A 55,496-nucleotide genomic window follows, 5' to 3' on the forward strand; every position below is an offset into this window, starting at 1 on the left:
TCTTATCTCCCTCTGTATTACAATAATTAAAAAATAAAACATTTATTCAGAGATCTCAAATATTATTGATTTTTTCATGTTTATGGAAATTCGAGGTAGTTATCATTAGGACATGATTTTGTTTTTAAATGCTTGGGATAATAAAATTAGTTCATAACTTAATACAAGACGAAGGAGATATAATATGCATAATGTGATGGTTTTTGCACCGCATGCAGATGATGCGGCTGCATTTTGTGGGGGTACATTAGCGAAATGGAGTGCAAATGGCTGGAATATCATATTGATTCGTGTTACAGATGATGCCCGGGATTCTGTGGGATTAACGATGGAGGAAACAAAACGGCGGAATCGGGCTGAATTAGAAAAGTCATGTAGCATTTTGGGGATAAAAGAGATTGTGGATTTGGATTTTCCTACCGATACGCTCGCTGATATACCTCTGACGAAGTTGCGTGAAAGGTTTGTATACCTAATTCGTAAGTATAAGCCGTATGCGATTTTTAGTTTTGACCCGTATGCTCATTTTGAACCGAATATGGACCATATTCGTGTAGCAAGGGCTGTGGAAGAAGCCCTCTGGGTATCTTGTTTTGACCTACACCATCCGGAGCATTTTAAGGAGGGATTGGAACCTTTTTCTGTATGTGAACGGTGGTATTTTGCACGGAATTTAGAGAAGATTACCTATGCAGAAGATATAACCGAATTTTTCCCCAATCGAGTTCAAGCTTTGTCTGCTCACGAGACCATGATGAGAAATATACTAAATCAATTTCGCTTGCAATTGAAAACATGGGGTTATCGTGTTTCTGTTATCGAAGAGGCTTATTCGGGGGATTATAGTGGTCTTCTGGAGCAGGTAATTTATATGCAATGTTCACAAATTGCGGAAGAGTGTGGTTTGCCGGAAGGAACATTGGCAGAAGGTTTTCGAGTAGACCGTTTTGGTGATATGGAGGCATTTTTTCAACAGTTTGCAGAACCACTCAAAGATGTTCCTCAGGGACCCAAGAGACCTTTTTTTGATAAGTATTGGCCTGATGAATAATCTGCAACACATGAAGGAGATTTAAGTTAAAGATACGATTATAAATTTTTCGTCGTCGAAAAATTGGTTTTAATCGTTTTGATATTGTCTTTCAATTGTATTTTTAGTATGTGCAACGATGCCTGGTAAAATGTATAGCAATAAAAAAATATTCAGCGAAGGTTTATCGCAAATGTTCAAACTACATAAAATAAATTTGTTTTTGTTTATATTAGTTCCTTCTTTTGTTCTTAATTCTCAACAAACATCCCCGGTTGTTCACGAAGCCAATTCAAATCCTTTAGGAATACATTTATCGAGGCAGGTGCCCAGGGAATATAATCCAGGAAATCCATTGGAGATTGTTGTCAATATATATTGTAATGCTCCTGACCCGAATTATCCCGTAACGGCGATAGGTTTATACGAGATGTTACCTGCGGATTGGACATTTATGGGTATGCGGGGTATATCAACAGAACCACCTCCCATAGCACCGGCACAAGGCACAGCAGGAACTTTACAATTTGCATGGATAACACCTCCGCCTTTTCCATGCTCTTTCGCATACACGGTTCAAGTGCCTGAAAATGCAGTTGGAGTAAAAACGATTTCCGGGCAGGTGGAATATAGGACTAATGGTCCCCGACTGGTATCACCACCCGAAGTTACAGAAATTAATGGAGTAGACCGTACTCCTCCAGAAATTTCACTTTTGGGTGATAATCCGTATGTAGTCTATCAAGGTACAGAATATCGTGAACCTGGTTATAAAGCACAGGATAATGCAGATGGGGATATAACAGACCGTGTTCAGGTAAGTGGAAATGTAGATGTAAATCAACCTGGAGAATATACTCTTACATACACGGTGCGTGATAATGCAGGAAATAATTCTTCGGCGAATAGGATTGTTCGTGTATTAGAACGGGAAACGCAAACACCAACTACCGGAGGGACTGTAACACCACCTGTTGGTGGAGGTTCTGTTGTTGTTCCTCCATCTGTACCAACAACGCGTATCAATCAACCTACTCAAACAACTACAAATCGGCAACAGGTGCCATCCACGGCAACTGCTCCAATACCCACAGATAAAACACAAACACAGAAACCTGAAGAGGTTACTTTCCCAAGACCTGATTTTCCTGGAACTGGAGGTAATCTGGCAAAACCGAGTTCTCAAGGAAATACCTCCTCCAAGCCTAATTTCCCTATAGCAAATTTTCCAAAACCAAATTCCCCCAAAGAGGGACGAGCTCAGGGAATAGCCAGTGGACAACCGTTAAAACCATTTGAAATACCTAAAGAAATTCGGGGGGGTGCCAAACCTCCTCCAACTTTTGAAAAAAACAAAATACCTACAACTCTTGGAGAAAAAACGGCGGAAAAGAAATCGTCAGAAAATATAGAAAATACCACTTCTATTGCGTCAAAACCCGCAATAGAACCTATTGAAAGCCCGCCAAAACAAGAACTTGCAGTAACTACCGGGACCGATACATCTGCCTCGTCAGCAAGTAAAGAGAATACAAGTTCTCTTGAAATGGCACCGATAAAAATAGATGGCGGCGGTAAAGGGAATTTGCCCGCATTTTTAGGCGGGTTTAAAGATTGGTGGACAAAAAAGACACAGGCAGAACGAAGAAATTTGATAGGGATGTTAGTCTTATTAGGACTGTTAACACTGCTTTGCTTTATAACGGGAAGAACGGCTTATCAGGGGATAACTCCGCAACCTCGTAGAAAGAAAGAAGAAACCATTAAGACAGAAACTGGTACGGAAAGTTAGTAAATACGAAAGTAATGAGTAAAAACGCTGGAATTTTTCATCGCAGAAAAAAAACATATTCCGTCCATGTACGGGATTGTGTTATAGGTGGGGGATATCCTATTGTTGTTCAGGCGATGACAAATACGAACACAGAAGATGCCGAGGCAACAGCAAAACAGGTGGCAGACCTATTCCAAGCAGGTGCGGAGATTGTCCGAATGACTGTTAACACAGCCCTATCGGCAAAGAGTGTTCCGGAGATAAGAAAGCGACTGGAAGATATGGGACTGGATGTTCCGTTAGTGGGTGATTTTCATTATAACGGACACATTTTATTATCCAAATATCCCGAATGTGCTCAAACCCTCGATAAGTTTCGTATCAACCCGGGAAATGTAGGTGTAAAGGACAAGAAAACAATCCATTTTATTCAGATATGCGAAATTGCGAAAGACCTCAATAAACCCGTTCGAATAGGAGTGAATATTGGTTCATTAGACGCAGACCTTGTTGTCCAGCAGATGGAACTCAATGCAAAATCTGCTCATCCAAAAACCAGTAATGAAATATATGATGAATGTATGGTGCTATCTGCCTTGCAATCTGTGGATATGGCACAGGAAGCAGGGTTGAAACCGGAACAAATTGTTATATCCTGTAAAAGTAGTTCTCCAATACAATTGGTTCGTGTATATCGGGAATTATCCAAACGAACGCAACAACCCCTACATTTAGGATTAACAGAAGCGGGTTCTGGTATACGAGGGATTGTCTGGTCTTCAACTGTAATGGGAATACTTTTGTCGGAGGGGATAGGGGATACCATACGCGTTAGTTTGACACCTACATCGGGGAATGACCGTAGGGAAGAGGTATATGTGGCTCAGGAGATTTTGCAATCGTTAGGTATCCGTCAGTTTGCACCTCAGGTTATATCCTGTCCCGGATGTGGTCGCACTTCCAATCATACCTTTCAGGAAATAGCAGAACGGGTGCAAAAATATATACGGGAGCATTTGCATTACTGGCGAATGAAGTATAGAGGGGTTGAACAAATGAACATTGCTGTTATGGGATGTATTGTTAATGGACCCGGTGAATCGCGTTTTGCGAATATAGGGATTAGTCTTCCGGGTAATGGAGAACATCCTCAATGTCCTGTTTATATAGATGGAGAGAAGAAAACTGTATTAAGTGGCAGTGCAGAAGAGTTAGCAAGCCAATTTATAAAGTTAATAGAGGATTATATTCAGAAGCATTATTCATAGGATTGTTATTAGCGAGTTATGGGATAAGAAAGTTTTTATTTTCATCGGATAACTCACGGACACGATGATAAAGATAATCATAAGCAAAACATAATTCCTCAATCTCGCAATGAGGTTGAACGAAATGTGAGGTGCAAAATAGAAGGCCGCTATCTTTAAATAAATTCAAGACACGGTCAATTTCCAATTGCACCTTGAAATAATCTTTGAAACCCAAAACTGTTTGCACATCTAATCCACCCATTACAACAAATTTATCGGAATATTTTTTCTTTTGTTCTTTGAGAGACATTCCGGCAGATTCCTGCCATGGATGAACTACCTGATAGCCTATTTCAACAATACCTTCCACAATATCGTTGATATTTCCATCACTATGCAAACTTACAAATACCTTTCGTTTCTTTACCACATCCACAAGTTTTTTATGGTAAGGAAATATCAAATCCCACCAGATACTTTTATTAAACAGCAGTCCTTTTTGCGAACCCCAATCATCCGATACATGAATCATGTCCACTCCAAGGTCAATACAGTTCATAGATAATTGGATGCTCCATTTTAGTAGCCGCTGATAAAGTTCTTTAAGTTCTTCAGGATATTCGAGCAGATACATTAATTGATGTTCCAAACCAAATAAGTCATTGTAAAACTCAAAACAACCCGGTACCTGGACAAGAGTAAATCGTTGTCGGTTCTCTTTATAAAACTGAATTTCCTGAATTAAAGATTGATAGGGTTCTTCATCATCCGGGTCAGTAAAAGGGAGGTCCAGCACATCGGCAGGATAAATAACTTTTCCAAGTTTTAATGCGGTATTTTTTAGTTCTTCGATTGTGGAAGGTGGATATATGGAAGGTCCTCCGAAAAGATGTGCCCAATCAAATTCATAACGGTCTTCAAAATTTTTGACAGACCCAAAGGTTTTATTTATTACTTCTTCTAAATTTGCCCGAACCCAACCGTATATAGGAATTCGGTCAAACCTCTCATGTTTAATTACCGCAATAACACGCTCCCGAGCATTCATACTTTTACAGATTAAATTCCTTTCAATCGTTCAATTTCTTGTCTTATTTCATTAACGATTTCTCTGTTATATATCCTTTTTTTCTGTAATCCCCATCGGTTGATAGCACTATTTAAAATCCATTCTTTAGCCATGCATTTGTTCTTTCAATTTTATAAATTTATCTTTATAGGAATAATCGAATGAAACATCTACATCTGCCAGTCCTTTTTTAATAAGATGACTATTTACAAATGTCTTGTTTTTTAAATAAAAATATACCAGAAGAGTATTTTCAGAATTATATTTGGTAGTGTCATATCTTAGAAATACTTTTTTATTTTTTGTTTTTTGGATTAAGAATTTTACGGCTTTTTGTTCTTTTTTACTATTTGTTTTAACCCCTAACAATTTGACTTTTATGCCATTACTTAAAATCAATTCTTCTGGACTGATAACCTTTTTAACTGTAAAGTATTCTTCTCTTTTGTATTCGTTTTCTAAGTCAATTTTAGAACCGAATTTGAATACTTTGGGATTGATTTTTTTATCAAAATGAATAGGGTCTTTAAATATATAGGGTAATTTTTCAATCTCATTTTTCCAATTTATGTCCAATTTTTTCTGATAAGAAATTTCAAAATCATCTTTTGAAAATAACAGGTCATGGTTAATACCTAGTTTATCTTTTATAATCGGGAGAAATTCCTTATTTATTTCATATCCGACAGAATTGCGACATAAGTTTTTTGCTGATAAAATAGTTGTTCCACTTCCTAAGAAAGGGTCTAATACGGTATCACCCATAAAACTGAACATCTTTATTAGTCGTTTGGGCAATTCCTCAGGAAACATAGCTATATGTTCTGTTTGTTTTTCTCCATTAAAATTCCAATGCCCGGAGAAGTATTCGTTCCATTCTTCTTTGCTTAATTTTGATTTTTCTTTTAATTCTTTCGGCACAACAGGAGGATTTCCGGGTTTTTTAAATATCAAAATGAATTCATAGTCTATTTTGATAATCCCATTTCTTGGATAGGGATAACTTCCCATTACAGACGCACCTCCAGTAGTATTCATAGTTGTAGGCTTCTGCCATATAATCGCTCCCATATAATCAAAGCCAATTGTTTCACAAAATTTTATAATTTCAGTCCGTATCGGAATAATTTTATATCTACCATAATACACAGACCTTGCAAATTGATCGCCAATATTTATGCATAGCCGACAGCCATCATGTAATACTCTATAACATTCATTCCATACCAGATTAAGATAATGGATGTATTCTTCATAGGAATTATTAAAACCAATCTGGTTGTCTACACCGTAATCTTTCAGCTGCCAATAAGGGGGAGAGGTTATGATTAGATGAATGCTCTTATCGGAAATCTCATTCATCTTTCGTGAATCACCAATGATGATTTTATGGAATGTTTTCATAGGAATTGTTTAAAGTCAATCTCATTGTTTTGTTAGATATATTATAAAATACCGAGAAAAGGAATGGCATTTATCTTGATGAATTATTAATGATTTGTTCCCAGGCAGAGGTGGTTTGCTCTTTGAATTGTGTTTCGTTGATGGGATAAATGAAGAGAGCGGGAATATGATATTTTTCGGCAAAACGGAATGCTTTTTCTTTTCCCATAACCATAAATGCTGTAGCATAAGCGTCTGCATAGGCACAGGAGGGATTTATAACGGAAACAGCAGCAATGGTATTTGGCACAGGATAACCTGTGTGCGGGTCTATCTCGTGAGAGTATTTTTTTCCTTCCCAGAAGTAAAAGTTTCGATAATTACCGGAACTTGCCATGGCTCGGTCTTTGAGTTTTATAGCAAGAAAGATTGAATGCTCCATAGAAACGGGACGCTCAATCCCGATAGTCCATGCGGTACCGGGGAATTTTTCTCCTTTTACACGAACCTCTCCACCTACTTCAATCATGTAACTATTGAAAGAATTTTGGTCTAATAATTCTGCTACTTTGTCAACTGCATATCCTTTGGCTACAGCCGAAAAATCACACTGTATTTCAGGATTATGTTTTTTTATTCCTTCCGGTAGGATTTCTATTTTCTGATAATCTACATTTTTTTTGGCGTTTTCAATCTGTTCTTTTGTTGGGGGTTGTTGAATAGATTTGGGACCAAACCCCCAAATTTCTACGAGGGGAAACACGGTAAGGTCGAAAGCACCATCTGTCTGTCGGGCTATTTCAAGAGAAATATTAAATACCTCTCGTGTTTCTATAGAAACAGGGAAAGGGGTATTGTCTTTATGTTGATTAAAGCGACTTAACTCCGAATCCGATTTGTAAGTGGACATTAAATCATCTATTTTTGAAAGGCAAGCATAGATTTTTTCGCCAATACCTTCGGGCAAAACTTGTCCTTTTGGCAAAACGATTTTGACCTGATAGCTTGTTCCCATTGTGTTGCCTGAAAAAGAAAAAATATTATAAGGAGGAACTTTTGCGGAGCAGGAAATAAGTAAGCAAATTAAAAGCAAAACTTCTCCCCATCGCAGGATGGGAAGAAGTTTTTTAATATCCTTGAAAATGTGTTTGTTATTATCCAAAATTATCGTAAGCAATCATATCGTCCTCAACACCTAAACTATGAAGCATGTTCAGACATGCAGACAACATGAGAGGAGGTCCGCAGATGTAATATTCAATATCCTCAGGTGCAGGATGATTTTTTAAGTATTCATCATGTAGAACTTGATGAATAAAGCCCGTCAGTCCTGTCCAGTTATCTTCGGGTAAGGGTTCGGAAAGGGCAATATGCCATTGGAAATTTTCATTTTCTCTTTGAATCATATTGAAATCGTCTTCGTAGAAGATTTCCCGTTTGCTCCGTGCTCCATACCAGAAAGTTACCTTACGCTTTGTTTTTAGGCGTTTGAACTGGTCGAAGATATGGGAACGCATAGGAGCCATACCGGCACCACCACCAATGAAGCACATCTCACGATTGGTTTCTTTTGCAAAGAATTCACCGAAGGGACCGGAGATTGTAACTTCATCACCAGGTTTTAAACTGAAAATATAGGAGGACATAATACCTGGTGGTATCCCTTTTGCATTCGGAGGAGGTAATGCAATACGAACATTGAGCATGATAATCCCTTTTTCATCGGGATAATTTGCCATTGAATAGGCTCGCGTTACATGCTCCTCGTTAACTGCGACGATATCCCATAATTTGAACTTATCCCATACATCGCGGAATTGGGGTTCAATATCAAAGTCTTTGTATGAGATTTTATAAGGTGGACACTGAATTTGAATATAACCACCGGCACGGAACGGGACTTCCTCTCCTTCCGGTAATTGTAGTACCAATTCTTTAATGAAGGTTGCCACACTACGATTGGATTTGACCTTACATTTCCACTGGCGAACTTCAAAAATTTCCGGTGGTAATTCTATTTTGATGTCTTGTTTTACTTTTACCTGACAAGCGAGTCGGTACCCTTTTTTTGCCAAACCACGGTTAATGTGTGTTTGTTCTGTGGGAAGCAGGGAACCGCCACCTTCTTTCACGACCACTTTACAAACACCACAACTTCCTTTACCTCCGCAAGCAGAAGGAATAAATATTTTCTGATTTGCAAGGGTGGTTAAAAGCGTTCCTCCGACAGGAGCCGTTAATGCTTTGTTCGGGTCGTCATTAATGATAATTTTTACATTACCCGAGGCTACTAATTTTGCTTTTGCAATCATTAAAAAAATAGCCAGCGTTAGCACAATTAATGAGAACATTAACATTCCAAGCAATACTGTTTGCATGCTTGTAATTCCTTAATCCTTTAGTTTATTCAAATTAAAAGTTACCTTTTTCACTGTTTATAATTGAATCCCTGAGAATGCTAAGAAACCCAGAGCCATCAAACCGGTTAGAATAAAAGCAAGTCCCAAACCTCTTAATCCAGGGGGAACATTGCTATACCTTAATTTTTCGCGTATGGAAGCCATACCAATAATTGCCAATGCCCATCCGATACCGGAACCAATTGAAAACACGAGAGCATCACCAAAAGCGTAATCTCTCTGTTCCATAAAGAGAGCCGCACCTAATATGGCACAATTTACCGCAATTAATGGCAAGAATATCCCCAAAGCAGAGTATAGAGAAGGAACGAAACGGTCTAAAAACATCTCTACCAGTTGCACCAATGCCGCAATGGAACCAATATATGCAAGGAAGCTTAAAAAGCCAAGGTCTACATTGGCAAGGCTGGGATGTATCCATGCCATAGCCCCTTCCCGAAGTAAGTAATTAAAAATGAGGTTGCTGGTAACAACTGCAAGCACAAGAACAAATATCACGGCAGTTCCCAAACCCATGGCTGTTTCTACTTTTCGTGATACCGCCATGAAGGAACACATACCTAAAAAGAAAGCCAGTGCCATATTTTCGATGAAAGCACTTTTTATAAATAGACCTGCGTAATGCTCAAACATGGTAGAATTACTCCTTCTCTTGCTGTTCAGGTTTCCATGTCCGAAGTAGCCAGATAATCATTGCTATCATAAATAAGGCTCCCGGAGCCATAAGTAATAAGCCATTCGGGTAATACCAACCTCCTTCGTTAACCGTTTTTAATACGGTATACCCCAAAATTTTTCCTGAGCCGAATAATTCTCGGAAGAAACCTAATATGATTAATATCATACTATAGCCCAAACCGTTCCCTATACCATCCAGAAAACTTACCCAGGGTGGATTCTGCATAGCATACGCTTCGGCACGACCCATAACAATACAGTTTGTGATAATGAGCCCAACAAATACAGACAATTGTTTGCTAATTGTAGGAACAAAAGCTTTCAAAACCTGGTCTGCTATAATAACTAATGATGCTATGATTGTTAATTGGATAATAATACGCACATTTGTAGGAATTAAGTTCCGTATCAGACTGATAGATAAGTTGGAGAAGGCCGTTACTACCGTGAGAGAAAGCGCCATTACAATGGCTTTGTCTAATTTTGTAGTAACAGCCAAAGCAGAACAAATACCTAATATTTGAAGCGTAATAGGATTATTATTTAACAACGGGTCAGTTAATACAAAGCGTTCTTTTTTACCTAAGATAGCACTCATATTTATAAACTCCCTTGTTGTTTCTTGTTCTTGATATATTTTCCATATCCACTATCACTTAGCCAGAACTGGACTAAGTTTGTAACGCCACGACTGGTCATAGTAGCACCGGATAAACCATCTACATGGTGCGGGTCAGAATCGGGAGAGCCTGCCTGTCCTTTAATAACAGATAATTTGACTTCTCCAGCGGAATCATAAGCCTTACGACCTACCCATAATTGACACCATTTAGGATTTTCAATTTCGCCACCTAAACCCGGTGTTTCTCCATGTTCGTAAAAAATAATTCCACGAACCGTATTTAAATCTTTATCCAGGGCTAAATAACCATATAGCATAGACCATAAGCCCCGTCCCTGAATAGGTAATACAACTTCATCTATTTGTCCTTGCCGTTTTACCATATAAACAAATCCATACTTTGGCATATCAATCAAACCAGCAGAATTCGGGGGTGCTTTTTTGCTCAGGTTCGGGTCTTTCAGAGCTCGTTTCGGGTCGAAAGAATCCGGAGAAATCTCTGTGGCATAATCACCCGTATCAAAGTTTACAAGCCTTGTTTCGATATTCTCTTTAAATTTACTTTGTATCCCTTCACGGGATAATTTTTCCGAAGGATTTACCAGACCGGACACGAGTAATATTTTATGTTGTCGGTCCAGAATCTGATTGATTTGTTGCCGTTCTTTTAATCCGACTGCCGCACTTGCTACAAGGATGGAGCATATCCCACAAAGGACAGTCGTAAAAATAACTGTATAAAGATTTCCTTCACGCTGCATGGCGCGTCAATCTCCTTTTAATGTTCGATTGCATTACAAAGTAATCTGTTAATGGAGCAAAAATGTTGGCAAACAAAATAACCAACATGGTTACTTCCGGATATGCAGGGTTCACTGTTCTTAATAGAACTACAAAAGAACCTATAAATAAGCCGTAAATCCAGCGACCCGTATCTGTAAATGGAGAGGAAACAGGGTCCGTAGCCATAAATACACCACCAAAGGCTAATCCTCCGATAACCCAATGCCATAGAGGTCCAGCCTGAAAGGCAGGATTTGTGGGTGAATGGTAAAAACTTAATAAAAGTGCCATAATCCCCGAACCTAAAAAGACACCAGCAATCGTTCGCCATGAACCAACACCTGTATAAATTAAAATCAAAGCACCTATCAAGCATGCAATCACGGATGTTTCTCCCATAGAGCCCGGTTCTAAACCTATGAGAGATTCTAACCAACTGGTAACACCATCATGCAGGTTGATTGAAAACACGCCTGCACTTTGGAGTGCTTCAACTCCTTTCTCCTTCATGATGGCAAGACTGGTTGCGCCACTATATCCATCAACCGCAACCCAAACCTTATCACCGCTAATCTGTGCTGGGTAGGCAAAATATAAAAAGGCACGTGCGGTAAGTGCTGGGTTCAATATGTTCATTCCAACACCTCCGAAGATTTCTTTCCCTATCACAACACCGAAAATAATACCGATGGCTACCTGCCATAACGGTATCTGTGGGGGTAGTATCAATGGAAATAAAAGACTGGTTACCAGAAATCCTTCGCTAATTTCGTGTTTGCGAACAATTGCAAAAATAACCTCGCAAATACCGCCACAGGCTAATGTAACGATATAAACCGGGAAGAAGTATAGTGCTCCATAAAGAATGCAGGAAATTATATTACCTGGATTAAAACCTAAACCTAACGCACGAAATATAGCCGCACGCCAACCCGGTACCTGTTCTGGGGATAGACCCATACTTTCAATACCTAAAAACGCCTGCAGTCCTGTATTGTAGAGAGCCATAATTACACACGGGATTAAAGCAACTACGACAGTTATCATAAGTCGTTTCAAATCAATAGCATCCCGAACATGAGGGGCACCTTTCGTTACTGTTCCTGGCGTATAAAGAAAGGTGTCATTCGCTTCCCACAGAGGATAAAGCCATGCTAATTTTCCTCCGGGTTCAAACATTTTTCCCTGGTGGTCTAAAATATTTCGAAGCCATTTCATATATTTATCCTTCCTTCTCAATCAACTCTAAATTTCTTCTCAACATAGGACCAAAATCATTTTTTCCGGGACATACAAAACTGCAAAGGGCAAGGTCTTCTTCTTCAAGTTCAAGACATCCCAATTGTTCCGCTCGCTCTATATCGTCCATTGCAAGGGAACGAAGTAAAAAGGTTGGAATGATATCTAAAGGCATTACTTTTTCATACACGCCAATGGGGATGATTGCTCGATGTCCACCGTGCATTGCCGTTGTAAAATCAAATTTTTTATTTTTACTGCCGAACCATGAAGAAGCGAAAAGGTTTAATACCGAAAATTTATTTTTGCCCGGTGCTAACCAGCCTAAAAATTCCCGTTCTCTACCTTCTGCAAGGACGGAAATTTGCTGATGATAACGACCTAAATAACCAAATATTTCGCCTTTGGCTATATTCCCTGACCATATAGAACCGGAAATAACCCGTTGTTCACCCGCATTAAGTTCGTTTGTAACCAATTCATCTATACTGGCTCCTAAACGGGTTTTTATATATCTTGGTTTTTTACATCCGGGACCCGCAAGAGTAATGATACGCTGTAAATCCAGAAGTCCCGTTTTAAACAAGAAACCTATGGAAACTAAATCCTGCAATCCAACATACCATACTGTTTTGTTGCGGTCTACCGGGTCAAGGAAATGGATATGTGTTCCAGGCAAGCCACTGGGATGCGGACCTTCAAACTCTTCCACCTGGATTTTTCCATCACCTTTTACTCCAAAATCAGAACCCGGTGATTGGCAGAAAAATACTTTTCCACCTGTTAAACGTTTAAGCACTTCCAAACCTACAGATATATCTTCTTCTCGGTCTTTTACGCATAATTGTAAATTTGGTGCTAATGGATTGCTATCCATGGCAGTAACGAAAATAGAATGTGGAATACTATCAATCGCCGGATTTTTCCCAAATGGGCGTGTCCGAAACGATAACCACATCCCGGATTCTACAAGTAAACCGCGGATTTCATCATCGGATAAATTAGCAATCGGTTTGCCTTTGTAATTTTCAAATGAGACCTGTTCATTTGCAGACGGTCTTCCAGAAATATCGCTTTCTTCAATTTCAATTACAACACTTTGCAACGCCCTTCGTTCACCCCGGTGAATTGCCTTGACTTCTCCTTTTGCGAAACTGGTATGAACAACTCCCGGTAATTTTTTGTTTTCAAATAAAATTTGACCGCGTTTTACTTTGTCGCCCACGGCAACCTTAAAAGAGGGACGCATACCTATATAATCATGTGCAAGTATAGCGACCCTTTTAACGGTTTTGTTCGCATCAACGACGGGTTCCGGTGAGCCTGTGATAGGAAGGTCTAAGCCTTTTTTAATTGTGTATTTGCTCATAAATACAAAACCTGCCTGCTCGATATAAGTTTGAGTTTAGTGTATTGTAATTACCATAGATAACTAAAATTAAACATAACTATAAAAAACTTCTATAATTATAATCAAATGCAAAATTAGAATAAAATCGATATAATATATACCTACCGTTCGTTATATTGCAAATTGAAAACTTCATTTTCCTTAACACTTTAAAATTCTGTATTTTCCATCGCTCGTTTTCGCTGGTAAACTTTTTATTATGTTGCTATAAATCCACCGTCTACTATTAGTTCTGCACCTGTCATCCAGCTGGATTCGTCAGAGGCAAGGAATAATGCCGTATACGCAATATCTTCAGGTTTTCCTAATCGTTTCAAAGGTAAACTATCCCCAATGGCTTTTTTCTTCTCGGGTGTTAAATACGGTTCTTGTAAGGGTGTATCTACCATGCCCGGATGAATAATATTGCAACGAATATTATCAGGACCGAATTGCACAGCTAATGATTTTGCTAATGAAATTAATGCTCCTTTGGCACAGGTATAAGAATCCTGAGCTAAAGTAAATCCAACCAAGGCAGAGATAGAACCTACAAGTATGATGGAACCACCACCTGCTTTCTGTAAATATGGAATGCCATGTTTTGTCAGGAAAAAAGCACCTTTTAAATTTATCGCCTGCACAATGTCCCAATTTTCCTCGGTAGTTTCGATAACAGACTTATCGCGGTCTTTCCATAATACACCTGCATTAGCATATAAGATATTCAATTTACCGAATTGCTTTACAGCCTCTTCCACGCCGGCTTTTACATCGGCTTCTTTGCTTACATCACCGACAAAGATGGCACATTTGCCACCTTCGGTTTTTATAATACTTTCCGTTTCACGCGCTGCTTTTTCATTCATATCAAATATCAATACACGGGCACCTTCGCGTGCGAAAAGAACAGAAGCCGCACGACCCATACCCAAACCAGCACCTGTAATAATGGCTACTTTATCCTTTAATCTCATAACAATACTCCTTTTCTTTTTGGGTTATTTAAAAAAACTTAATGGGAATACATATCATATATAAATTGAGTAGATGATTTAAATTTTCATTTTTCTTCAGGAATATTCAATTTAATAACATCAACATGATAGGTTTTCCCTTCCGTCTTTACATGATAAAACTCTGGTGAAAAGTTTTCAAAATTCCAATTCAGTGAGGGAAGTATAAAAACGGGAGTTTCTTCGATAATGCAATTTTCTTTTTTGTGTAGATGTCCGCAAAACATAGCATTGGGTTTATATTTCTTAAATATCTCTTTCAGTGCTTTTTGGTCGTTAGAAGAGAGATACATATTTCCTGCTTTCCCTTCAAGATTAGGTGGAATATGCGCAAACACGAAAATGAAGGGAAATTGTTTTCTATCTATATTTAATTCCTGTTCGAACCAATTTTGTTGTTCCTGTCCTTTAATCCCTTCAGATTCAAAATGACCGACATGGTCACCTGTATCAGATGCATCGCAAAGGACAATACATTTCACTTGTTTATAAACAAAAGAATAAAAATCCTTTTCCTTAAAATCTTCCGGGAACATTTTTGCTAATATTTTTCTATCTTCTCTCTTTTCATGATTTCCAAAAGCGATGTGAAAAGGTATTGTTGGTTTTAATTCATTGAAAACTTTTTCGAACTCTTTTGCATGAATATCTCCTGTAATGACCACAAAATCAGGTTTAGGCTTTAATTCATCTAACTGTTTAACAAATGCTATAAAATGCTTTACGCCTTCCTTTTCTGCTATATGCAAATCCGATACAACGACGAACGAAACTTCTTCCGCTCTTGCAAATATTGTTAGAATAAAAAATATTGTGAAAGATAACAAAAAAATAAATTTTAACCGTTGCATGTGTGGAATTCCTTTTTATGAAAGATTTAAAACAAAACAGGATTTATTATACCTATGTAGTAAGAGGGGAAAAAACTATATAGGAAAACTTGTTTAAATACCCTATTTGTGGCATCTCAGGAAATTTATAAAATAAGTTAATACACATAATTGATAAATTTGATTGTATAGAATACAAGAATAAAATAAGACTACTATTTTTTCAGATATAACGATTCAAATGTTTCTGCTCAATTATTCTACTGTTTTGTGGAGTTGAGAAAAGTATCTATAGAAATCTTCATTCGCAGAGGAAGGGGGTCATCCCACATTTTCTGAAATGCAAATCCGGGAATTATCCACAGTTCGCCAGGTCTGCGTTCAAAAATATAAGGATAACTTAATTGTCCGCCGGGTTGACGGGCTATAACGACAGGTTTTGTCCATGTTTTTCCATCATCGTCCGAAAAGGCAATAGATAATTCCTCCCGATGCCATGAGGAAGGGAATTCTGTATGTTGATGCATATCACTTTTAGGAAAATCTCTACCTTCAGGGTTTAGTTGGTTCCAAACAAGCACAAGTTTACCGGAGGACAATCGCAATAAATATCCGGGAGAATTGCTTGCCTTTATTCCACTGGGCTGAATAATCCGCCAATATTTACCGTCATTTTCAGAGATAGCCTGCCAAAATTGGTCTAATGGGGTTCGAATTAACATAAGGAGCCGACCATCACTCAATTCTGCTAATGTAGGTTCCATAGCTCCATCGTGGTGTCCGTGTCCACCTATATCTATCCAATTGCTTCTATGCCAGGTTTTCCCTTCATCATCGGAATAAACGGAACATACCATAAAATGCCCGGGATTGCTGGTTAAATGGTCCAATGGCACAATAACCCTTCCAGAACGGGTTTGTATCAAAGCAAAAAAATTTGTGTTATAGCCATCAAGGATACATTGATTATCTATCCATGTTTTTCCTTCATCGAGACTGCGTATTGACCAGACTTCTAACTTACAACCTTCACGGGGTTCTTTGGTTTTTTCATCCCAGTCGAATTTTTTGCCTGTAAAATTCAGATAAACAAAAATGAGAGTATTGTTTTTTGTTCGTAAGAGGTAATAAGAAGCCGGCTCTTCAACATCTAATCCTTTGCAAACAGGGACAGGTTCCGACCATGTTTTTCCATCGTCCTTACTTACGCGAAAACCATCTGCATCAATAGTTCCCAGACTGCCATCCGAAAGAGTTACAAACGGAGGTTTATGCTCAATATCCAGCATTTCTACTGCAGGGTGAACCCATCGTTCTGCAAAAGAAGTCAGAGGAACGATTAATAAAACTACTATACAGAGTAAATGTTTATTCATAAGATTATCTCCTATTGTTTGAGTTTCTTATTTCTTTTCTTTTTTATTAGCTTTAAGGGATAGATTTTGTATTTCTACCTCTGCATTATAGGGACCTGTTATTTCCCAACCTAAATTAAATGAGGTAAGGATAAAATCTTCAATATGCGAGTTAGTTAAATATCCGCGGGACTGTCCTTTGCTTAATGCCTCTTCGAGGAGAGGATTAAGAGATACGGATAATACTTTCCAATCTCCATCACCTGTATTTTTATTATAAAATCGTTTTCCATCAATCACTGTAATTAATTTGTTACTTGTGTATGCAGAGCCTTTGTCCAAATTTATATATTCCGGGGGAATTGAATAACGAGCATCGAAAAGAGGTAATCCAAACCAGAAAAATTCTTGATAATCTTTACTATCGGGATTGTTGTTCTCAACCGTCCAGAAGGCGGAGATTTGTGCTGTGTGTAATGTCGGGTCGAGGTTTTCTTTTAATTTTTCGTCACATAAACAACTTATGATTTTAAATTCCAAATTTAAATCTAATTTATTTTCGACTATTTTTATTCCTTCGGCAAATTTTTTTTCAATCAAAAGATGAGGCCAGGGTTCGCCATATTTCCGCAGTTTTCCCTGATATTCTACAATACCATTACAATTTAAGATAATACTCCATAGATTATTTTTTTCATGCAATACGATTTTTTTAGCCTCATTATTGGCTATCCACATTGCTTCACCTTCCTTATTGAAGTTTCCAGCAGATAGGGGGAAGTTTGTTGCCCACTGTGCTAATTGCCATAAGGGCTTATGCTCAGGTTGTGAAGGAGAAGGCAAGGTAAGAGTTCCAAGGATATTGGGTTTGTCAATGGGACGGGTAGTAGTCAGATTGAAACCGTAAGCAAATTCATTTGTATTTAAATAATTTATAGTTTCTGCTGGAACGATTTCGTTTTGAAATATAACAAATAGGGTGACAAAAATTATGTATTGCATGGATTTATTTTTTGGATATCATTAAATTAAATGGTAATATTTAAATAAGTATATAAAAATTTTATCTCTTTTTTTTATAATAAATGGTAAAATAATAATAAAGAAACGGAAATATAAAAACAAAGTTCAGGGAGTTCTATGTGAGAAAAGGATATTTCATTTCGGTATTGATATGGACAAGCCTTTCAATTTTTATTGGCTGTCAAACCTCGCCATCGGACAATTACACTATTGAGGGAAAAACTTACGGCGTAACTTCCGGAGTTTTCCATGGTAGATGGTGGAATTACTATGAGCGTGGTTGCTCGTTTTTAGCTGGTGGTTTTTTGAATGAAGCGGAAAAGGATTTACGAACAGCACTGCAAAGTCGTTCACGGGATACATGGCAGGCACGGACTTATGGCTTGCATTTTGTTGAATATTTTCCAAATCGCGAACTGGGAATTACCTTATTTAAGAAGGGACAGCTTTCGGAGGCGGAAACATTATTGCGAAATTCTTTATCTCAGGTAGATACGGAACGGGCAAGATATTACCTTGATATGATTATTAAGGAACGCATATCCAAAGGTGAATTGCAGGACCGTGAACCCCCGAAGGTAAAAGCGGAATTGGTTGAAATAAGTGCAGAGATAACGAAAGATAAGGATAAAAAGAAGGCTTCTTCGGAGATTGTTCGGGAAGCAAATAATTATTTGAAAATAGAATGTTCCGATGATTTGGGTATAGAGCAGATTTTTGTAAATAAGCAATCTGTATATCTGCGACATGGAGAAAAATCAGCCCTCATCCAACAGCCCATTGAAACAAAAGAGGGGAAACAAGATTTTGTCATAACGGTTTGCGACCTTGCAGGTAAAGAGAGTAGTTATAATTTATCAGCAAAGGTTGACCTTACAGGTCCTAATATTGGCATTTTCAAACCTGCGGATTATCTTGTTACAAAAGATAATGAACTTACTTTAGAAGGTGTTGTGTTGGATGATACAGGTATTGCAGAGGTTTCTTTAAATAATCAGGTTATTTTGGAGGGGACAGGAGAACAACGCAAGGAGTTTCGTTCTGTTTTGCCTTTGAAAGATGGGGAAAATGTTTTCATTATTGCCGCTCGTGATACTGCTGGTAATGAAACACGCACTGCTATAAAAACCTTCAAAGGGGAACCCCATTCTCAATCGGCTTTGTTATGGCGTTTCGCTCAACGACGCATCCGTCTTAATCACGCTTTAGCTTCATCGGTTTTATCCGAACCTATGCTTAATGAGGTATTATTGGCTCAAACAGAGGATACGGGAATAGACATCAATATAAAGACACCCAAACCGGAACAACCCTCACGGCATAATCGTGTTATCCGTGTTGCGGGAGAGATTACAAGTTCTTCTGCCGTGCAGTCACTGCTTATAAATGGGGAACCATATACCCAGTTAACAGGTGCCCCTAAAGAGGCTTTCAACAAACGAGTTCCTTTGCCTTCAGATTTATTGGCTTCCGGAACAGGAACAGTAAAATTATCTGTTGAGGCACAAGATTCACAGGGTAAGAAAGCAAGTAAGGAAATGAATGTCAAGGTAGAACCTGTTCTTATAAATAAGAATGAGACTAAGATGAGTATTGCTTTATTGGCTATTGCTGGCAGAACGCCAACAGACACCTTTGGTAGTGACTTAAGAACGGTTTTAGAAGAAAGTATAGGGAAACAGGGGAGGTTTTATGTATTGGACAGGCTTTATCTTCAAAATATTTTGAATGAACAACAATTATCCGCAGGACTTTCTGACCCCAATAGGGCATTAGATATCGGACGGATGGTCCCTGCTCAGGTTTTTGTGGTGGGCGAATTGTTTCCGCGGGGAGAACAATCGGCAGAAGTAAAATTACGGTTGATAAGCACGGAGACCTCGGAAGTCATTTCTATCTTTGATGGTTTTATTGACGATGTAAATAATAAAGAACTTGTGTTAGGCAAATGTAATGTTCTTGCAAGACAATTGTCCGATTTCTTCCCGCGTCTATCCGGGGAGGTTTTAGATTTTCGTGGTTCGGATTCTAAATATGAAGTATTATTTAACTGGGCAGAGCAGGACGGTGTTCGACCGGGGACTTATGCACTTATTCTTTATGAAGCCTCTCCTGCATGGACAGACCCGGAAACAGGTGAAATAACACAACCCGCGGACTACGGCATCCTTTACAAAACACGAATTGTAAATGTTTCGCCGACCAGTGCACGGGGGCAGGTAATTACAGATACATCCAAACCTTCGGAGGGCGTAGCCATTGAAAAAGGTCTTCCTTCAATTACTATGTAGTATTGTTTTTTTTACAACAATCGGGATTTCCCTCTATGACGCTTGGTCGCAGGGCATACCGATTAATTCTTCTCCGAATGTTATCGGTAGTGGTGCTCGTGCCATTGGTATGGGCGGTGCATTTATTGCCATAGCAGATGATGCTACTGCGGCATCGTGGAATCCCGGTGGGTTAACCCAATTGGAACGCCCAGAATTTTCTATGGTTTATACCTACAAATATATCGGCGAAGATTTCGAATCTCTACCCCATCCGGAGTTAGAAGGTGATTATTCGGTTGATTTTAGCCAATTAAATTACATGAGTTTTGTTTATCCATTTCAGAGAACGATTAAAGGCAGAAATCTTGTATTAAGCTTAAATTATCAGGCGAAGTATGATTTTTCTCGTGAACTGGATTTTTATTATCGCGACATATCTGCTTTAGCCTTAGGGAATCGTGCAGGATTGCATTCGCTTGTGAAATATAAACAGAGTGGGCAGTTAGCAACGCTATCACCTGCTTTGGGTTTTGAAATCACCGACCGTTTGTCCGTTGGTCTTGTTCTAAATCTATGGAATCAATCCTTGATACAAAACAATGAATGGACGGTAGACCAGGAAGAATATCGCACATTAAACATTAATGGACAGGTAAACCGTGCTTCCTTTTCTCATACAGTTATACGAAAGAAATATCGCGATTTTGAGGGAACGAATGTTACTCTGGGTGCTTTATATCGTCTTGGTGAAAGATGGCAAATCGGGGCGGTATACCATTCAAAATTTACCGCAGATGTGGATTATGAAGAATGGTGGATTATCAATCGGGGTGTGGGATTTCCAGGATTTTTCTATAGTCGCCGACCTTTGAAATATACATTCCCGGCTTCGTATGGTATTGGTGTGGCTTATCGCTTTCCAAATGATAAATTAACATTAAGTTTTGATGTTACCCGTTGTGAATGGGACCAGTTTGTAATACACGACCCAGAAAATCGGAATTGGCTCATGCGGAAGCGTTCAGGGGTATCCAATCTGCCAGTGGATTGGAGTCCGCATGATGCTACTTATACAGTTCGAATAGGAGCGGAATATTTATTTTTTAATCCCAATAAACCGCGACAGTCCATCCTACCCAGTATTCGTGCGGGAGCCTTTTATGACCCCGAACCCTCCAGCGGAAGACCTGACCGCTGGTTTGGTCTTGGAAAAGGTGATGGCTCTGTGGATAATTATTATGGGATTACCTTAGGTGCAGGATGTCTTATCAAGAACCGCATTAATATTGATGCTGCGTATGTATATCGTTGGGGGAATGATGTCCGAAAGGATACTTTCGGCTTTGTAGCAACCGATGCAGATGTAGACCAGCATTTGTTCTATCTATCTACTGTGATTTATTTCTGATGTCGCGGAGTGTTCCTCATTCGCTTTAAATGATAAAGAATATCTAAGGCTTCCCGAGGTGAAAGTTGGTCGGAGTCAATTTTGTCCAATTCTTCCTCTACAGGCGAAGGGATATGTTTTTCATGTATATCAAAAAGAAGGAGTTGTTTTGCTTCTTCTTTGTTTCCGAATTGACCGCTTTCAAGAGAATCCATAATTTCGTGGGCACGACGAATTACAAGCGAGGGAAGTCCTGCTAATTTTGCCACATGAATACCATAACTATGGTCTGCAGCTCCTTCAAATAAACGATATAAGAAGACAATTCTATCTTTATACTCCCTGACGCCTACATTGGTATTTACCGCCCCCGACAATGACTTTGTCAATTCGGTGAGTTCGTGATAATGAGTGGCAAACAAAGCACGTGCCTTTATTCGGTCATGGATATACTCGGCAACGGCCCAGGCGATGCTTATCCCATCATAGGTGCTGGTGCCTCTACCTATTTCATCTAATACTAATAAACTACGATGTGTTGCCGTATTTAAAATATTTGCGGTTTCTATCATTTCCACCATAAAAGTGCTTTCGCCCCGAGCAAGATTATCCGATGCTCCTACCCGAGTATAGATTCGGTCAACCACACCAATTTTTGCTTGCTCTGCCGGCACGAAACTGCCTATCTGAGCCATGAGTGTAATGAGTGCTACCTGACGCAAATAGGTGGATTTCCCTGCCATATTTGGACCGGTGACTATCACAAGCCGTCTATCGTGGGTATTTAAATAAGTATCGTTCGGAACAAAAGAACCGGGACCTAATAATGTCTCAATAACAGGATGTCTTCCTCCCACGATATCTATCTCATCAGAGGAGTTTACCTGCGGTTTTACATAGTTTTGAGAACTGGCAACCTCCGCTAAAGACAAAAGCACATCAAGCAGGGCAACGGATTCAGAATTCCGCTGGATTCTTTTGGCTTCTTCAGAGATATGATTACGAACCTCAATAAAAAGTTCTTCTTCAAGAGCCACACTTCGTTCCTGTGCGGTAAGGATTTCTTCTTCCCGAGATTTGAGTTCCGGGGTTACATATCGTTCCGCATTAACGAGTGTTTGTTTGCGTATATAATCCGATGGAACGAAGGATGTTTGCCCTTTGCTAACTTCAATAAAATATCCGAATACTTTATTATATCCGATTTTTAAGGTTTGGATACCGGTTCGTTCGCGTTCTTTTTTTTGTAGGGTAGCAATCCATTCGCGGCCACCTCGCATTAAAGAACGAAGATGGTCTAATTGAGCATTGTAGCCGTCTTTAATAATTCCACCATCACTGAGCGATGCCGGAGGTGTCTCTACAATCGCATTTTCAATATAACGAGCCAGTTCCGGGAGTTCATCTATAGCGTTGTAGATGGTTCTTAATAATTCTGATGAGCAGATTTCTAAGGGTTTTCTTAATCGAGGTAGGATTTTTAAACAATGAGCTAGTGCTCTTATATCTCGGGGGTTTGTTGTTTGTGCCGTTATTCGTCCAAGGAGCCGTTCTAAATCGCCAAAACCTTTTAATTGCTCCCTTAGTAAGGTTCGTAGTTCTACATTATCTTTGAGTTCCTCAACGGCATTTAATCGTTGGGATATTTCATCAATTTTCTGTAAAGGATAATGTAACCACTGCCGTAATTTTCGAGAACCCATCGGTGTAAGTGTTCGGTCCAGCACTCCTAATAATGTCCCCTGCTTTGAACGGTCAAAAAGGGATTCGGTTAGTTCGAGATTTCTCTGTGTGTTGCTATCTAAAATAACAAAATCAGAAGGTTTATAAATTCGAGGTAAGTCAATAAAGGGAGCAGATTCCCGTTGAGTTTGGGAAACATACTGAAGAATTACCCCTACCGCGGTAATGAGTTCTGCATTGTTTTCCATATCCAGTCCGCGAAGAGTTGATAGTCCATAATGACGAAGAATGGTCTCTGTGCATAGCTCTGTATCAAATTTATCGTGAGAAATTCGGGTAATTGTTAGATTGGGGAAGGAAGAAAGGAGAAACTGTTCCATGTCCTTACCGATATTTTCAGGAACAAGTAATTCGGATATGGTAAGGCGTGTTAATTCGTCGGATAAGGTCCTTTCATAAGGAGGGACTAATTCAGAAGCCAGAAATTGTCCTGTGCTTATGTCTACCAGAGCAAGTCCTGCTTTCTGTTCAGTAGCACATAAAGCGGATAAATAGTTGTTTGACCCTTCTTCCAGAAGTTCAGGTTCAATAATCGTTCCGGGGGTAACTGTTCGCACAATGGCTCGTTTGACGATACCTTTTGCTAATTTAGGGTCTTCGACCTGTTCACATATCGTTACTGTCTTTCCTGCTTTTATTAACCGTGCGAGGTAATGGTTAACAGAACGAACAGGGACGCCGCACATGGGTACTTTCCCTTCTTTACTTTCACCATCCCTCGAAGTCAAGGCTATCCCCAAAATTTGGGATGCTTCAAAAGCGTCATCAAAAAACATCTCAAAAAAGTCGCCCATGTGGAATAGTAATAGGGAATCACCACATTCTGCCTTAGCACGCAAATACTGCCGTAACATCGGTGTTGCACGCTCTGGCACAATATCTGTAATCTTAAGCCAGTTATCCTTTTCTTTATTTTCCATAGTCAATATTTTTCTGCTTATAGGCCCGATAAAAACTTTGCGTAGTAGATGTTTAATAGAATAATATTTTATTATAGTGATATTCTATCATGTTAAGATAAATAGTAATCATACAATAAGATTATAAACTTATGGAAGTTGAGGATTCTTATACAGAACAGGAACTTGTTCCGATAATACAACTTTTTTTGCCTGTTGCAAAATATAAGGCGAACTCTCTTTTTGGATATTGGTCAAAACAAGCGACATCGCCTGTATTTACAAAGGCAGGGAAATACCATTCATGGGGCTGGACAGAATGGACCCGAGGATTTCTCTATGGGATACCGTTGCTTTTATATGAAATGACCGGTGAGCAGTCATTATTAGAGAGTGTTCGTAAAAATATCCATAGGCTGGACTCTTACCTCACACATACAGGAGTGCATGACCATGGATTTAATATTCTTTCTTCGTATGGGCATTTGTGGCGGATGGGTTTGCAAGGACATTATCCATGTGATCCGGAGGAATTGGCAAAGTATCAATTGGCCATTCGTGTTTCAGGTGCCGTTCAGGGTAGTCGCTGGACAAAAATTGAAGATGGTACCGGATTTATACATTCCTTTAACGGTGCTCACTCCTTATTTGTTGATACGATACGAACCTGTCGTATTCTTGAATTGGCATGGGCATTGGGTCAGGTATTAAAGTCAGAAGGTGATGAAGAAATTTCTCTACTGGAACGAGCTATTCAGCATATAAAGAATACGATAAAATATAACATCTACTTTGGAAAGGGTCGGGATATATATGATATCCGTGGAAGGGTCGCCCATGAAAGCCTGTTTAATGTAAAGACGGGGAAATTCCGTTGTGCCTCTACGCAACAGGGATATTCTCCGTTTAGCACATGGACACGCGGTTTAGCATGGGCAATGTTAGGATGCGTAGAACAATTGGAATTTTTTTCATCTTTGCCCGCTCATTTATGGGAAGAATATACGCAGGATGAGGATTGGTTAGATTTATTGACGCAATCGGCAATGGCTACAGCCGATTTTTATATGGAACACACTACAAGCGATGGAATTCCTTTCTGGGATACCGGTGCTCCTGGCTTATCTTATATAGGTAAATATCAGCAACTTCCAGCAGACCCTTACAATGATGTGGAACCTTTAGATAGTTCTTCGGCTGTTATATCAGCACAGGCACTTCTTCGGTTGGGTTCCTATCTTGGGAAGGATAATAAAGGAAAAAAATATTATCAAGCAGGGTTAACAGTAACCAAAACAATTTTGCTTCGAGATTTTCTATCTACAGATGCGAATCATGAAGGACTATTATTACATGCAGTATATCATCGGCCTAATGGCTGGGATTATATCCCACCGGGACGAAACATTCCTTGTGGTGAGTCGTGTCTATGGGGCGATTACCATCTTCTGGAATTGCTATTATGGATATGGCAATCTGCTCAAGAAAAAACACCCTGGAATTTTTTTGCCAATCAACCGTTTACAAATGTCACTGGATAAAAGCGAATGTATATTTTAACAGAGGGAACAGAGGTTCAATTTATATGGGGACAATGGGCTGTTCCTGTGGTGATTAGTGAAATAGGTGGTGATTGGGTATCATTGAGATATCCTCTGGAAGAGCCTATTGGACCGGGAATTTATGTTGATTTGCAGGTGCAATATGAATTTTTTCGTATGACATATTATTATTTTACACTTAATATGCCCCGCCAATTTAACGATATTTTATTTTTACGACGTGCGGCAAGTCGAACTTATATAGAACGCCGACAGGCATGGCGAGTTGTGGCAAATGAACCCGTCCGTGTAGAGTATGGGGAGAACAGAATTTCCTTTGAAGCAACCTTATTAGATATAAGTAGCACAGGGGCTTATTTCGCTGTGGAGCACTTATTACCATTAACAAATCCTCTGCGTATTTACCTACCTATGAACGGGCGTGTCTATATATTTAATGGAATAATTGTTCGTAAAATTCCACCCAATCCCCGGTTAGGTGTCCCTTTAAGAATAGGCGTTCGTTTCGTCAACAACCCGATTGAATTGCGAAATTTGTTAGTGCACTTTTTATGGTCGCGTATACGCGAAATCTATCGAGACCAGTTTAAAGACCTCTACCCGGGTGCCGACAAACGACCTAAAATTAAAAAAAAGCAACAAGAACCTACCTCAGAAAATAATATTGCCCCCAGCGGGAATAATGGTAAAGAATAATAGGAGGTTATAAAATGAATACTATTCGTATCGGCGTTATAATGAATGGTGTAACAGGGCGGATGGGAAAAAATCAACATTTAGAACGCTCTTTAATGGCTCTGATACAGGAAGGAGGTTTGCTAACTAAAGAAGGTAAAAAGATAATACCAGAAATTATTCTGGTTGGTAGAAATGCACAAAAACTGTCCGAAATTTCAGAAAAATATTCGGGTTTGCCGTGGTCAACAGATTTGGATAATGTATTATCAGACCCCAAATATACCCTTTATTTCGATGCACAGACAACAGGTTTGCGATATTATGCTGTAAAAAAAGCCATACTTGCAGGTAAACATATATATTGTGAAAAACCTTCTGCTTCAAATCTATCGCAGGCGATGGAGTTATATAAACTGGCAGAAGAGAAAAAAGTAAAACATGGGGTTGTTCAAGATAAACTCTGGCTACCCGGTATATTAAAACTATCCCAACTTATTCGTCAGGACTTCTTTGGCAGGATACACGAAGTCCGCGGTGAATTTGGTTATTGGGTATTTACGGGGGAGTTTGAACCTGCACAGCGTCCTTCATGGAATTATAAGAAATCCGAAGGAGGCGGAATTGTTCAGGATATGGTATGCCATTGGCGTTATCTGGTGGACAATCTTTTCGAGACTATTACAGATATCAATTGTATGGCAATGACACATATTCCTCAACGATGGGATGAATCAGGCAAACCTTATATCTGTGATGTAGAAGATGCCGCTTATACTACTTTTCTAACCGAGAGAGGCATAATTTGTCATTTCAATTCTTCGTGGTGCACACGCGTTCGCAGAGATGATTTGCTGACTGTGCAGGTAGATGGAATTAATGGTTCCGCCGTTGCTGGATTAAGAGAATGTTACATACAACCGGCAGAAAGCACACCCAAACCTGTATGGAACCCGGATATTCCACAACCTATTAATTTTTATGAAGGATGGATGAAAGTTCCTGATAGATTGCAATATGACAATGCTTTTAAGGCACAGTGGAAATTGTTCTTACTTCATATTGTAGAAGATAGCCCCTTCCCATGGAATTTATTAGAAGGAGCAAAAGGAGTTCAATTAGCCGAACTGGCATATCAAAGCTGGCAGGAACGGAGATGGCTTAAAGTCCCACCTTTGTAAACAGAAACACGACAATAATTCATATTTCATTCATGCAAATTCGTTTAATTTGTGGGAATATGGGAATAGAAAATACAGGCAGGGATGGGTGTTTTTAATGACATGAGGAAAATTGATAGGGATATTTATCGGTTTTATCTCTTTCAACAATTCCATTTATTCTGCTGTATATTTGTGAATCGTTGGAGATGGGAATAACATATTATCACTTAATAACTCCATCTGTTCTGCTATGTATTTGTGAGAGAATTTAGTAGAAACGAAAACTGTCATTAGAATCTGCACCACCACCACCTCTTCGTTTTCCGGCTATGTATTTGTGAGGGGATTTAGTAGAAACGAAAACTGTCATTAGAAGCAAGGTTAAGAGGGCGATTGGTCAATCGCCCTCTTAACTTTATTTTTTTTTATTATATACACCTTACCATATCTAAACTCTTGCTGAACTCTATCCGCTCAAACTTAAACCTATACACCACTAATCCATAATGTGGAGACGAATAAACATTCGTCTCAATATCTTTATGTAAATATCACCGCCTAATGGTCTCGAGTTTCAAATTGAAATTCCGTGGAGACGAATAATTATTCGTCTCTACTTTACTAACATCAACAGCCGTCCATAAGTAAGTCGGGTTTTTTCCAGAACACTGCCTCGTATTGGCGACTATTTCCGACAACAGATAGAACACTTATGAATACATCTCCTTATCCAGCCAACCTGTTCGGAGGAGCAAAAAGGGTAGGTGGTATAAGTTTTAAGCAATCCCAAGGCTTGCAGGTACCGGCAGATTCTTCATCATCGGCTATCTTCTTGGCTACTTCCATAATCTCCATGCTTGTTCGATTTTTTTTGAATCTTCATTCAGAATTTTTGAAGATTGCATTTGAGGGAACTATTTCATTAAGCCTCGAAGGAAGTAGCCTAAGGTTCCACATAAGAAACCGTAAATGAGAAGGAATAGGAGTTTTAAAATTTTTCCGCTATGTTTTCGCCAAAATAATCGAGTTTTTAAGAATAATTGTTGAAAGATTTTGGGTTCAATAATGGTAACGATTGCTGTGATGTTATCTTTACCACCATTTTCATTTGCGAGATTAACCAGTTTTTGAGCAATTTCCCCCGCTGTGCCTCCTTTACGGATAATTTCAAGGATTTGTTCGTCTGGGACCATATTGGTTAATCCGTCTGTGCAAAGTAGTAAAATATCACCTGAGACGGGGTGCCAGCGATATACATCTACCTCAATATCTGCATGTGTGCCGATACAACGGGTTACCACATGTTTTCGGGTATCTTTTTCCGCTTCGGAACGGGACATAAGTCCCTGTTTTACCTGTTCATCTATCCATGAATGGTCTTCAGTGTATTCTAAAATTTCGCCATTGCGGATATGATAGGCACGGGAATCTCCAACATTGGCAATATAAATTTTCCCGGGGATAATAATTGCAGCCAGAGCCGTAGTTCCCATAGGTCTGCTGCCTTTTACTAAATCTTTATTAGTTTTGTATATGCTTTCATTGGCTTTTTGAAATGCATCACGGAGTAGCGGTAGAGGTCCTTCATCTCTTAAATCTTTAACCTCATCATTTTTATTTTCCTGCCACGGTTCTTGTTTGAGTATATCCTTGATTAGCGACACAGCTAATTTACTTGCAACATCACCTGCGATGTGTCCTCCCAAGCCATCAGCCACAATCAAAAGAGCCCCGTCTTCAAATAATTTTATATCTGTGGATTCTGTTCGGAAGATACCGAAGAAGTCCTCATTTTTTTCTTTTTTGCGTCCCTTGTCGGAAAGTCCTGCGATATCTAATTTCATTTCAAAACGACCTTTATCACGAATTACATCTTATCGTATTCAATAATGGTAAAATAATGATAATACAACCACTTATATTTTTGGAAATTATCTTTTTGTCTAAGTAATTTTGCAAGAGGAATTTTCGATTAAGAGTTAGAATTATACATCAGTTTAAGTGAATATTCGCAATTTATATTTCGTCTTTTATAAATGGATAAATAGATTGAAAATTGAATATGTAATTATGACCTTAGAAAGGGTAAATATATGAAATATTTTAAGATACCAGAATTTTATGCCATAGTTATTCTGAATATGGCACTTGCATCTACGATTTGTGTATTTGCAGACACAGAATTTCCTCTACATGGACGCGTAAGTTATGATGCGGAGAGCACCCTTATTAGAGGAATGGATGATGAGGATTGGAGCCGTGCAACATTAAATACACTTGTGCTAACAGGGGATACTTTGTGGGTGGATAAAGGAGGAAGCACAGAAATTGAATTTCCAGAGGGTGTTTTCTTCCGTATGGCAGATGCCTCTAAAGCGAAAATAGTCCAGATTTCACCGGAATTATCTATCTATGGGATAACAGGCTCTTTTTATATTGAACGAGTGCTTCGTAGTTCTGGAACGGTTTCTCTTACTTCCCCCTCATGTAAGATTACTTTTGACCCGGATACCTGTGTTCGCATAGATATTGGGGAAAGTGGGACAACACGAGTTTCTACGCGTTGGGGAAAAGCCTATGTAACAACAGAGCGCGGGGGGAATGAAGTTGTTAGTAGTGGCAAACAATGCTGGGTTGATGTTGGATATCTACCTTCTGAAGTTGTTTCATTTGCGACAACCGAGATGGATTCCTTTGACCGATGGAATCAAGGGCGGTCAGAATTGCTCTCTGCTCCTGTGAAAACACCTCCAAAATATGTAGAAGTTACAAGTCGTACAATTGGATATACGGAATTATCCGATTGTGGAGACTGGGTGCTTATTGATGAACGATACTACTGGAGACCAACGGTTGTTGTCGATTATGTTCCGTATCGCACAGGATATTGGACTTATGTCCCTGCGATAGGTTCGGTTTGGGTAGAGACCTATCCTTTTGGGTATATTACGACGCATTATGGTCGCTGGGTCTATTATGATAGTTATGGCTGGGTCTGGGGATATGACCCGGTATGGAGCCCTGCATGGGTGGCTACCGTTCGTTGTGGTGATTATTTTGTGTGGACACCCGTAGATTTCTATTGCCGTCCGGTTCGTGTCTCTACAGGGGTTAGTTTTACTGTGGGTGGCTTAAACTTTTATGTAGGTGCTTGTTCCTATGTTCCGGCTACTTATGTTTATACCTCGCCTTACTATATTGCACCGGTTGCCCCCACCGTTGTTAATTACATTATTACCAATCCGACAAATGTTTATATCTGGAATATAGAACGGTATCCTTCTCCAAGAGTGCGCATCCCATATCAAAATTCCATGCCGATGGTGCGTGATTATAATCCGCCGCGAACAATTCGAGGAATTTCTAACTATAACAATTCGGGAATGCTTGCACGAGCCCGTGTAGATGAATTAGAGAGTTATTTTGCACGGAGAACTTCAACACAAGGTTTTCGGGGTCAAACGGAAATGCCCCCTTCTGTTATGCGAACGGCAATGTTGAATGAGCGTTCCAATTCTTTCCGTGAGATAAGACTAAACAATACCTCTCCAAGGGCGACAGCAATTCGCTTTGACAACGAAGGTTTTTCTCCAAGAGATTCTTCTATTGACCGCAGTTCAATTCGTGGTAAAAAAAGTGATACCGGATTTACGCGTGCTATAGAGAGAAATACACAGATACGGTCTAACCATGAAAGTGGAGATTTTTCTGTCCGAAGTGCTGATGTTAGAAATACACTTCGTTCGGAATCATCTCCGACAAGAGTTGTAAATACACCTATAGTTAACAGAGAGATAAGAAACTCCTTGTCAGGGACATCGAATCGTTCAGAAGGTATATCCCGCAAAGGAATTGAATCGCCCTCTTTTTCAAGATTAGATATGGATGGAGAACGAAAACCCCGTGATTACAATCCATCCGGTAGCGGTTCCTCTTCAGGCCCTACCCGAACAACCCCTCGAAACGATTCGGGCTCGGGGACAACGAATCGCGATAGAGACAATACTACACCGCGTTCCACCCCCACAGACCGTAGCAATCCAGGTAATCGCGGAAATACGAGAGGTTCTGGTTTAAATTGGGATAATATCAAACAGACACCTTCGGACAGGTATACTTTTGGCTCTGTAAGAGCCCGAGAAGAAACTCCTCAACGCACATCGGTTCCCGACTTTCAAATTCGTTCAACGGATAGTAATAGAGGAGCACATACCTTTTCAACGAGGTCTATGAATGAAGCCAGTGTAAATATACCCCATGAGAGGTCGTCTGTTCGTGAAAACTCCGGTATTTCTGTTCGAACACTTCCTCCGCAGAAGTATACTTCTACTTCTATTCCTGATACTCCAAGAGAAAATACATCTCTTTTCGGGTCAAGGAATACAAGTAATAACACAAGTTTTTCTGTCCCATCATTTAATAGAGGCAATTCGAGTACATCGAGGTCCTCTATAAGTTCACCTCCATCCCGTCCTATGACAATAGATGTCCCACGAGTGGAACGCAATTCTGCTCCGTCGAGTTTTTCAGTCCCCAAAATAGATACACCTTCCTTTGCTACGCCAAGTACACCTTCTTTTCAAAGACAATCGCCAGGATTTTCAACGGGCAGGTCGTCTATAGGTGGCAGAGGGATACGGTAAGAATTAAAAACAACCATGATAAGGAATGTATTATGAAACAGCAGACTAAAAAAGACAAGAAGATGGGATTGTATTTAGGGATATTACCTTTTATTCTTATCGCATTCACAGGTTGTCCCATTATTATCGATGAAGCAGAATATGAACGCGGTTTTAATGATGGTTTTGCTCAGGATGATTATTATTGGGCAGGTTTTTTTGATAGTTATGATACCATCAATGGTGGAACGATTTATTATCAGGGCGATAAAATCCCGCAGGTAGAAAGCCCCGCTTATGACGCAGGTTATTATGATGGTCTATGGTTTGCTTACAATGATGGTTACTTTGTGGAATACGACTACGCTTTTACTATCGGTTTTAGTGAAGGTTATGATTGTGCCTACCAGTCCGGCTGGCAAACATTTCTCGCAACTGATAAGCATGTGGAATGGTTAGACGGTGGTTTTTCTGACGGATATAATGATGGCTTCTCCGAAGGAAGGGTATTTGGTGCGTATGATTATTATAATGGACTTCCTTTTGATTGGTTGGACGCCATGATAGATTATCGCAGTGGGACAGATTTATCTATGGCGGGTGTTGCTACTGGAGACAATGGTCCCGTAATTCTATATGAATGGGGAACAGACCCGAAAACACTTTTGAAATCAAAGAGGAATGTAGATGTTGTGGGTCGTTCCATCCGTTTCACAGCCAAAGATAAAAATTCTAATGCAAAATTTTCTCCACCGGATATAAGTTATAGACCGATGATTCCCGATGCCGAAAAAGAATACAACATCAAGCCTGCTACCTCTCCCCGATATGCTGTAAAACCCCTTACACTCACTTCAACATGGCTTGAACGGATTAATCAATACCGATCTGCTCTTGGGCAAAAATAACAAGGCTGTTATCTCTGACAGGAATAGCCCCAAGAATTTTTAGCATGCAGATATGTCCTACCCATGAGGTATTCGTCTATGCAACGAGCCGATTCCCTTCCTTCGGAAATTGCCCAAACAACAAGGGATTGTCCTCTACGAGCATCGCCTGCGGAGAAAAAGCCACGCCGTGTGGTCATGTATTTGTTGTCTGTCTTAATCGCTTTTCCAAAACGAGTGGTATAAAGTTCAATCCCCAATTTTTCCACAAACAGGTCGGATTCCGGTGCGACAAAACCCATTGCCAGCAGCACCAGTTCGCAGGGCAATTTCATGTCTGAACCGGGAATTTCCCGAAACCGTTTTTGTCCATTTTCATCGGTATACCATTCTACACGAACCAAATGAATGGCTTTCACATAACCGCGTTCATCGCCTTCAAATGCTTTTGTAGAAACGCTGAATAATCGTTCGCCTCCTTCTTCATGACTGGACGATGTTCGAAGTATCATAGGCCATTGAGGCCAGAGATTATCTCCTGTTCGTTCTAAAGGAGGACGGGGTAAAAGTTCCAGATTTACAACAGATTTACAACCCTGTCGAATACTTGTCCCAATACAATCGGAACCTGTATCGCCACCTCCAATTACAATGACATTTTTATTTGTGGCTAATATTTCTTTCCCATCTATCTTTTTACCCAATACCCTTCGTGTGCTTTGTGTAAGAAATTCTAACGCGGTATGAATACCTGCGAGGGAAGAGCCCGGTATATTCATGCTAGTAAAAGTTCGAGCGATGGTAGAGCCTATTGTAAATAAAACGGCATCATATTCTAATAATTGTTCTACAGGTATGTTTTTCCCCACTTCCGAAGAACAATGAAAAGTTACCCCTTCATCTATGATTTGATTAATTCTTCTCCAAACGACGGATTTATCTAATTTAAATCCGGGAATTCCATACATCAGTAAACCACCGGGTTCATCGGCTCTTTCAAATACATCTACATAATGACCGGCTCGATTAAGTTGCTGGGCAGCAGCAAGACCACTGGGACCCGAACCTATTATAGCAACTCGTTTTCCGGTGCGATGTTCCGGTGGTTCTGGTTTAATCCATCCTTCACGCCATCCGCGTTCTGCAATTTCATATTCAATTTGCTCAATGGTTACAGGAGGTTCATTAATCCCTAAAACACAGGATGCCTCACAAGGAGCCGGACAGACCCTTCCTGTAAATTCAGGAAAATTGTTTGTAGAATGCAGCACTTCCAGTGCCTGTTTCCAATCGGCATCCTTTACAAGGTCATTAAAATCAGGAATTTGATTTCCTAATGGACAACCATGATGACAAAACGGGACACCACAGTTCATACAGCGATATGCCTGCTGTCGAATTTTTTCTTCCGGCAGGGAATGGTGGAATTCACAGAAATGCTTTATCCGTTCCTGGGGAGGGTCTTCCGAACCTAATTCCCTTTTATAAACCATGAAGCCTTTTGATTTTTCAGGGAACATAAAAATTCTCCATTAACCTGTTTTTAATAGAGGTACTTCTTGTTGATTGTTCATTTCTTTTAATGCTCGTGCGTAATCTTTAGGCATAACTCGAATAAAATGTTCAAGTTCTTTGTCCCAGTTTGCGAGAATTTTATATGCGATTGGGCTTTTTGTATATTTCAAATGTCGTTCTAACAAATACCGAAGTTCCGGTATGCTTTTTTCATGCAGAGGTTTAAGTTCTACTGTTTGTAAATTGCACTTTATCTCAAACTCGTTATCAGGGTCATAAACAAACGCAATACCGCCGGTCATTCCTGCGGAGAAATTGCGACCTGTTTTTCCTAATATAACAGCCCTACCTCCTGTCATATACTCACAGCCATGGTCGCCTACCCCTTCTACGACAGCCCATGCCCCTGAATTGCGAACACAGAAACGTTCTCCAGCCACCCCACGAAAATACACTTCACCCCTGGTAGCACCGTATAAAGCAACATTTCCCACTACAATGTTTTCCTCAGGAATAACGGGACTTTCAGGAGGCGGTGTCACTATGATTTTTCCACCGGATAAGCCTTTACCGATATAATCATTGGCTTCACCTATCAGGTTTAAAGTAACTCCTTGAATGATAAATGCTCCAAAACTCTGTCCGGCTACGCCATAGCAATCAATCCAGACGGTATCTTCAGGAAGATGACCTGTATACATTCCTAAACGATGTCGTCGAGTGAGTTCGCTTGAAAGAATAGTCCCTACGGTTCTATGTATATTCCTAACCGAAATCGAAAAACGAACGGGTTCTTTTCGTTCTAAAGCAGGTTTGGCTTTTTCTAATAATAGATTGTCAAGGGCTTTTTCTAATCCATGGTCTTGTTTTTTGCTGCAGTATAATGTTGTGCCTTCCCACGGTTGGGCTTTTGCCAAAACTGCAGATAAATCTACCTTTTGGGCTTTCCAGTGGTTTGGATTTGGGTCATACTCTAAAAAGTCACTTCGCCCTATCATATCGTTGAATTTACGGAAACCTAATTCCGCCATTATCCGCCGTACCTCTTCGGCTACAAAGAAGAAATAATTCACCACATATTCCGGCTTTCCTTCAAATTTCTTGCGTAATTCCGGGTCTTGTGTTGCGATACCAACCGGGCAGGTATTGCTATGGCACTTTCGCATCATTATACATCCACTTACAATCAAAGGTGCCGTTGCAAAGCCGAATTCGTCAGCCCCTAATAATGCTCCGATAACTACATCTCTACCTGTTTTGAGTTGCCCATCTACCTGCACTGTAATACGGTCTCGCAGGTTATTTTTAACAAGGACTTGATGGGTTTCTGATAACCCCAATTCCCAGGGTAACCCAGCATGTTTGATTGAACTTAATGGGGAAGCACCTGTTCCTCCATCATGTCCACTGATAAGGACTAAATCGGCTTTCCCTTTGGATACACCCGCGGCGATTGTCCCTACACCTACTTCGGATACTAATTTCACGGAGACTTTTGCATAAATATTTGAGTTTTTTAAGTCGTATATCAATTGTGCCAGGTCTTCTATGGAGTAAATATCGTGATGAGGAGGAGGGGAGATAAGTTCCACACCCGGTGTTGAGTATCGAACTTTGGCAATGTGTTCATATACTTTATGCCCCGGTAATTGTCCCCCTTCTCCCGGTTTGGCACCTTGAGCCATTTTAATTTGCAGTTCATCAGCATTGACAAGATATTCGTTAGTTACTCCAAACCTTCCGGAGGCTACTTGTTTAATGGCACTGCGTTTGCTATCGCCATTAGGTTCCGTGATAAATCGTTTTGGGTCTTCTCCCCCTTCTCCTGTATTACTTCTTCCACCAATACGATTCATAGCAATAGCGAGATTTTCATGGGCTTCTTGACTAATAGAACCGTAAGACATGGCTCCTGTGCAAAACCGTTTTACAATCTCTGAAGCGGGTTCAACTTCTTCCAGCGGTATTGGATTTCCTTTCTTAAATTTGAGAAGTCCACGAAGTGTTGCAAAAGTCCGATTGCGATTATTAACCTCTTCGGCAAATTGCTGGTATTTCTGCCAGCTGTTTAATCGGGTTGCATGCTGAATAAGAGCGATGGTTTCCGGATTCCATTGGTGAAATTCCCCCCGCTGACGCCAACGATAAGCCCCACCAATGTCCAATTCATTTTCACGATATTTTAATGGATTATAAGCCATTTCATGACGCGCTAAAGTTTCCTTGGCTATGTCTTCAAAGCCCAATCCTCCTATGCGTGATGGTGTGCCTGTAAAACAACGGTCAATTACTTCCTGACCTAAACCTAATGCTTCAAAAATCTGGGCACATCGGTAACTTTGCAGGGTAGAGATTCCCATTTTAGACATGGTTTTTAATAGCCCTTTTTCAATGGCTTTAATATATTTTTTATGGGCTTTACCAGGATATTCTTCTATAATTTTTCCTTTCTCAACACCTTCTGAAATGGTTTCAAATGCAAGGTAGGGATTAATAGCCCCGGCTCCATATCCACATAGCAGGGCAAAATGCATAACTTCACGAGGTTCCCCGCTCTCAACAACAATTCCACAGCGGGTTCGTTTGTGAACACGAACAAGATGATGATGAACAGCACCTGTGGCTAATAAACTGGGTAAAGGTGCATGATGAAGCCCAGCTCCACGGTCGGAAAGAATCAAAATAGTGGCTCCATTATCCACATGCTTTTCTGCTTCTTTGCAAATTCTATCTATGGCGTTTAAGAAGCCTTGAATACCTTCTTTTACTGAGAATAATGTGCTGATAGGTTCCGCACGATGTCCCTTTTTCTTCAAATTGCGAATGTAAGTTACCTGAGCATTGGTGAGAATAGGGGAATGTAGATGTATCATCTGACAATCTTCAGGGGTTTCATCTAAAAGATTATATTCCCGTCCGATATCCGTTTCGAGAGACATTACAATCTCTTCCCGTATAGGGTCTAAGGGAGGATTGGTAACCTGTGCAAACAATTGTTTGAAATAGTTAAATAATAATTGAGGTCGTTCGGAAAGAACAGCCAGCGGCACATCATTTCCCATAGAACCCACAGGCTCTGCTCCCGTTTCTGCCATCGGTTTGAGCAAAAGTGAAATATCTTCTTCTGTATAACCGAAAATTTTTTGCCTTTTCCGTAAGGGAACTAATTCATTTGTGGGTCTTGTTTCCAGCACTTCTCTCGGAAAAATAATACGGTTCAAATTGAGCCATGCACGATAAGGTTTTCTATGGGATAAGGTTTCTTTAATTTCATCATCATCAACAATTCGTTTTTCGTTTAAATCCACAAGGAACATACGCCCCGGCTGTAATCGCCACTTCTTTATTATTTTTTCCTGCGGTATATCTAAAACGCCTACTTCAGAAGCCATAATGACCTGCTGGTCTGTAGTAATCCAATAGCGAGCCGGACGAAGTCCATTGCGGTCAAGAACCGCACCTATCTGCACCCCATCTGTAAAAGCCATACATGCAGGACCATCCCATGGCTCCATCTTACAGGCATGAAATTCATAGAAAGCCTTCTTGAAATCGGGCATACTTTCATGATGACTCCAGGGTTCGGGTATCATCATCATCATGGAATGGGCAATACTACGACCGCCACGGACAAGCAATTCAAAAGCATTGTCAAAAATGGCAGAATCACTGGCACCTTCTGTTAAAATGGGAAATAATTTCTTTATATCGTCTCCATAAAGAGAACTCTTCAAATCAGATTCGCGAGAACTCATAAGATTAATATTCCCTCGCAGGGTATTAATCTCCCCATTATGGGCGAGGAAACGGAATGGCTGTGCTAATTGCCAGCTGGGAAGTGTATTTGTGCTATACCGCTGATGAATAATGGCTAAGGCACTTTCTACTTCCGGGTCTGCCAAATCTTCGTAATATTTATCCATAACCTCGGGCAAAAATAAACCCTTGTATACAATTGTCCTTGCAGACATACTTGTTATGTAAAAAAGATTTTTTTGTTCCCCGAGAAATTGTCGAATTTTATGAGAGGCAGACTTGCGGATAATAAATAATTTGCGTTCAAAAGATTCAATATCCGGACAGGTGACATTCTTTACAAAAATTTGTTCAATAATGGGTTCGTTAGAACGGGCAAGCCAACCAATACATTGAGAATTTCGCGGAACCTCACGCCATCCTAAAAATTCCTGACCTTCTTCAATGATGGTCTGCTTTAAAATTTCTTTGCAAGTATTTCTTAATTGATTATCTACAGGAAGAAAAACCATTCCTACGCCATATTGCCCCGGCGAAGGCAAATCAAATCCTAAACCAGGGGATTGCTTTTCGAAAAAACGATGGGGAATATGAAATAAAATACCACAGCCATCACCTGTTTCGGGGTCGCAACCACATGCTCCACGATGTGTAAGATTTACCAATATACGAAGAGCATCTTTTACTAATTGATGAGTTCTCTTCCCATCAATGTTTACAATAAAACCTACGCCACAAGCGTCATGCTCAAAAAAAGGCTCATACAATGTTTTTTGTTGGTGAGGTTCTTTCTGCATTTTGTTAACTCCAAGCAAAATATTTAATAAATAATAATTATATTAACATACATTATTGTATAAAATCAACATACAAATTATCTTCAAAAATTCCAATATGTATTAAATCATTATATTTTAACAAAAATTTTTATAAAAACACTTTGTTATTTTATTAAAAGATAAAAAACATACAAAAATGTATTAATTTTTATTTCAATTATGATAAAAATGATAATTATATATAGTAAATTATTTACAAAAACATTTGATTAATCTTAAAAAGTCTGGAAAAATTTTTAACTTTTCGATAAGAAATTTTTCTGTTATGCAAAAATAATAAGGTAGAAATTTTTATATATAGTAGAAAATCTATTTTTTTTGATTACCTATAGGACATAGATAACGGATTTATATTTTCTTTCCCAATCGTAAGGTACTGTATGCCGTTCCATTACCTTGTTGTAAGGTCAATAGGGGAAGAAATCAAACACAAAGGAGGCGTAGAAAATTTTCACAAAGGATACAGAAGAAGGCAAAACATGTTTTGCCTTTATATAAAACAATTCAACAGGATTTACAGGGCTCAAAGGATATTTATATATCACGAATGCAAGACGGAATTTTTCCTTTTGTTTTTATTCGTGTTTATTTGTTAAATTCGTGTTTGTGATTTTTTAACCAATTTAAAATACAGTTTTTACAGGGGAAAAGCAGCTTATATCAAGTTGTGAAAAATTTTCTTTTATTCTTCGTTGCTATTTGAGTTTGAGATTTTTAATAAAAAGTGATTTTTTTGTTAAAAAGTTTTTATTTTATGATATTTTCATGATATATTAAATTTAAGATAAAGAATATTATATTCATCAGGAGGTAGTGATATGGGCACTGCAAATTCAGATAGCAAAAACTCCCATGAAAAAGAATTATGTGTAGAAAGGGAAGGGAAAGATAGCAAGGCGTATATTTTTCAGGCGGTATGGTTCAAGAAACCCAACGGTTCTCGAAGATACAGTACTTATTTAGCCGCTGCAAATCCTATTGCGGCGAAGTATGGAGCACATCGTGTTGTTGGTCTTGTTCCACGCGAGATTATTCGTGGAGATTTTCATCCCGATTATTTTTGTGTAATTGAGTGGCCCTCGATAGACCATTATTACCAATTTTTAAAAGACCCACACTATCAGAGCATTGCTCCTATGCGAGATGAAGCCGTTGAAAAGGTAATAGTACTTGATTGTTTCCGTATTAGTTAACAGTTACCATTTTATTCGGAGGTGCATACTTTTAAGTTGTGTTAATTGATAATAGCCGTAATGGGAGAGAGAAGCACCTCGTCCTGTATCTTTAACACCAGTCCATGGCAGTGCCGGGTCTAAATAATCGCAACGGTTCATATAAAATGTTCCTGTCTCGACCCGTTCTCCAATTCTTTTGGCTCTTTCGAAATCCGATGTCCAGATAGACGCTGTTAATCCGTAGGGGCTATCATTCATATATTCAATGGCTTCTTCATCATTATGGACAGGCAAAATACCAATTACAGTTCCGAAACTTTCTTCCTGCATGAGGGAAGATTTTTGGGGTGCATCTGCAACTACAGCCGGTGCAAAGAACCAACCCTGGTCGGGCACTTCAAATTCATCTGGACTTACAACTAATTTACCTCCCTGAGCAACTGCTTCTTCTACTTGTTTTTTAAGGAACTGGCGAGCCGATGAAACGGCAAGGGGTCCTAGGGTTGTTTCTTTTTGCATTGGGTCGCCCAATTTATATTGGCGGGTTAGTTCCACAAAGGCTTCGACAAATTGGTTGTAAATTGGCTTTTCGACATAAATCCGTTCTACAGCACAGCAGGATTGCCCTGCATTGTAGAAAGCACCGTCCACACAATTGGCTACCGCATAATCGAAATCGGCATCCGCACAAACATAAGCGGGGTCTTTTCCTCCCAATTCCAGTTCCTGATTGATAAATCGTGTAGAGGCACTTTGAACGACTTCGTGTCCACCACGAACAGAACCTGTAAAGGATACAAAGCCAATTTTCGGGTGTTTAATTACCGCGTCGATGACCTGATGGTCTGCGATGATGTCTTGTATTAGTCCTTTCGGTGCTCCTGCCTTTTCAAATGCTTCTACAAAGGCTTTTCCACAAAGGGGAGTTAATCGGGCATGTTTTACTATTACAGCATTGCCTGCCATAATTGCGGGGATAATTACATTAACCGCAATCAGCAAAGGATAATTCCAAGCGGCAATATCGAGCACAACACCGATAGGTTCGTGTCGGATATATCGTACAAATCCCGGCTTTTCAGGTAAATATTCATCTGCTAATGTCTGTTCTGCGATGGAAATCATATATTGAGCACGGTCGAGCATGGTATTAATTTCATTTTGGGATTGCTGTAAAGGTTTACCCATTTGCTCTGTAATTTCACGGGCAATGTTATCCCGATTTTTTTCAAATTCTTTCATAAATTTCAAGCACAACTCTTTCCGTGTATTCATAGAAGTAAAACGCCATTCTTGAAATGCCTTATAGGCATTTTCTATTTTCTGATAAGCATCCTCGATGGTATCCATCGGGAAGGAATAGACTTCTTTTTCGGTATAGGGATTAATAACTTTCAGTTCTTTTTTGGACATGTTAATGCTCCTTTTCTAAAAAAGTGTTTGTTATAAATTCAAGAATATATAGAAATTCAGATTATTCTATGCAAAATACCTTGCCCGTTTCTAATTCATAATAAACAGGGACAATTTTTACTTTTCCGAGCGATTCTTTTTCTGCTATGGGTTTACAGTCTTTTCGTATCTGTCGGGCAATATTTTTTGCATGTTCACAGGTACAGGAGTTGATAAGTTGTTGTATATTTGAAGGAGATGTTTCCTGTTGCAATAAAGGCTGAACGATTGGGGTTATATATTTGAATAATTCGTGAATATGAGTATCTTCATGCCCCGAATTCTTTGTTGGTTCTTTTTTTTGCAATTCATTAACAACAGCAGTAACGGCGCCACATTGACTATGAGCCATGACTAATAGAAGGGGTGTGTGAACATGCAAAACACCATATTCAATACTTGCCATCGCTGATTTGCACAGGACATTTCCTGCAAGTCGGACGATGAAAAGGTCCATAATACCACAGTCAAAGATAAGTTCCGGAGGAACACGAGAGTCGGAGCAAGAAAGAATCGTTGCAATGGCATAATCCCCTTGAGATGATGTTGAAGAAAGCATTCTTCGTTTTGGGTCAGAATTTGGATGAGTAAGATTTCCCTCCACAAAACGACGATTTCCTTCCATTAAAAAACTTAATACTTCATCAGGCTTTGGTTTTTGTTTTTCGGAATGCTTTTGACTCATTTAACTACCCTTTCTTTTTTATGGAAAGTATAATATACCTTTACTCCTGTCTTCTAAAAATAAACTTATAACCATCGAAAAAATTACAGACAAATAATAAAAATTATGATATAATTTTAATGTATAAAAATCTACAAAGACATAGGTAATGACTATCTTAATGTTACTCAATTTTTTCTTTGACAGGTTCGGCAACTAATAGAATAAAAAAGTTTTTGGTATATTTTATTAAATTAGAAGATGAATATTTAAGAGAAATAAAAAGGAAATCTAAACTTGTTAATAGTAGTATTATTATAATAATATAAATTATAGAATGACAAGATAGATTTTCAGAATTTTTTTGAAAAAAAGATTAAAGTTTTAAATTTTCTTGCCGAAATATAGATTAGAGTATAAATGGAATAAATAGGAGATATACTATGTCAGGCACATTTAATATTGGTGGATTGGTTTCGGGGTTAGATACGAATACAATTATTAATCAGTTGATACAAATTGAGCGTCAGCCGATAACTCGTCTCCAGCAGAGGGTAACGCAATTACAAAGTCAAAGAACTGCCATACAAAATGTGCGAACTGCTTTAACAACACTTCGGAATAGACTACAGGATTTTAATTTAAATAATATTTTCACTGCATTCAAATCTACCAGTTCTGAAACGAGTGTGGTTCAGGCGAGTGTATCCGATTCCAATCCTGTATTAGGCACATATCAGGTGGAGGTAATCCAGTTAGCATCAGCGACAGTAGCGAATAGTAGTGGACGGGTAAGTTCTGCTATTGACCCCAATGTGGCATTAGAAAATAGTGGACTTACAACAACTGTTCAGTCAGGAACTTTTACGATAAACGGGGTTGGGTTTAATGTTGACCCTGCCACACAAAGTTTGAATGATGTTATTTCAATGATAAATTCAAGTAGTGCCGGTGTAACGGCTACCTATAATGCGAGTGAGGACCGAATTTATCTCCAAAATACTACAGCGGGAGATACCACACGAATAGTTTTAGGTAGTTCCAATGATACAAGTAATCTAATATCTGCCTTAGGCTGGACAAATGCGGTTCAGTATACAAATGGTAGTGGTTCTACGGAATTAAAGAGCCGACAACCATTAGGAGCAATAAACACAACTGTTAAGTTAGAAGACCTGAATTTGCAAAACGGAGCCATAACAGGTGGTTCGTTTAGTATTAATGGATTTAGTATTACTATAGACCCGTCAGCAGATACATTAGCAGATGTAATTTCAAGAATTAATGCTTCTGATGCCGGTGTAACGGCAAGTTATGATTCCACTACCGATACATTGCGATTTGTTTCAAAAGATATGGGCAGTCGGCTCATTCGATTTGGAGGTCCTTCGGATACCAGTAATTTCCTTTCCGTAATGAATCTTACTTCTGCTACTCAAACGGCAGGTTCGGATGCGACTTTTAAGATTAACGGCGGAGCAGAACAAACAAGGAACAGTAATGTCGTTACAGATGCGATTACAGGGACTACATTAACATTCTTAAAAACGGGAACATCCACCGTTACCATTGATACGGACGAAGATGCGGTGGTTCAAAATATACAGAATTTCCTGACGGCTTTTAACGGTGCAATAAAGGGGATTCGAGAATCCACAGCATCGGGAGCCGTTTTAAGTCGGGAATCTTCTATCCGTGAAATAGCTTCTTACTTACAACAAACCTTTTTCAATACAGTTAGTGGTATTTCAGGACCGTATCAGAGTTTAGCGGATATCGGTTTTTCAACAGGGAGTGATTTTGATTCCTCGGCTATTCCCAGTATTAGTCTGGATGCTGATAAATTTAAAGAAGCATTGAGAAACAACAAAACAAATGTGACTGAATTGTTTTCTAATTCCTCCTCGACGGGTTTGGTAGATACTTTATTCCCCTATTTAGATGAAATTACAGGATACAATGGATTTCTAAACGAACGGATAAAGACAAATGGTTCTATTGATTCACAAATAAACTCGATAAACGACCAGATTTCAAGCATAGAATATCGTGTAAGCCAGAAAGAAGCAAGGCTTCGTCGCCAGTTTACTTTAATGGAACAGATGATGCAGAGCTTACAAGGACAAAATTCTTCATTAGCGAGATTGAGTGGCACTTTATAACATAAACATACTAAACAGGAGATGGGAACATGACACCTCAAACAGCAACTGTAAATGCTTACAAAGCGGTAAACATCAACACCGCATCACAGGGAAAGTTGATACTAATGCTTTTTGATGGTGCTATAAAAAGGGCGGAGGAAGCCATACGGCAGATAGAAAAGAACAATATTGAATCGGTGCACCGCAATTTAATCCGCGCCCAGGAAATTATTTCGGAACTTCGCAGTTCCTTGAAAATAGAGGTGGGAGGAGAAATCGCCCGGAACATTGACCGTATTTACGAATATATTTATTACCTTTTAGTGCAGGGAAATCTTAAAAAAGAAGTGAAACCTATCCGTGAAAGTATTGAATACATGAAAAGTATGCGGGAAACATGGAAAGAAGCTTTCGAGATATATCAAAAAGAAGAAGGGACAACCACATGCGGTGATATAGAAACACAAGAATTAAGACATCCCACAGGAACCTCCACTTTTAATCTAAGCATATAATCAGTTTTTAGTAATTATCAATATAAATCCGGAAACAAGACGATAGAATAGGCATAGAAAAAGATAGGGAAGATTGTTATTTGATGGTTCTTTTTTATTTGGTCACCGTTAGGATATAGGTAATAGGGAAATACATTTAAACGGCGAGTGAATTACCTCTTTTCGATAATTCTGTTTGATATATTTTATAACATAATGTGATAACCTATATAACCAATAGATTTATGGTTTCTTTATCAATCGTAAGGGCACGGTATACCGTACCTGTAGAGGACTATAAGAGCAAAAAAATTGTAGCTGAAACCTCCTGGCTTCGGTCTCTTTCCTCTTTGTGAACTCTTTAAATCTCTGTGTTCTCTGTGGTAAAAGTAATTAACTACAGAGGCAACGAAGGAGTGAGGGCGAAATATGTTTTGACCCTGCATAAAACAATTTAACAGGATTTATAGACTTCACAGGATTTGTATGTTACGAATGATAAAATGAATTTTTTCATTTGTTTTCATTTGTATTTATTGGAGTAATTTGTGGTTATAATTTTTTTATTGACTTAATCCAGTTCACAATGAGGAAAGGTAGCGTCTATCAAGTTAGGATATATTTTCATTTCTTCCCTATTTTGGGTGTTTTTCTTGGTTTAAAAACTATGTATTGCCTATGTATATAATTGTTAACTTTGTATATTACTCTATATTCTGTTTATGTTATCTTTATGTACTTCCCACCATAGTTCCCATTTTTGAATGTCTTCACCAAAATCTTGTCCAGTGATAACTTTCAAGGCTTCTTCCGCTGCGTTATATGGGAAACCTTCCTTTATCACATATTTACTATCTTTTTTAAGTATCAAAATCAGAGGCTCAACTGCCTGATAGTCTATTATTCCTTTCCGTGCTAATTTTTCTATTATCTGACAAGCAAACCAACGAGTGCCTATATCTTTATGGTTAAGTGTGGAAATCAATGGAGATATTACTTTGGGGTCTTCTATTTCAATCAAAGCATCTATTGTCTTTACCAGAATATCACCCTCTTCTTCCTTATTAAGTATTTCTATAAGAGGTTCTATGGCTCTGGGGTCTTTCATTTTTCCTAATGCCTCCACAGCGGCTTCTACAATATTTGTATCTTTATCTTTAAGTTTACTAATGAGAGATTCTATTCCACCTTCATTTAGTGCCTCTAATACTTTTTTCTTTGCCTTTGAACGACGCACCACGGATAGAACAATTAGAAATACAAGAAGAGCAAATACAATCAGCCCTATTACCCAATTTGTGTTAATTATAATATGCATACTCTTTTATCCTTTTATTAGGTTGTGTTTATGATGAGTAGCGAATAGTCCCCCATACCGTATGATTTGATGTCCAAAAAGGGAAGGAGTAAATCAAAGTTATAAGTTCGCTGTTTAGTAAACCCATACGAATCAAGGATAAGGATAGAAGTTTTTGAGACATTATATAATCATCGGTCTTCTTAATTAATAATATTCTATCAACTATACATATTATTTACTTATTTACATATAAATCTGAATATATAATATTAATAACAGCCGTTTATTGTTGCTATTATATCAATCATTTTTATCTCGTATAACTATTCTAAATGTTCGTATCTTATATCTACCTTTTTATCTTATTCCTTTTTTATATTTATTTCTTTGAAACAGATTATACTTGTCACTTTTTTTGTTCATTAAAATACAAAATTTATCCGACACGAATTGAAAATTTTATGGTATAATTCGTTTATATAGTACAAGTAACTATATATTTAATCAAGGGTTGTGTGATAAAAAAATTAACAAGAAAGGGTTGTGTATGAAAACAAAAATGTTCAATTCGAGCTCATGTTTTCTTTTTTGTCTTATCTTTTTTGTTTGGTTAGTTCCTGCAAATGTTCAGGCGCAAGCAATTCCAATATCCACTTTAGAGGAATTAAATAAAATAGGTCGGGACCCGAGTTATCCTTTGAGTGGTAACTATATATTAACAAGTGATATTGATGCTATTGATACCTTTAATTGGCCCGGTGGCTTTGAGCCTATCGGAAATAATTTGAATAGATTTTCAGGGACTTTCGATGGGCAAGGGTATATGATATACAATCTTTACATTAATAGACCTTCCGACGATTATATTGGTCTTTTCGGGTTTATTTACAACGGACAGGTTTCTAATTTAATCCTTGGAGATTGTGTAATAATAGGCCACGAATATGTTGGCGGTATTGTGGGCGATATATATACGGGTAGAGTGGAAAAATGCGCTGTTGTAAGGAGTGTTATAGAAGGTTCTGCTTACATAGGAGGTATAGCCGGGATTATTACGACAAATTCCAATGTAGAAAAGAATTTCGTTTCTGGTTCAATAGTTTGGTTGGGAGGTTCTACATCGAAGGAGTATTTTGGAGGTTTAGCGGGTTATGTAAACACTGGGAGCAGCATTCGAAATTGTTTTTCCTGGGCAGATATAAACACCTCTGTCACGGATATGCAATATGTTGGTGGATTAATAGGACATGTTGACAACAGTTTAGTCAGTACTTGTTACTCTACGGGAAGTATGCCAAATGGTGCTTATATGATAGGAGGATTATTAGGGGAAAGTGTAAATTCTACAGTAACGGATTGCGTCTGGGATATTGAAACAAGTGGTCAAACAACATCAGGAGGAGGCGTGGGAAAAACAACGGCGGAGATGATGAATTATGATACTTATACGGCGATGTCTTCCTGGAATATCTCTCTTTATCCGTGTGGGTTCTGTTCGACTACATGGGTAATTTACAATGGAGAGAGTTATCCATTTTTATGTTCGCTTTCTTCGAGTATTCCTAATGTAGTAGGTATGGATGAAACACCTGCGAGATTAGCAATAGCAGGTGCTAAATTGATTCCTGATGTTTATTATGTGTGTAGTAATACGGTTCCTTCTGGTACTGTAATTTATACCTCGCGAATGGCTGGTTGTTATGAGCCTTTGTTCAATACGGTCCAAGTTTATATATCTAGTGGAGCCTGTCCTGCTATTCATCTAACTTCTATTGAAGAAATACAGAAGATAGGTTATGACCCCGATTATCCCGCCGATAACGAATATCGTTTAGATAATGATATAGATGCTTCGGATACCATAAATTGGAATAATGGCGCCGGATTTATTCCTATTTATGAATTCAGAGGTAAATTCTATGGAGATGGGCACAAAATATCAAATCTATATATCAACAATACTAACCCATCCTATTATACGGGTTTGTTTTCAAGGATTCGATATGGTACTTCTACGGGAGGATTTGTACAACAACTGATTATTGAGAATGCTGATATTACTGGGACCACAGAAGTAGGAATTCTTGCGGGAGAGATATTAAATGATGGAGGCGGAGGAATATACCCAGCCCTGCAAAATATTGCGGTGAGTGGAACAGTTCAAGGAGTTCAAATGGTCGGTGGAATAGTTGGTGTTTCAACTGGAGATATATCAATCATAGACTGTTATAGTCGTGCTAATTTGATGACAATCCCAAGTTCAGACCCCTATATGGATTTTGGTGGTATCTGCGGCAGAATGGTGAAAGGATATTTAGCCACATCTTCATATATAGGAGAAATTTATATCAATGTGCATCCTACTATAAAGGGAGAAAATTCTGGCATAAAATCACCTCCTGGTGCCTACATTGGGGGACTTGTGGGCGCTGCTATGATGGCACCTACAATTTCTAATTGCCACGCAAATGCACAAATACGAAATATGGACTCTGCTTATGTTTATGTAGGTGGTTTGATTGGTTATACCGATAGTAATTTGCAACTTGTAAATTCCTATGCTGTAACAAGTTTCACGAATATAGTTTCTACCACGGGTGGTTTAATTGGGGGAGGTTTTCCGCCTATTACCGTTACAAGTTCATACTGGGATAAAGTATATTCAGGTGTGGATACCTCTTTTGGAGGTGGCACAGGTTTACCCACAGAAGAGATGAAACAGAAAAGTTCATACTCAGGATGGGATTTTACAAATATTTGGGGAATTTCAGATGGTGAATGTTATCCATTACTTCTTCAAGAATTGATACCTATGCCTAATGTGCGGAATATTTATATTGACAATGCAACACATATTCTTCGTTCGAGTGGAATAACTAATATTAGTATTGCAGAAGAGTGCAGTAACATAGTGCCTGAGAATTATGTAGTGAGCCAAAATGTGGCTCCAGGAGAATGGATAAAGGTGTTTCCATCAGACCCTGTAATTATATCGCGTTCTACAGGTATATGCCCTCCCATTTCCATAAATGACATCTCGCAAATTCAACTTATTGGAACCGACCCTGCATACCCGCTGGACGGCAATTATATCCTTGATTCAAATATAGATGCTTCTGACACTATGAATTGGGACGGAGGAAAAGGATTTCGCCCAATTTCTGGCTTCCAAGGGATTTTTAATGGCAATAGTCATGTTATTAGCAATCTCTACATCAATCGTCCTGAAGAAGACAATGTTGGATTGTTTGGGACAACAAATGACACAGCAAGATTGTTTGATATTTATCTTATGAATGCAAATATAGTTGGCCGTGTGGATGTAGGGATATTGGCGGGTCTGAATCTGGGACAAATTGGTCACTGTGGAGCCCATGGGCAGGTAAGTGGAACAAATTTTGTGGCAGGCTTGATTGGTGTTAATGGTGGCTACATAAGAGAGTCCCTTGCGGTAGTAAATGCTTCTGCCGATTTAGTAGTAAGTGGATTTATAGGAGAAAATGTTGGCACATATAATGTTGAGGAATGCTACGCTTTGGGAACAGTTACAGGTAATGATTATGTAGGTGGATTTTTAGGATACCTCCAGGCGGGATTAATCTCTAACTCCTATGCCAGTGTTGTGGTAAATGCTCCTGATACCGCAACGGAGGTAGGTGGTTTCTGTGGTTATGCGGTAAACCCTGCAAATATTATCAATTGCTTCTGGGATATTGATGTAAGTGGTATGAGTAGTTCTCAGGGAGGTGAAGGCAAAAGTACGGAAGAGATGAAGAAACCAGCAACATTTGTAGGCTGGAATTTCTTTTCGGTATGGGCAATTAATGAGGACGAAACTTACCCCTATTTGATGTTAGTACCACAACTTACAATCGATAATTATGAAGGTCAGAATTTTTCAGATGTTCAAAATATCTTGAATTATAGAGGATTTCTTACAACGAGCGTTGAGAGATGCCATCCTACTTATACGCAAGGAAAAGTAATTTCTAATAATTATGTTGGCTTGACGATGCCCATTTTTACAACGATAGATTTTCAGGTCTCTTCTGGTATCTGTACAACAGTTCCTGATGTAATTGGTACAACATTAATCACAGCAATAAATACGATACACTCAGCAAACCTAAATGTAGGTAATGTCACAGAAGAATGTAATAATACCTATCCTTCGGGAGTTATATTCTGGCAAGCCCCAGAAAAAGGTGAAATTGTTCCTGAGGGTACTGCAGTTGATTTGAAAGTATCCTCAGGTCCATGCCCCGAAGGAGAAGGGACCGTCGAAGGAACCCCTGAAGGAACACAGGAAGGGACGCCTGAGGGTGTCGTTGAAGGAACCCCTGAAGGAACACCGGAAGGGACACCCGAAGGCGTCGTTGAAGGAACCCCGGAAGGAACACCCGAAGGTGTCGTTGAAGGGACACCGGAAGGAACTCCTGAAGGGACACCGGAAGGTGTCGTTGAAGGAACCCCTGAAGGAACACCGGAAGGGACACCCGAAGGTGTCGTTGAAGGAACACCGGAAGGAACTCCGGAAGGGACGCCAGAAGGTGTCGTTGAAGGAACCCCGGAAGGAACACCGGAAGGGACACCCGAAGGTGTCGTTGAAGGAACACCGGAAGGAACCCCGGAAGGGACACCCGAAGGTGTCGTTGAAGGTACTCCTGAAGGTATGCCAGAAGGAACACCCGAAGGCGTCGTCGAAGGAACCCCGGAAGGAACACCCGAAGGTGTCGTTGAAGGTACTCCGGAAGGAACACCGGAAGGCGTCGTCGAAGGAACCCCGGAAGGAACACCCGAAGGTACGGTCGAAGGAACACCGGAAGGAGAATATCCGCATCATAGTGCAGACCAAAACGGAGATGGGCAAATAAATCTTTCAGAACTTCTTCGGGTGATACAACTTTTTAATTATTTAGGTTATCACTGCGAAGCGGGAACTGAAGACGGATATGCTCCAGGATTGGATGGTGACCATACATGTAATTACCATGCTTCTGACTATAAACCGAAGGATTGGGTGATTAATTTAAGTGAATTATTACGGCTAATCCAATTCTTCAACATGGGTGGCTATCATCCGTGTCCAGAAGACCCTGAAAGCGAAGATGGCTATTGCCCCGGCCCGTGATTATTAGATGAACATGAACATATTAACATCATGATAAGCATTATAAGGGCGGGGATGAATACCCGCCCTTAATCATTGGTTTAGTAAAGTTTTATTTAAAAAATATGTTTGAACCATGGTTAAAAATATTTGCATACCTTATCTAAAAATGCATAGATTTTTTACTTATGATAATCTCGTTATGGTTCGAAATCCGGGAGTCAGCACTTTTTTGGGGAAAGCCTTCATTTTTTTTCTTCACAAAACCGATTTTTACTCTCTTAAAAACTCGGATTATTTATATTGCTATCTTTCACAGATAAAAAATTGGCTATTAGTCTCCAAGTTTCTTGATATTTTAGTTCTTACAGTAAAATTCTACAGAGAAAATTATTTAACTTACAAAACATTAAATAGAAGGAGATAACTATGTGCGGGAAAGTATCTAAAGTATTTTCCAAAGAGTGGGCATTAAAATATATAGTCTTTTTATTTTTTGTCGGTATTGCATTTGAAGTGCTTGCAGTCTCTCCTATTAACTCGCTCAATCAATCAAAAGGAGGAGTAAAAGATGTGGCAGTAGAGATAATAGAAGATGGAGAGACGATTATGAATATAGATGGAGAACCAGGGAATTACCCAGCTTTCAAGATATTTGTCCCAGCGGACACTTTATATATGAATGTCCGCACCATGGGAGGAACAGGTAATTGTGATTTGTATGTGTGGCATGAATCCTGTGAAGATTTACAAAAATGTTCATATACTTCAGAACATGACGGGAATAATGAGATGGTATCATTAATCGAGCCAACTTCTGGGTGGTGGTATATATGGTTGTGGGGTAGAAAAACATATAATGATGTTGGTTTAGTTGCAGATTATGTTGTTGGGATAGAGGAGATACCTCAGTTATTAGATGGAATGGAATTAACCTCTCTCTCTGGTATAGAAGATACCTGGCAATTTTTCAAGATATATGTTCCTAATGGTCAGGCTTTATTAAATGTGTATACCATGGGTGGTACTGGAGATTGTGATTTGTATGTGTGGCACGAGCCTTGGGAAAATATGAATAGTTTGCAGGAGTCAAATAATATTAGCACTAACTATGAGTCAATAACTTGTCTCCATCCTTTATCTGGTTGGTGGATAGTAGGACTTCGGGCTTATTGGGACTATAGTGAAGCTAGTTTAATCGCTGATTATGTTGGTATAGATGAAATAACCGTGTTAACCGATGGGGAGGAGGTAGTAACTTCGCTACCCCCACCGTATGATACTTGGCAACTTTTAAAAATAAATGTTCCCGCGGGTCAAGCATTATTGGATGTCAGCACTTGGGGAGGCACAGGTAATTGTGATTTGTATGTGTGGTATGAATCCTGTGAAGATGACAACTGTGAATATGTTTCTAAGAATGATGACAATAATGAAAGAGTAGGTGTATTCAAACCGAATGCTGGTTGGTGGATAATAGCATTGCATGGTATTTCAAGCGGAGTTAGTTTACTCGCAAATTGTATTGGGATAGATGAAATATCTGAGTTATCAGATGGTGTAGAGATAAATTCTCTATCTGGAACAGAGAATAGTTGGCAACTGTTCAAAATAAATGTCCCTCCAGACCAGGCAGTATTGGATATCCGCACCTGGGGAGGTTCAGGGAATTGCGATTTATATGCTTGGCACGAGTCTTGTGAGGATTGGAACTGTATAAATATTTCATCGTCATTAAACAATACTGAAACTATATGGAAAGTCAGTCCTGAATCTGGTTGGTGGTGTATAGCGATAAGCGGAGATTATAATGGAGTTAATTTAATGGCGAATTATATTAACATAGATGATATTTCAGAACTGACAGATGAAGTTGAGGTAAGCAATCTATATGGAGATAAGGGTAGTATTCAACTGTTCAAAATAAATGTCCCTCCGGACCAGGCAGTATTGGATATCCGCACCTGGGGAGGTTCAGGGAATTGCGATTTATATGCTTGGCACGAGTCTTGTGAAGCAGTCGAATGTATACATATGTCGGTAAATGAAACTAATAATGAAGAGATAGTAGTAAACAACCCTGCAGCTGGCTGGTGGATAATAGGACTGAATAGTGTTGATAGTTATATTGTTGTAAATCTACTTGCAGACTATAGCGGGGCAGTTGATGATATAACAGATGGTGAGTTGGTAAGTTCTATATCTACCTGGAAGTTATACTTAATAAATGTGCCTACTGCCCAGGAGTTGTTGTGGATTCATACCTGGGGAGGCACAGGCAACTGCGATTTGGTTGCCTACTCCGCATCTTGCCAAACATCTGATTGCTATTATAGTTCATCAAACTCAGGCAATGATGAACAAATAGTAATAAGCAATCCAACCTCTGGTTGGTGGTACATAGGTGTTTTTGGTTTCGACTTTAGCGGCGTCAATCTTATAGCAGACTATGTCTCAGGAAGTGAGATAGTAGAAGTGTCAGATGAAGAGATACAAGGTTCTCTATCAGGTGTTCAGTTTAGTCCTAAATACTTTAAGATAAATGTTCCTGATAGTCAGGCAAGATTAGGTGCTTATACTTGGGGAGGCTCGGGAAATTGTGATTTATACGGCTCTTATGCCTCCTGCACTACTTCAGATTGTAGGTTTTTCTCCTCTAATACGGGCAATTCAGAACAGGGGGTAAAAAATAATCCTGAGGGTGGTTGGTGGTATATAGTACTGTTTGGTACTGGGAGTTATAATGGTGTGAGTTTACTGACAGACTATTTCAGTGCCGAAGAGATAACAGACGGGGAGGTAGTAACTCCTCTATCTGGCAATATGTATAGTGTTAAATACTATATGATAAATGTGCCTGCGGGTCAGGTACAGTTGGATATTCATACCTGGGGAGGCACAGATAACTGTGAATTATATGCTTATCATCAGTCTTGCACCACAGCGGGATGTTCGTATAAGTCGGAAAATACAGGCAATGATGAACAGATATTATTGACTAATCCTGAGGGTGGTTGGTGGTATATAGTCGTGTATGGTGCGGAAAGTTTTGATGGAGTTAGTTTGACTGCCTCTTATACCAAAGAAATTACAAATGGTGAGGTAGTAACTCCCTTATCTGCAGACGAGGGAATCTTCCAATATTTTAAGATATATATTCCTACTCGTCAATCAAGGTTGGAGGTTAGCACCTGGGGAGGTACGGGAGATTGCAAATTGTATGTGCGATATGGGAGGTCTGGTTGCAGTTTACTTGTTTCTTCGTCGGAAGGCAATGAAGAAAAGATAGTGGTGAATAGCCCAATTGCTGGTTGGTGGTATGTAAGTTTATATGCCACTAAAGGGTATAACAATGTGAGTTTGACAGCAAACTACTTTATTGCAGAAGAACTAACAGACGGAGAGAGGGTAGGTCCATTATCTGGAGCTACAGGTAGTACTCAATACTTTATGATAAATGTTCCTGAAGGACAGAGCACATTAAAAGTTAAAACCTGGGGAGGTACTGGAAACTGTGATTTGCTCGTATATCATGAGTCTTGCCGTGTAAAGGAATGCGAATATTCCTCGTCAAATTCAGGTAATGATGAGCGATTAGCAATAGATAATCCTTATTCAGGTTGGTGGTATATAGTGTTATATAGCGTTAGGAACACATACAGCGGAGTTTATTTAATCGCGGATTATAGTGTGTCAATCGAAGGAGAAGGAGTTTTGGAAGGAGAAGGGATAGTCGAAGGAACACCGGAAGGGATACCTGAGGGCGTCATTGAAGGAACCCCTGAAGGAACACCGGAAGGTGTCGTCGAAGGAACACCGGAAGGGACGCCTGAGGGAGAAGGGATAGTCGAAGGAACACCGGAAGGGACAACAGAAGGCGAAGGAATTTTCGAAGGGAGCGTCGAAGGTGAAGGTTTAGCAGAGGGTGAAGGTGAAGCAATACAAGAGATATTTGACGAACAAACTGTGGGTCC

36 protein-coding genes are annotated in these 55,496 nt (G+C 39.2%); 15 read left to right on the forward strand and 21 right to left on the reverse strand.

Annotation, left to right across the window (positions count from 1 at the left end; genetic code table 11):
• The first annotated feature begins 184 nt into the window (after nucleotides 1-184).
• The 3 genes from PLA12_05800 to ispG all read left to right on the forward strand — a co-directional run bounded on the left by PLA12_05800 (nucleotide 185) and on the right by ispG (nucleotide 4,072).
• Nucleotides 185-1,051 carry a PIG-L family deacetylase gene (locus tag PLA12_05800; protein HOQ32009.1) on the forward strand — a complete coding sequence of 289 codons (867 nt, stop codon included), beginning with the start codon at nucleotides 185-187 and terminating at the stop codon, nucleotides 1,049-1,051.
• 172 nt (nucleotides 1,052-1,223) lie between these two features.
• On the forward strand, nucleotides 1,224-2,822 hold the full coding sequence (locus PLA12_05805) for a DUF5011 domain-containing protein (GenBank protein ID HOQ32010.1): 1,599 nt from the start codon (nucleotides 1,224-1,226) through the stop codon (nucleotides 2,820-2,822).
• Nucleotides 2,823-2,836: 14 nt separating this feature from the next.
• Nucleotides 2,837-4,072, forward strand: a complete 1,236-nt coding sequence (gene ispG / locus PLA12_05810) for a flavodoxin-dependent (E)-4-hydroxy-3-methylbut-2-enyl-diphosphate synthase (GenBank protein ID HOQ32011.1) — start codon at nucleotides 2,837-2,839, stop codon at nucleotides 4,070-4,072.
• Nucleotides 4,073-4,088: 16 nt separating this feature from the next.
• On the opposite strand, the gene PLA12_05815 is transcribed toward ispG, so the two are convergent.
• The 14 genes from PLA12_05815 to PLA12_05880 all read right to left on the reverse strand — a co-directional run bounded on the left by PLA12_05815 (nucleotide 4,089) and on the right by PLA12_05880 (nucleotide 17,841).
• Nucleotides 4,089-5,102, reverse strand: coding sequence for a uroporphyrinogen decarboxylase family protein (locus PLA12_05815; GenBank protein ID HOQ32012.1), 1,014 nt, complete (start codon nucleotides 5,100-5,102; stop codon nucleotides 4,089-4,091).
• 11 nt (nucleotides 5,103-5,113) lie between these two features.
• Nucleotides 5,114-5,236, reverse strand: a complete 123-nt coding sequence (locus PLA12_05820; GenBank protein HOQ32013.1) for a hypothetical protein — start codon at nucleotides 5,234-5,236, stop codon at nucleotides 5,114-5,116.
• Nucleotides 5,229-6,527, reverse strand: coding sequence for a DNA methyltransferase (locus tag PLA12_05825; GenBank protein ID HOQ32014.1), 1,299 nt, complete (start codon nucleotides 6,525-6,527; stop codon nucleotides 5,229-5,231). The genes PLA12_05820 and PLA12_05825 overlap by 8 nt, the downstream gene beginning before the upstream one ends.
• 70 nt (nucleotides 6,528-6,597) lie before the next feature.
• Nucleotides 6,598-7,683 (reverse strand): FAD:protein FMN transferase, encoded by a 1,086-nt coding sequence (locus tag PLA12_05830; GenBank protein HOQ32015.1) that lies wholly within the window; start codon nucleotides 7,681-7,683, stop codon nucleotides 6,598-6,600.
• Nucleotides 7,661-8,884: an NADH:ubiquinone reductase (Na(+)-transporting) subunit F gene (gene nqrF, locus PLA12_05835; protein HOQ32016.1), complete on the reverse strand. Its 1,224-nt coding sequence runs from the start codon at nucleotides 8,882-8,884 to the stop codon at nucleotides 7,661-7,663. The genes PLA12_05830 and nqrF overlap by 23 nt, the downstream gene beginning before the upstream one ends.
• Nucleotides 8,885-8,941: 57 nt before the next feature.
• A complete protein-coding gene (gene nqrE, locus PLA12_05840) occupies nucleotides 8,942-9,559 on the reverse strand; it encodes an NADH:ubiquinone reductase (Na(+)-transporting) subunit E (protein HOQ32017.1) in 618 nt (205 codons plus the stop codon).
• 7 nt (nucleotides 9,560-9,566) lie between these two features.
• Nucleotides 9,567-10,202, reverse strand: coding sequence for an NADH:ubiquinone reductase (Na(+)-transporting) subunit D (locus PLA12_05845; protein HOQ32018.1), 636 nt, complete (start codon nucleotides 10,200-10,202; stop codon nucleotides 9,567-9,569).
• Nucleotides 10,203-10,204: 2 nt separating this feature from the next.
• A complete protein-coding gene (locus tag PLA12_05850; GenBank protein ID HOQ32019.1) occupies nucleotides 10,205-10,987 on the reverse strand; it encodes a Na(+)-translocating NADH-quinone reductase subunit C in 783 nt (260 codons plus the stop codon).
• Entirely contained in the window at nucleotides 10,977-12,227 is a 1,251-nt protein-coding gene (locus tag PLA12_05855) for an NADH:ubiquinone reductase (Na(+)-transporting) subunit B (protein HOQ32020.1), read from the reverse strand. Before PLA12_05855 ends, PLA12_05850 begins: the two co-directional genes overlap by 11 nt.
• 4 nt (nucleotides 12,228-12,231) lie before the next feature.
• Nucleotides 12,232-13,617: a Na(+)-translocating NADH-quinone reductase subunit A gene (locus PLA12_05860; GenBank protein ID HOQ32021.1), complete on the reverse strand. Its 1,386-nt coding sequence runs from the start codon at nucleotides 13,615-13,617 to the stop codon at nucleotides 12,232-12,234.
• Nucleotides 13,618-13,856: 239 nt separating this feature from the next.
• Nucleotides 13,857-14,615, reverse strand: a complete 759-nt coding sequence (locus PLA12_05865) for a glucose 1-dehydrogenase (protein HOQ32022.1) — start codon at nucleotides 14,613-14,615, stop codon at nucleotides 13,857-13,859.
• Between the two features lie 86 nt (nucleotides 14,616-14,701).
• Nucleotides 14,702-15,505 (reverse strand): metallophosphoesterase, encoded by an 804-nt coding sequence (locus tag PLA12_05870; protein HOQ32023.1) that lies wholly within the window; start codon nucleotides 15,503-15,505, stop codon nucleotides 14,702-14,704.
• A gap of 239 nt (nucleotides 15,506-15,744) precedes the next feature.
• A complete protein-coding gene (locus PLA12_05875) occupies nucleotides 15,745-16,860 on the reverse strand; it encodes a sialidase family protein (protein HOQ32024.1) in 1,116 nt (371 codons plus the stop codon).
• A gap of 27 nt (nucleotides 16,861-16,887) precedes the next feature.
• On the reverse strand, nucleotides 16,888-17,841 hold the full coding sequence (locus PLA12_05880; GenBank protein HOQ32025.1) for a hypothetical protein: 954 nt from the start codon (nucleotides 17,839-17,841) through the stop codon (nucleotides 16,888-16,890).
• Nucleotides 17,842-17,981: 140 nt separating this feature from the next.
• Between PLA12_05880 and PLA12_05885 the strand changes: the two genes are divergently transcribed.
• Together PLA12_05885 and PLA12_05890 are read left to right on the forward strand one after the other, a co-directional pair.
• Nucleotides 17,982-20,153, forward strand: coding sequence for a CsgG/HfaB family protein (locus PLA12_05885; GenBank protein ID HOQ32026.1), 2,172 nt, complete (start codon nucleotides 17,982-17,984; stop codon nucleotides 20,151-20,153).
• On the forward strand, nucleotides 20,122-21,543 hold the full coding sequence (locus PLA12_05890; GenBank protein ID HOQ32027.1) for an outer membrane protein transport protein: 1,422 nt from the start codon (nucleotides 20,122-20,124) through the stop codon (nucleotides 21,541-21,543). Before PLA12_05885 ends, PLA12_05890 begins: the two co-directional genes overlap by 32 nt.
• Here PLA12_05890 and mutS read toward each other — a convergent pair.
• Nucleotides 21,534-24,185 carry a DNA mismatch repair protein MutS gene (gene mutS / locus PLA12_05895; protein HOQ32028.1) on the reverse strand — a complete coding sequence of 884 codons (2,652 nt, stop codon included), beginning with the start codon at nucleotides 24,183-24,185 and terminating at the stop codon, nucleotides 21,534-21,536. The genes PLA12_05890 and mutS overlap by 10 nt on opposite strands.
• A gap of 131 nt (nucleotides 24,186-24,316) precedes the next feature.
• Between mutS and PLA12_05900 the strand changes: the two genes are divergently transcribed.
• Genes PLA12_05900 through PLA12_05910 form a run of 3 tightly spaced genes read left to right on the forward strand, consistent with a single transcriptional unit; the run spans nucleotide 24,317 to nucleotide 27,582 of the window.
• Complete coding sequence (locus PLA12_05900) at nucleotides 24,317-25,705, forward strand: glycoside hydrolase family 88 protein (protein HOQ32029.1); 1,389 nt, start codon at nucleotides 24,317-24,319, stop codon at nucleotides 25,703-25,705.
• 6 nt (nucleotides 25,706-25,711) lie between these two features.
• Nucleotides 25,712-26,422, forward strand: coding sequence for a PilZ domain-containing protein (locus PLA12_05905; GenBank protein ID HOQ32030.1), 711 nt, complete (start codon nucleotides 25,712-25,714; stop codon nucleotides 26,420-26,422).
• 14 nt (nucleotides 26,423-26,436) lie between these two features.
• Complete coding sequence (locus PLA12_05910) at nucleotides 26,437-27,582, forward strand: Gfo/Idh/MocA family oxidoreductase (protein HOQ32031.1); 1,146 nt, start codon at nucleotides 26,437-26,439, stop codon at nucleotides 27,580-27,582.
• 896 nt (nucleotides 27,583-28,478) lie between these two features.
• On the opposite strand, the gene PLA12_05915 is transcribed toward PLA12_05910, so the two are convergent.
• On the reverse strand, nucleotides 28,479-29,408 hold the full coding sequence (locus PLA12_05915; protein ID HOQ32032.1) for a Stp1/IreP family PP2C-type Ser/Thr phosphatase: 930 nt from the start codon (nucleotides 29,406-29,408) through the stop codon (nucleotides 28,479-28,481).
• A 249-nt stretch (nucleotides 29,409-29,657) separates the two neighbouring features.
• Here PLA12_05915 and PLA12_05920 point away from each other — a divergent pair, with 249 nt between their 5' ends.
• A complete protein-coding gene (locus PLA12_05920) occupies nucleotides 29,658-32,207 on the forward strand; it encodes a hypothetical protein (GenBank protein HOQ32033.1) in 2,550 nt (849 codons plus the stop codon).
• A 32-nt stretch (nucleotides 32,208-32,239) separates the two neighbouring features.
• On the forward strand, nucleotides 32,240-33,094 hold the full coding sequence (locus PLA12_05925; protein HOQ32034.1) for a hypothetical protein: 855 nt from the start codon (nucleotides 32,240-32,242) through the stop codon (nucleotides 33,092-33,094).
• A gap of 8 nt (nucleotides 33,095-33,102) precedes the next feature.
• Here PLA12_05925 and PLA12_05930 read toward each other — a convergent pair whose 3' ends face one another.
• A complete protein-coding gene (locus tag PLA12_05930; protein ID HOQ32035.1) occupies nucleotides 33,103-34,593 on the reverse strand; it encodes a glutamate synthase subunit beta in 1,491 nt (496 codons plus the stop codon).
• 12 nt (nucleotides 34,594-34,605) lie between these two features.
• Nucleotides 34,606-39,141 carry a glutamate synthase large subunit gene (gene gltB / locus PLA12_05935; GenBank protein ID HOQ32036.1) on the reverse strand — a complete coding sequence of 1,512 codons (4,536 nt, stop codon included), beginning with the start codon at nucleotides 39,139-39,141 and terminating at the stop codon, nucleotides 34,606-34,608.
• Nucleotides 39,142-40,001: 860 nt separating this feature from the next.
• Between gltB and PLA12_05940 the strand changes: the two genes are divergently transcribed.
• Nucleotides 40,002-40,376 (forward strand): DUF1330 domain-containing protein, encoded by a 375-nt coding sequence (locus tag PLA12_05940; GenBank protein HOQ32037.1) that lies wholly within the window; start codon nucleotides 40,002-40,004, stop codon nucleotides 40,374-40,376.
• Nucleotides 40,377-40,379: 3 nt separating this feature from the next.
• On the opposite strand, the gene PLA12_05945 is transcribed toward PLA12_05940, so the two are convergent.
• On the reverse strand, nucleotides 40,380-41,771 hold the full coding sequence (locus tag PLA12_05945; protein HOQ32038.1) for an aldehyde dehydrogenase family protein: 1,392 nt from the start codon (nucleotides 41,769-41,771) through the stop codon (nucleotides 40,380-40,382).
• Between the two features lie 61 nt (nucleotides 41,772-41,832).
• Nucleotides 41,833-42,495: a carbonic anhydrase gene (locus PLA12_05950; GenBank protein ID HOQ32039.1), complete on the reverse strand. Its 663-nt coding sequence runs from the start codon at nucleotides 42,493-42,495 to the stop codon at nucleotides 41,833-41,835.
• 422 nt (nucleotides 42,496-42,917) lie between these two features.
• Here PLA12_05950 and fliD point away from each other — a divergent pair, with 422 nt between their 5' ends.
• Both fliD and fliS read left to right on the forward strand, forming a co-directional pair.
• Nucleotides 42,918-44,636: a flagellar filament capping protein FliD gene (fliD, locus tag PLA12_05955; GenBank protein HOQ32040.1), complete on the forward strand. Its 1,719-nt coding sequence runs from the start codon at nucleotides 42,918-42,920 to the stop codon at nucleotides 44,634-44,636.
• A gap of 29 nt (nucleotides 44,637-44,665) precedes the next feature.
• Nucleotides 44,666-45,133, forward strand: a complete 468-nt coding sequence (fliS, locus tag PLA12_05960; protein HOQ32041.1) for a flagellar export chaperone FliS — start codon at nucleotides 44,666-44,668, stop codon at nucleotides 45,131-45,133.
• A gap of 688 nt (nucleotides 45,134-45,821) precedes the next feature.
• On the opposite strand, the gene PLA12_05965 is transcribed toward fliS, so the two are convergent.
• Nucleotides 45,822-46,430 carry a HEAT repeat domain-containing protein gene (locus PLA12_05965; GenBank protein HOQ32042.1) on the reverse strand — a complete coding sequence of 203 codons (609 nt, stop codon included), beginning with the start codon at nucleotides 46,428-46,430 and terminating at the stop codon, nucleotides 45,822-45,824.
• 529 nt (nucleotides 46,431-46,959) lie between these two features.
• Here PLA12_05965 and PLA12_05970 point away from each other — a divergent pair.
• Together PLA12_05970 and PLA12_05975 are read left to right on the forward strand one after the other, a co-directional pair.
• A complete protein-coding gene (locus PLA12_05970) occupies nucleotides 46,960-51,543 on the forward strand; it encodes a PASTA domain-containing protein (GenBank protein ID HOQ32043.1) in 4,584 nt (1,527 codons plus the stop codon).
• Between the two features lie 408 nt (nucleotides 51,544-51,951).
• A partial coding sequence (locus tag PLA12_05975) for a PPC domain-containing protein (GenBank protein HOQ32044.1) occupies nucleotides 51,952-55,496 on the forward strand: 3,545 nt, incomplete at its 3' end.

Origin of the sequence: Candidatus Hydrogenedens sp. (genome assembly GCA_035378955.1) — a bacterium.
GTDB lineage: Bacteria > Hydrogenedentota > Hydrogenedentia > Hydrogenedentales > Hydrogenedentaceae > Hydrogenedens.

What these genes read in the sequence shown, in the direction of transcription:
- PLA12_05945 (HOQ32038.1), bottom strand. Translation starts at nt 41,771, where the DNA reads ATGTCCAAAAAAGAACTGAAAGTTATTAATCCCTATACCGAAAAAGAA.
- PLA12_05855 (HOQ32020.1), bottom strand. Translation starts at nt 12,227, where the DNA reads ATGAAATGGCTTCGAAATATTTTAGACCACCAGGGAAAAATGTTTGAA.
- PLA12_05950 (HOQ32039.1), bottom strand. Translation starts at nt 42,495, where the DNA reads ATGAGTCAAAAGCATTCCGAAAAACAAAAACCAAAGCCTGATGAAGTA.
- PLA12_05970 (HOQ32043.1), top strand. Translation starts at nt 46,960, where the DNA reads ATGAAAACAAAAATGTTCAATTCGAGCTCATGTTTTCTTTTTTGTCTT.
- gltB (HOQ32036.1), bottom strand. Translation starts at nt 39,141, where the DNA reads ATGCAGAAAGAACCTCACCAACAAAAAACATTGTATGAGCCTTTTTTT.
- PLA12_05910 (HOQ32031.1), top strand. Translation starts at nt 26,437, where the DNA reads ATGAATACTATTCGTATCGGCGTTATAATGAATGGTGTAACAGGGCGG.
- PLA12_05930 (HOQ32035.1), bottom strand. Translation starts at nt 34,593, where the DNA reads ATGTTCCCTGAAAAATCAAAAGGCTTCATGGTTTATAAAAGGGAATTA.
- PLA12_05925 (HOQ32034.1), top strand. Translation starts at nt 32,240, where the DNA reads ATGAAACAGCAGACTAAAAAAGACAAGAAGATGGGATTGTATTTAGGG.
- PLA12_05870 (HOQ32023.1), bottom strand. Translation starts at nt 15,505, where the DNA reads ATGCAACGGTTAAAATTTATTTTTTTGTTATCTTTCACAATATTTTTT.
- ispG (HOQ32011.1), top strand. Translation starts at nt 2,837, where the DNA reads ATGAGTAAAAACGCTGGAATTTTTCATCGCAGAAAAAAAACATATTCC.
- fliD (HOQ32040.1), top strand. Translation starts at nt 42,918, where the DNA reads ATGTCAGGCACATTTAATATTGGTGGATTGGTTTCGGGGTTAGATACG.
- PLA12_05800 (HOQ32009.1), top strand. Translation starts at nt 185, where the DNA reads ATGCATAATGTGATGGTTTTTGCACCGCATGCAGATGATGCGGCTGCA.
- PLA12_05940 (HOQ32037.1), top strand. Translation starts at nt 40,002, where the DNA reads ATGGGCACTGCAAATTCAGATAGCAAAAACTCCCATGAAAAAGAATTA.
- PLA12_05815 (HOQ32012.1), bottom strand. Translation starts at nt 5,102, where the DNA reads ATGAATGCTCGGGAGCGTGTTATTGCGGTAATTAAACATGAGAGGTTT.
- PLA12_05875 (HOQ32024.1), bottom strand. Translation starts at nt 16,860, where the DNA reads ATGAATAAACATTTACTCTGTATAGTAGTTTTATTAATCGTTCCTCTG.
- PLA12_05920 (HOQ32033.1), top strand. Translation starts at nt 29,658, where the DNA reads ATGAAATATTTTAAGATACCAGAATTTTATGCCATAGTTATTCTGAAT.
- fliS (HOQ32041.1), top strand. Translation starts at nt 44,666, where the DNA reads ATGACACCTCAAACAGCAACTGTAAATGCTTACAAAGCGGTAAACATC.
- PLA12_05860 (HOQ32021.1), bottom strand. Translation starts at nt 13,617, where the DNA reads ATGAGCAAATACACAATTAAAAAAGGCTTAGACCTTCCTATCACAGGC.
- PLA12_05820 (HOQ32013.1), bottom strand. Translation starts at nt 5,236, where the DNA reads ATGGCTAAAGAATGGATTTTAAATAGTGCTATCAACCGATGGGGATTA.
- PLA12_05825 (HOQ32014.1), bottom strand. Translation starts at nt 6,527, where the DNA reads ATGAAAACATTCCATAAAATCATCATTGGTGATTCACGAAAGATGAAT.
- nqrE (HOQ32017.1), bottom strand. Translation starts at nt 9,559, where the DNA reads ATGTTTGAGCATTACGCAGGTCTATTTATAAAAAGTGCTTTCATCGAA.
- mutS (HOQ32028.1), bottom strand. Translation starts at nt 24,185, where the DNA reads ATGGAAAATAAAGAAAAGGATAACTGGCTTAAGATTACAGATATTGTG.
- PLA12_05805 (HOQ32010.1), top strand. Translation starts at nt 1,224, where the DNA reads ATGTTCAAACTACATAAAATAAATTTGTTTTTGTTTATATTAGTTCCT.
- PLA12_05850 (HOQ32019.1), bottom strand. Translation starts at nt 10,987, where the DNA reads ATGCAGCGTGAAGGAAATCTTTATACAGTTATTTTTACGACTGTCCTT.
- PLA12_05880 (HOQ32025.1), bottom strand. Translation starts at nt 17,841, where the DNA reads ATGCAATACATAATTTTTGTCACCCTATTTGTTATATTTCAAAACGAA.
- PLA12_05905 (HOQ32030.1), top strand. Translation starts at nt 25,712, where the DNA reads ATGTATATTTTAACAGAGGGAACAGAGGTTCAATTTATATGGGGACAA.
- PLA12_05900 (HOQ32029.1), top strand. Translation starts at nt 24,317, where the DNA reads ATGGAAGTTGAGGATTCTTATACAGAACAGGAACTTGTTCCGATAATA.
- nqrF (HOQ32016.1), bottom strand. Translation starts at nt 8,884, where the DNA reads ATGCAAACAGTATTGCTTGGAATGTTAATGTTCTCATTAATTGTGCTA.
- PLA12_05915 (HOQ32032.1), bottom strand. Translation starts at nt 29,408, where the DNA reads ATGAAATTAGATATCGCAGGACTTTCCGACAAGGGACGCAAAAAAGAA.
- PLA12_05965 (HOQ32042.1), bottom strand. Translation starts at nt 46,430, where the DNA reads ATGCATATTATAATTAACACAAATTGGGTAATAGGGCTGATTGTATTT.
- PLA12_05845 (HOQ32018.1), bottom strand. Translation starts at nt 10,202, where the DNA reads ATGAGTGCTATCTTAGGTAAAAAAGAACGCTTTGTATTAACTGACCCG.
- PLA12_05865 (HOQ32022.1), bottom strand. Translation starts at nt 14,615, where the DNA reads ATGAGATTAAAGGATAAAGTAGCCATTATTACAGGTGCTGGTTTGGGT.